Source organism: Massilia arenae (genome assembly GCF_008014745.1).
Lineage (GTDB): Bacteria > Pseudomonadota > Gammaproteobacteria > Burkholderiales > Burkholderiaceae_D > Telluria > Telluria arenae.
In genome coordinates, this window is the sequence record NZ_VPFD01000019.1 from 57,672 (window position 1) to 115,342 (window position 57,671).

The 57,671-nt window shown below is 67.0% G+C and carries 44 protein-coding genes and 2 pseudogenes (2 of these 46 cut by a window edge); 20 read left to right on the plus strand and 26 right to left on the minus strand.

The features are described from left to right. Both FVD38_RS17585 and FVD38_RS17590 read left to right on the plus strand, forming a co-directional pair. Nucleotides 1-408, plus strand: the end of a protein-coding gene (locus FVD38_RS17585; RefSeq protein WP_147936017.1) for an ABC transporter ATP-binding protein. The gene continues 1,353 nt to the left of window position 1, outside the view; only the last 408 of its 1,761 coding nucleotides appear in the window; its start codon lies beyond the left edge, outside the window; it ends in the stop codon at nucleotides 406-408. Then, the gene (locus FVD38_RS17590) at nucleotides 398-2,200 is read left to right on the plus strand and encodes an ABC transporter ATP-binding protein (protein WP_147936018.1); all 1,803 of its coding nucleotides are present in this window, start codon (nucleotides 398-400) and stop codon (nucleotides 2,198-2,200) included. The genes FVD38_RS17585 and FVD38_RS17590 overlap by 11 nt, the downstream gene beginning before the upstream one ends. Here FVD38_RS17590 and FVD38_RS17595 read toward each other — a convergent pair. Continuing rightward, nucleotides 2,197-2,967 (minus strand): DUF2243 domain-containing protein, encoded by a 771-nt coding sequence (locus FVD38_RS17595; protein WP_147936019.1) that lies wholly within the window; start codon nucleotides 2,965-2,967, stop codon nucleotides 2,197-2,199. The genes FVD38_RS17590 and FVD38_RS17595 overlap by 4 nt on opposite strands. Nucleotides 2,968-3,297: 330 nt before the next feature. On the opposite strand from FVD38_RS17595, the gene FVD38_RS17600 reads away from it, so the two are divergent. Beyond that, a complete protein-coding gene (locus FVD38_RS17600) occupies nucleotides 3,298-5,355 on the plus strand; it encodes a diguanylate cyclase domain-containing protein (RefSeq protein ID WP_147936020.1) in 2,058 nt (685 codons plus the stop codon). A 159-nt stretch (nucleotides 5,356-5,514) separates the two neighbouring features. Here the strand turns inward: FVD38_RS17600 and FVD38_RS27235 are convergent. From FVD38_RS27235 to FVD38_RS17635, 8 genes and pseudogenes are all read right to left on the minus strand, one after another. Then, nucleotides 5,515-5,580: pseudogene (locus tag FVD38_RS27235) on the minus strand (GAD-like domain-containing protein); the annotation flags it as partial. Between the two features lie 50 nt (nucleotides 5,581-5,630). Further along, on the minus strand, nucleotides 5,631-6,185 hold the full coding sequence (locus FVD38_RS17605; protein ID WP_187271633.1) for a porin family protein: 555 nt from the start codon (nucleotides 6,183-6,185) through the stop codon (nucleotides 5,631-5,633). 246 nt (nucleotides 6,186-6,431) lie between these two features. Beyond that, entirely contained in the window at nucleotides 6,432-6,884 is a 453-nt protein-coding gene (locus FVD38_RS17610) for a DUF6130 family protein (protein ID WP_222706944.1), read from the minus strand. 11 nt (nucleotides 6,885-6,895) lie between these two features. Beyond that, nucleotides 6,896-7,315 carry an organic hydroperoxide resistance protein gene (locus FVD38_RS17615; RefSeq protein WP_147936022.1) on the minus strand — a complete coding sequence of 140 codons (420 nt, stop codon included), beginning with the start codon at nucleotides 7,313-7,315 and terminating at the stop codon, nucleotides 6,896-6,898. An 11-nt stretch (nucleotides 7,316-7,326) separates the two neighbouring features. Beyond that, entirely contained in the window at nucleotides 7,327-8,379 is a 1,053-nt protein-coding gene (locus FVD38_RS17620; RefSeq protein ID WP_147936023.1) for an alpha/beta fold hydrolase, read from the minus strand. A 14-nt stretch (nucleotides 8,380-8,393) separates the two neighbouring features. Next, the gene (locus FVD38_RS17625) at nucleotides 8,394-9,131 is read right to left on the minus strand and encodes an SDR family oxidoreductase (RefSeq protein WP_147936024.1); all 738 of its coding nucleotides are present in this window, start codon (nucleotides 9,129-9,131) and stop codon (nucleotides 8,394-8,396) included. Between the two features lie 35 nt (nucleotides 9,132-9,166). Continuing rightward, complete coding sequence (locus FVD38_RS17630; RefSeq protein ID WP_147936025.1) at nucleotides 9,167-9,688, minus strand: thioredoxin family protein; 522 nt, start codon at nucleotides 9,686-9,688, stop codon at nucleotides 9,167-9,169. 11 nt (nucleotides 9,689-9,699) lie between these two features. Then, the gene (locus tag FVD38_RS17635) at nucleotides 9,700-10,407 is read right to left on the minus strand and encodes a cytochrome c biogenesis CcdA family protein (RefSeq protein WP_147936026.1); all 708 of its coding nucleotides are present in this window, start codon (nucleotides 10,405-10,407) and stop codon (nucleotides 9,700-9,702) included. Nucleotides 10,408-10,599: 192 nt separating this feature from the next. On the opposite strand from FVD38_RS17635, the gene FVD38_RS17640 reads away from it, so the two are divergent. Beyond that, nucleotides 10,600-11,340 (plus strand): response regulator, encoded by a 741-nt coding sequence (locus tag FVD38_RS17640; protein WP_147936027.1) that lies wholly within the window; start codon nucleotides 10,600-10,602, stop codon nucleotides 11,338-11,340. Then, nucleotides 11,337-12,662: an ATP-binding protein gene (locus FVD38_RS17645; protein WP_147936028.1), complete on the plus strand. Its 1,326-nt coding sequence runs from the start codon at nucleotides 11,337-11,339 to the stop codon at nucleotides 12,660-12,662. The genes FVD38_RS17640 and FVD38_RS17645 overlap by 4 nt, the downstream gene beginning before the upstream one ends. Here the strand turns inward: FVD38_RS17645 and FVD38_RS17650 are convergent. Beyond that, on the minus strand, nucleotides 12,659-15,631 hold the full coding sequence (locus FVD38_RS17650) for a sensor histidine kinase (RefSeq protein WP_147936029.1): 2,973 nt from the start codon (nucleotides 15,629-15,631) through the stop codon (nucleotides 12,659-12,661). The two genes, FVD38_RS17645 and FVD38_RS17650, sit on opposite strands and share 4 nt — an antisense overlap. Nucleotides 15,632-15,776: 145 nt before the next feature. Here FVD38_RS17650 and FVD38_RS17655 point away from each other — a divergent pair, with 145 nt between their 5' ends. From FVD38_RS17655 to FVD38_RS17670, 4 genes are all read left to right on the plus strand, one after another. Beyond that, complete coding sequence (locus FVD38_RS17655) at nucleotides 15,777-16,922, plus strand: fumarylacetoacetate hydrolase family protein (protein WP_147936030.1); 1,146 nt, start codon at nucleotides 15,777-15,779, stop codon at nucleotides 16,920-16,922. An 81-nt stretch (nucleotides 16,923-17,003) separates the two neighbouring features. After that, nucleotides 17,004-17,771, plus strand: coding sequence for a MipA/OmpV family protein (locus FVD38_RS17660; RefSeq protein ID WP_147936031.1), 768 nt, complete (start codon nucleotides 17,004-17,006; stop codon nucleotides 17,769-17,771). Nucleotides 17,772-17,822: 51 nt separating this feature from the next. Beyond that, nucleotides 17,823-18,521, plus strand: coding sequence for a response regulator transcription factor (locus FVD38_RS17665; RefSeq protein WP_147936032.1), 699 nt, complete (start codon nucleotides 17,823-17,825; stop codon nucleotides 18,519-18,521). Beyond that, nucleotides 18,514-19,800, plus strand: a complete 1,287-nt coding sequence (locus FVD38_RS17670) for a sensor histidine kinase (RefSeq protein ID WP_147936033.1) — start codon at nucleotides 18,514-18,516, stop codon at nucleotides 19,798-19,800. The genes FVD38_RS17665 and FVD38_RS17670 overlap by 8 nt, the downstream gene beginning before the upstream one ends. Nucleotides 19,801-19,810: 10 nt before the next feature. On the opposite strand, the gene FVD38_RS17675 is transcribed toward FVD38_RS17670, so the two are convergent. The 6 genes from FVD38_RS17675 to FVD38_RS17705 all read right to left on the minus strand — a co-directional run bounded on the left by FVD38_RS17675 (nucleotide 19,811) and on the right by FVD38_RS17705 (nucleotide 27,974). Further along, a complete protein-coding gene (locus tag FVD38_RS17675; protein WP_147936034.1) occupies nucleotides 19,811-20,134 on the minus strand; it encodes a hypothetical protein in 324 nt (107 codons plus the stop codon). Between the two features lie 73 nt (nucleotides 20,135-20,207). Beyond that, nucleotides 20,208-20,810, minus strand: a complete 603-nt coding sequence (locus tag FVD38_RS26540; protein WP_187271634.1) for a hypothetical protein — start codon at nucleotides 20,808-20,810, stop codon at nucleotides 20,208-20,210. An 8-nt stretch (nucleotides 20,811-20,818) separates the two neighbouring features. Continuing rightward, complete coding sequence (locus FVD38_RS17690; protein ID WP_147936036.1) at nucleotides 20,819-24,475, minus strand: tubulin-like doman-containing protein; 3,657 nt, start codon at nucleotides 24,473-24,475, stop codon at nucleotides 20,819-20,821. 18 nt (nucleotides 24,476-24,493) lie between these two features. After that, nucleotides 24,494-24,952 (minus strand): hypothetical protein, encoded by a 459-nt coding sequence (locus tag FVD38_RS17695; protein ID WP_147936037.1) that lies wholly within the window; start codon nucleotides 24,950-24,952, stop codon nucleotides 24,494-24,496. Between the two features lie 20 nt (nucleotides 24,953-24,972). Next, on the minus strand, nucleotides 24,973-26,475 hold the full coding sequence (locus tag FVD38_RS17700) for a hypothetical protein (protein ID WP_229493770.1): 1,503 nt from the start codon (nucleotides 26,473-26,475) through the stop codon (nucleotides 24,973-24,975). After that, nucleotides 26,472-27,974 carry a hypothetical protein gene (locus FVD38_RS17705; RefSeq protein WP_147936038.1) on the minus strand — a complete coding sequence of 501 codons (1,503 nt, stop codon included), beginning with the start codon at nucleotides 27,972-27,974 and terminating at the stop codon, nucleotides 26,472-26,474. The genes FVD38_RS17700 and FVD38_RS17705 overlap by 4 nt, the downstream gene beginning before the upstream one ends. 238 nt (nucleotides 27,975-28,212) lie before the next feature. On the opposite strand from FVD38_RS17705, the gene FVD38_RS17710 reads away from it, so the two are divergent. The 10 genes from FVD38_RS17710 (at nucleotide 28,213) to FVD38_RS17755 (ending at nucleotide 44,336) form a co-directional block, all read left to right on the plus strand. Next, nucleotides 28,213-29,253 carry a hypothetical protein gene (locus FVD38_RS17710; protein WP_147936039.1) on the plus strand — a complete coding sequence of 347 codons (1,041 nt, stop codon included), beginning with the start codon at nucleotides 28,213-28,215 and terminating at the stop codon, nucleotides 29,251-29,253. A gap of 61 nt (nucleotides 29,254-29,314) precedes the next feature. Beyond that, a complete protein-coding gene (locus FVD38_RS17715; RefSeq protein ID WP_147936040.1) occupies nucleotides 29,315-30,490 on the plus strand; it encodes a sensor histidine kinase in 1,176 nt (391 codons plus the stop codon). A gap of 149 nt (nucleotides 30,491-30,639) precedes the next feature. Further along, nucleotides 30,640-33,003, plus strand: a complete 2,364-nt coding sequence (locus FVD38_RS17720) for a M1 family metallopeptidase (RefSeq protein WP_147936041.1) — start codon at nucleotides 30,640-30,642, stop codon at nucleotides 33,001-33,003. An 80-nt stretch (nucleotides 33,004-33,083) separates the two neighbouring features. Then, nucleotides 33,084-35,429, plus strand: coding sequence for a M1 family metallopeptidase (locus FVD38_RS17725; protein ID WP_147936042.1), 2,346 nt, complete (start codon nucleotides 33,084-33,086; stop codon nucleotides 35,427-35,429). Next, complete coding sequence (locus FVD38_RS17730; protein ID WP_147936043.1) at nucleotides 35,426-35,932, plus strand: DUF6702 family protein; 507 nt, start codon at nucleotides 35,426-35,428, stop codon at nucleotides 35,930-35,932. Before FVD38_RS17725 ends, FVD38_RS17730 begins: the two co-directional genes overlap by 4 nt. A gap of 24 nt (nucleotides 35,933-35,956) precedes the next feature. Next, a complete protein-coding gene (locus tag FVD38_RS17735; protein WP_147936044.1) occupies nucleotides 35,957-38,014 on the plus strand; it encodes a TonB-dependent receptor in 2,058 nt (685 codons plus the stop codon). 64 nt (nucleotides 38,015-38,078) lie between these two features. Next, the gene (locus tag FVD38_RS17740) at nucleotides 38,079-38,870 is read left to right on the plus strand and encodes a DUF2306 domain-containing protein (protein WP_147936045.1); all 792 of its coding nucleotides are present in this window, start codon (nucleotides 38,079-38,081) and stop codon (nucleotides 38,868-38,870) included. 65 nt (nucleotides 38,871-38,935) lie between these two features. Beyond that, on the plus strand, nucleotides 38,936-39,673 hold the full coding sequence (locus FVD38_RS17745) for a 2OG-Fe dioxygenase family protein (protein WP_147936046.1): 738 nt from the start codon (nucleotides 38,936-38,938) through the stop codon (nucleotides 39,671-39,673). 360 nt (nucleotides 39,674-40,033) lie between these two features. Continuing rightward, entirely contained in the window at nucleotides 40,034-41,185 is a 1,152-nt protein-coding gene (locus tag FVD38_RS17750; protein WP_147936047.1) for an efflux RND transporter periplasmic adaptor subunit, read from the plus strand. A gap of 10 nt (nucleotides 41,186-41,195) precedes the next feature. Beyond that, a complete protein-coding gene (locus tag FVD38_RS17755) occupies nucleotides 41,196-44,336 on the plus strand; it encodes an efflux RND transporter permease subunit (protein WP_147936048.1) in 3,141 nt (1,046 codons plus the stop codon). A gap of 48 nt (nucleotides 44,337-44,384) precedes the next feature. Here FVD38_RS17755 and FVD38_RS27155 read toward each other — a convergent pair. From FVD38_RS27155 to FVD38_RS17785, 6 genes and pseudogenes are all read right to left on the minus strand, one after another. Beyond that, nucleotides 44,385-45,086 (minus strand): annotated as a pseudogene (locus tag FVD38_RS27155) (phosphatase PAP2 family protein); the annotation flags it as partial. Beyond that, entirely contained in the window at nucleotides 45,064-46,701 is a 1,638-nt protein-coding gene (locus FVD38_RS17765; protein WP_147936049.1) for a phosphoethanolamine transferase, read from the minus strand. The gene FVD38_RS17765 and the pseudogene FVD38_RS27155, both read right to left, overlap by 23 nt. An 86-nt stretch (nucleotides 46,702-46,787) precedes the next feature. Further along, entirely contained in the window at nucleotides 46,788-48,029 is a 1,242-nt protein-coding gene (locus tag FVD38_RS17770; RefSeq protein ID WP_147936050.1) for a sensor histidine kinase, read from the minus strand. Then, nucleotides 48,016-48,705 carry a response regulator transcription factor gene (locus FVD38_RS17775; protein ID WP_147936051.1) on the minus strand — a complete coding sequence of 230 codons (690 nt, stop codon included), beginning with the start codon at nucleotides 48,703-48,705 and terminating at the stop codon, nucleotides 48,016-48,018. The genes FVD38_RS17770 and FVD38_RS17775 overlap by 14 nt, the downstream gene beginning before the upstream one ends. Before the next feature lie 20 nt (nucleotides 48,706-48,725). After that, nucleotides 48,726-50,741 carry an LTA synthase family protein gene (locus FVD38_RS17780; protein ID WP_147936052.1) on the minus strand — a complete coding sequence of 672 codons (2,016 nt, stop codon included), beginning with the start codon at nucleotides 50,739-50,741 and terminating at the stop codon, nucleotides 48,726-48,728. A gap of 165 nt (nucleotides 50,742-50,906) precedes the next feature. Beyond that, on the minus strand, nucleotides 50,907-51,638 hold the full coding sequence (locus FVD38_RS17785; RefSeq protein WP_147936053.1) for an ElaB/YgaM/YqjD family protein: 732 nt from the start codon (nucleotides 51,636-51,638) through the stop codon (nucleotides 50,907-50,909). A 445-nt stretch (nucleotides 51,639-52,083) separates the two neighbouring features. On the opposite strand from FVD38_RS17785, the gene FVD38_RS17790 reads away from it, so the two are divergent. Then, nucleotides 52,084-52,974: a cupin-like domain-containing protein gene (locus tag FVD38_RS17790; RefSeq protein WP_147936054.1), complete on the plus strand. Its 891-nt coding sequence runs from the start codon at nucleotides 52,084-52,086 to the stop codon at nucleotides 52,972-52,974. A 10-nt stretch (nucleotides 52,975-52,984) separates the two neighbouring features. Here FVD38_RS17790 and FVD38_RS17795 read toward each other — a convergent pair whose 3' ends face one another. The 4 genes from FVD38_RS17795 to FVD38_RS17810 all read right to left on the minus strand — a co-directional run. After that, nucleotides 52,985-54,916, minus strand: a complete 1,932-nt coding sequence (locus FVD38_RS17795) for a metallophosphoesterase family protein (RefSeq protein WP_187271638.1) — start codon at nucleotides 54,914-54,916, stop codon at nucleotides 52,985-52,987. Nucleotides 54,917-55,026: 110 nt separating this feature from the next. After that, nucleotides 55,027-55,782 (minus strand): iron ABC transporter ATP-binding protein, encoded by a 756-nt coding sequence (locus FVD38_RS17800; RefSeq protein WP_147936055.1) that lies wholly within the window; start codon nucleotides 55,780-55,782, stop codon nucleotides 55,027-55,029. Beyond that, a complete protein-coding gene (locus FVD38_RS17805) occupies nucleotides 55,783-56,742 on the minus strand; it encodes an iron chelate uptake ABC transporter family permease subunit (protein ID WP_147936056.1) in 960 nt (319 codons plus the stop codon). Then, nucleotides 56,732-57,671, minus strand: the 3' portion of a protein-coding gene (locus FVD38_RS17810; RefSeq protein WP_123072100.1) for an ABC transporter permease. It continues 56 nt past the right edge of the window; 940 of the gene's 996 nt are visible here — the last part of the coding sequence; the start codon falls outside the window, past its right edge; its stop codon occupies nucleotides 56,732-56,734. The genes FVD38_RS17805 and FVD38_RS17810 overlap by 11 nt, the downstream gene beginning before the upstream one ends.

The following is a 57,671-nucleotide window of genomic DNA, read 5'->3' on the forward strand; positions in this document are numbered from 1 at the left end:
GCCGACATCCACGACGACATCCTGCGCTTCCCACACGGCTACGACACCCCGGTCGGCGAAAAAGGCATTACGCTGTCGGGCGGCCAGCGCCAGCGGGTCGCGATCGCGCGCTCGCTGCTGGCCGAGAGCCGCCTGCTGCTGCTGGACGACGCCCTGTCGGCGGTCGATACCGGCACCGAGACCCGCATCCTGGAGCACCTGGCCGAGCTGCGCCAGGCGCAGCCAGGACGCGCCGCCATCATCGCCAGCCACCGTCTGTCGGCGGTGGTCGCGGCCGACCACATCGTCGTGCTCAAGGCCGGCCGCGTGGTCGAAGCGGGCACCCACGATCAACTGCTCGCGCTGGATGGCTGGTATGCCAGCCAGTGGCGCTACCAACAACTGGAGGCCAGCCTCGATGCCATCTGACGCAAGCCCAGACAAGTCCGTGGAACGCGGCGAACTGCGCAACCAGGCGAAGCTCGCCACGCGCCTGCTGCGCCGCGCCGCCGCGCCCGAAAAACGCCACCTGGCCGTCGCCACGCTGTGGCTGATCCTGGCCGCGGCCTTCGAAGTCCTGGGCCCGCTGCTGGGCAAGGCCCTGATCGACGACCACCTGCTGCCGCGCAACCTCGACTGGACGCAAATGACCTTGCTGCTGGGCGGCCTGGTCGTCACCGGCTGGATCTCGAGCTGGGTGCGCTACCTGCAGCTGATCCGCCTGTCGGGCCTGGCGATGCGCTCGGTGCAGCGCTTGCGCGAATGGGTCTATGGCCACGTGCTGCGGCTGCCGATGGCCTTCTTCGACCGCGCCATCACCGGCCAGCTGGTCAGCCGCGTGACCAACGACACCGAGGCGGTCAAGACCCTGTACATCCAGGTGCTGTACGTCATGCTCGACAATTCGATCGTCCTGATCGGCACCATGATCGCGATGGCCTGGCTCGACTGGCGCCTGATGCTGATCGTGCTGACGCTGGTGCCGGCGGTGGTGGGCATCGTCTGGCTCTACCAGCGCCTGTCGGCGCCGGCGGTGACGCGGGCGCGCGCGCTGCGCAGCGACATCAATGCCCAGATGGCCGAGTCGATCGGCGGCATGAGCGTGCTACAAGCCAGCAATGCCGAAGTGCGTTTCGGCGAGCGCTTCCTGGGCACCAACCGCAACCACTACACGGCGCGCGTGGCCGAGCTGCGCGCCAACGCCTTCCTGCTGCGGCCCGCGCTCGACCTGCTCAACGTCGCCCTGCTGGCGCTGGTGATCTTCGCCTTCGGCCAGCGCGAAGTCGGCGCGGTCGAGGTGGGCGTGCTGTACGCTTTTGTGAGCTATATCGCGCGCGTGGTGGAACCCCTCATCCAGATCACGATGCAGTTCAGCGGCCTGCAACAGGCGGTGGTGGCGGCGGCGCGCGTGAACACGCTGCTCGACGAAGCGGGCGCGCCGGAACACGATCCCAAGCGCGCCCACGACGACAGCGTCTTCTCGTCGACTGCGCCGGCGGTGCGGGTGCGTAATGTGGAATTCGCCTACGTGGCGGGCCAGCCGGTGCTGCACGACCTGTCGCTCGACGTGCCGCAAGGCGCCTTCTTCGGCATCGTGGGTCATACCGGCAGCGGCAAGTCGACCCTGCTGTCGCTGCTGCTGCGCTACTACGTAGCCGACAAGGGAAGCATCGAGATCGGCGGCCTGCCGCTGGCCGGCATCGGCAATGAGCGCTTCCGCAACGAAGTCGGCCTGGTGCCGCAAGACCCGTTCATCCTGGCCGCCACTGCGCGTGAAAACATCGACATGGGCCGCGGCCTTTCCTTCGCCCGCCTGCAGGCGGCGGCGCGCGCGGCCCACGCCCACGACTTCATCGAAGCGCTGGAAGACGGCTACGAGACCCAGTTGGGCGAAGGCGGCTCGCGCCTGTCGTCCGGCCAGAAGCAGCTGATCGCGATCGCGCGTGCGCTGGCGGGCGAGCCGCGGATCCTGCTGCTGGACGAGGCGACTTCGCGCATCGACAGCGCCACCGAGCAAATCGTGCAGGAAGCGCTGGAAGAGTTGCGCGGCAAGGTGACCATCATCGCCATCGCGCACCGCCTGTCGACCATCCGCGAAGCCGACCGCATCATCGTGCTCAACCACGGCAAGATCACGGAAGCCGGGCCGCACGAGGAGCTGATGCGGATCGAGGGCGGCTTGTATCAGCGGCTGTATCTGTTGCAGCAGATCGCAGTCTAGATTCGACTCCAGTTGAAACAACCGGCCGGCGCACCGCTGCCGCTCACCAGCAGCGCGCCGTGCCGGTACAGATCCCAGCGGCGTGATTCCGGCACCGCCATCACCACCACGCCCATGGCGCGGTCGCTCCATACGAGCCGACCGTCGACCGCGTCGAGCGCCGCGAACACTTCGCGCGGGCCGGCGCCGGGGTGGAATACGACGGTGGTCAGGTCTTGCCCCGGCGGCGGCATCAGCGCCCAGGCGCCGGCGCCGGCCGTGCCGGCCGCCAGCAGGGCCAGCGCCGCGGTCGCCTTGGTCACATTTTGCATCCCACCGCCGCCGCCGCCCTGGCGGCGCAGCCAGCGCCAGCCCAGCACCAACGGCACAATGCCGAACACGGCCAACCACAGCACATCCCAGGCCAGCGGGTTCGGGCTGTCGATGCGGATGCGGTGGATGCCGAGCAGCCAGTGCGACAGCAGCGCGTCGACCGTGTGCCAGACCCCAAAACCCACCAGCATTGCGCCCGCCAGCGGCCGGCCCCAATCGACTCCGCGGCGCCGCTGCGCGCGCCACAGCCCGACCAGGCCGGCCAGGGCGATCACGTACATCAGCAGGTGGAAGTAACCATCCCATAGCACCTGCAGGCGCAGGTCGTCGATGCCGGGCACCAGGCTCAGGAGATGGTGCCACTGCAGGATCTGATGCAGCAGGATACCGTCGAAAAAACCGCCCAGCGCGAAGCCCAGCGTCGCGCCCCACCTGGCCCAGGGTGACTTCCACATCGCGTTCTCCTCGTCGCCAATCGTGGCCCCCAGTATAGGAGCCGGCGCGGATCGGGATCGCACCGTTGTCGCCACAATGTGGTACGTGATTTTTGCTATCGGTTACTTCCAATAGGCGATATTTTGTTGTCGCACTAAACACGCGGTTCCAGCAATTTTTCCTGGATTGACAGGCTTCCCGGGGCAATCGCCTTGCGCCACGGGGACGCCCCCGATTTGGCTGTGTCATTTTTGTGACAATTAAAGAGAAAGTGAAATTTCTACTTTGCAACAGCCATATAATGGCCCAAACAACTTCCGCCGGACCACCCCGGCGCGACGAGAAACGGCATGTTCGCTGTCCTGCATTGCGCATTCGCGCGCTCCCGCTTCCACGCGCTGGCCCTGGCATTGTGCGTGGCGGCGCCCGTGGCGTTCGCCAGCGGCGTCCTGCCGCTGGAGCAGCGCATTGCAGAGATCCGCGAACTCAATCGCTTTGTGCCCGAGCGCGCACTGCCGAAGCTGGAGGCGCTCGAAGCGGAAGCCCGTAACGCGCCACTGGCGCAACGCATCGAGTTCCTGAACCAGCTTGCCATGGCGCGCCACGGCCTCGGCCACCATGGGCAGTCCTTCACGCTCGCCAACGAGCTGATCGCACTGGGCCGTGAGTATGATCATGCCGGCGCGCTGGCCAAGGGCTTCCTGATGCAAGGGTATTCGGCCTTTGCCCAACATCGTCCGAGTGAAGCGCACCGCCTGGTCTGGGAAGCGGAAAAGCTGGCCAACACCACCGACGACATCGACCTGCGCGTACGCGCCGCGATTTCGTCGGGCGAATCGCATGCAGAGGAAGGCAATCTGCCGAGCGCCCTCGAGCGCCTGCAGTCGGCGGCCGCACTGGCGCGCAAACAGGGCGAGCCGGTGCACGTGGTCATGGCGCTCAATTCGCTGGTGCGCCTGTATGCCCAGATGCGCGAGCCCGAAAAGGGTTTCGTCCTGCTGGACGAGGCGCTGGCTGCCGCCGAAAAAGCCAGGTCGCCCGGCCGCATGGCCACCATCAGGAACGCCGAGTATGGGCTGGCGATCGATACCGGCCAGCGCGAACGTGCGCTGCGCGCGCTGCAGGAAGGACTGGCGCTGGAACGCTCGATCGGCGCCACCAAGCGGGTCGCGGTGTCGCTGATCAACCTGTCGGATTTCTATCTCAAGACCGGCGCCTACAAGCAAGCGGCGGGCTACGCCGAGCAGGCGGTGGCGGCGGCGCGTCCGCTGAACGACCGCAAACTCGATGCGACCGCGCACCTGAACCTGGGCCAGGCCTATCTGGGCACCGGCCGCCTGGCCGACGGCAAGCGCCAGATCGAACTGGGCATGGCAGGCTACGAGGAAATCGGCGACAAGCCGGAACTGCAGAACGCCCTGGTCGAGTACGGCCTCGCGCTCGAGCGCGTCGGCGACCTGCCCGGCGCGCTGCAGGCCTACCACCGCGAGCGCAAGATCTCGAACGAGCTGTTCGAACGGCGCCGCCAGCAGGCGATGCTCGACCTGCAGGAAAAGTACGAAGGCGACAAGAAGCAGCGCCAGATCGAGCTGCTGCGCAGCGAGAACCTGATCAAATCGACCGAGATCGACAACCGCCGCCTGCAGCAGCGCGTGTGGTGGCTGCTGGTCGCGGTGTTCGCGCTGACGGCAACCGTGGTGGGCCTGTTGTACCGCAAGGTGCGCCACGCGAACGCCCAGCTGCACGAAAAGAACCGTGAACTCAAGCAGCAGAGCGTGCGCGATCCGCTGACGGGGTTGTATAACCGTCGTCACTTTCTGGAATACATGCGCGCGCTGCCGGCGGCGGAACAGCAGGACAACGGCGGCGCCTTGTTCCTGCTCGACGTCGACCACTTCAAGAACATCAACGACACCTATGGCCACGCGGCCGGCGACGCGGTGCTGACCACGATCGCGGCGCGCCTGTGCGAGATCCTGCGCGAGACCGACATGATCGTGCGCTGGGGCGGCGAGGAATTCCTGGCCTACCTGCCGACGGCGCCGGCCGGCAAGGCCGGCCTGGACGAGGTGGCCGGGCGCATCCTGGCCGGCGTCGGCGCGACCGTCGTCGACCATGGCGGCACGGCCCTCTCCGTCAACGTCTCGATCGGCTATGCACCCTTCCCGCTGTCGGTCGGCAAGCAGAACCTGGCGTGGGAGCGGGTGGTAAACCTGGTGGACATGGCGCTGTACCTGGCCAAGTCGCATGGGCGCAACCGGGCGTATGGGGTACGCGGCTTCGCCGACGACAGGCTGGCCAGCATCGATGCGATCGAGCAGAACCTGGAGCATGCGTGGCGCGCGGGGCAGGTCGAGTTGTCGGTCGTGATGGGAGAGCGGGAGCCGTTGAAGGCGGCGAACGGTTGAACCGGCGCCGTTGTGGCAGTCGATGGTCGCTCGGCCGGACTGGCACACGCTCTCGTTGCGCGGCTGGGGGCTGAGCAGCCAATCGATGTCGATATCGAAAAATGGCATCGCAGGCGCAGCCAGTCGGCGAAGTATCGTCAACTGGCCATCCTCATGGTCATCTGGATTAACCGTCCAGAATCGTCCATCCTTGTAGCCGCACCGTCCTTCTTCCTGCCAGTAGATTGGCCGGCCGCGAAGGCGTCAACCTGCGCGGCCGGCGAGCGAGGGAAAGCTCAGAAGCCGTACTGCAGGCCCACCGACACGACGTCAGCCTTGGCGCCAACGTCCTTTTTCTTGCCATAACGCTCGTATTCGCCAACCAGCGCCACGTTCGGCGCCAGCGCATACTGCAAGCCCAGCGCAGCGTAGGCGCCGGTGTCGCGATTGGTCCGGTTGGCGCTCATGAAGCTGGTCTTGGTTTCGTTATACGAAGCGCCCAGCTTTGCGTAGGCCGACAGGTCGGTGCTCACCGGCATCGTGTATTTTCCGGCGATATAAGTGCGCGAGCTCTTTACCTGGGCATCCGGGAATTGAGGCGCTGCGGTAGCCCTGAAGTCTTCCTTGCCAAAGCGGGAATGGCCAACTTCCACCGCCCAGTTCTGGTCGATGTTGTAGCCGCCGAAGATCTTGCCACCGGCCTGCCAGTCATCCGTCGTCTGGTTCTTGGCGCCGGATACGGCGGCGCCGATATAGGGGCGCCCCGTGCCGCCCTCGGAAACGACGGTTTGGGCTTGTGCGGAACCGATGGCGGCCACGGCGGCTGCGAGCGTAATGAACAGTTTTTTCATGATGTCCTCTATCTGGTCTGGTTCGCAATTCCTCATTGAATTGCGTATTGGAAAGGTAGCACCAATGGCAAGCCAAGCTGAACCGTTGATACGTAAGCGGTTGTAACCGCGGGATCCCCGGCCGTCGGCCTGCCAGCCGCCGAGGGCGACTAGCAGGCACGATGCACGCCATTCGCCGCAAGATCAGGCCCAATGCGATATATGTACGGCGTTACCTCTGGATACAACTTGGTCGCGACCTTGCGATCAATGCCCGTGCTGGCCTCCCGCCACCGCCGGCACGACGAATTCCACCGCCTTGCTGGCGACGACCATGTGCGTGGGATCGGCCAGTTCGACCAGCACCTTGTGCGGGCCTGGGGGCAGGCCCACCAGGATGATCGGCTCGTTGCTGGCGTCGGCCCAATGCCATGGCGTGCCGTCCACCGTCACGTGCAGGTGGCCGATGCGCGGCGACACGTCGAGCGCGCCCTTGTTATATACCGGCACGATGCGGATGTTCTCGGTGCGGTAGCCGATGAAGACCTGGCCTTTCGCCAGCGGTCCCGGCAGCGGCTGGTCGACGATCAATCTGGGAGCCGCCTCGTTCTCGATCGCCACCACGGCGATCGGACTAGCGCCGCCGACATCGCCCTGGGCGAAGACCGGCAGGGACAGGGTGGCCGCGAGGCCGAGAATCAGGGTAGACAATAGTCGCATGATGTTCTCTCTCAGACGAGGTTGATCTGGACGTCGATATTGCCGCGCGTCGCCTTCGAATACGGGCAGGTCTGGTGCGCGCTGTCGACCAGCGCACGCGCCGTGTCCTGCTCCAGGCCGGGCAGGTGCACGTTCAGGCGCGCCTGCAGGAAGTAGGCGCCACGGCCATTGCACAGGTCCACCTCGGCATCGACCGCCAGCCCGGCCGGCAGCTTCACGCCCAGCTTGCCCGCCGCGAGCCCGATCGCGCCGATGAAGCAGGCCGACCAGCCGGCCGCGAACAGCTGCTCCGGATTGGTGCCCGCGCCTGTCGAACCGGGAGAGGACAGCTGGATGTCCAGGCGGCCATCCGTGCTGCGGGCCGCGCCATCGCGTCCGCCCGAGGTGGTGTGGGTCTTGCCGGTGTAAAGCACGTTTGCATTGGTGTTCATGGTCGATCTCCTCAAATCCATTTGGCGACGTCGAGGATGGCCTGGGCGAAGTCCCGGGGCGCTTCCTGCGGCAGGTTGTGGCCGACACCCTTGGCGAGGTGGCGGTGTTCGTACTTCTTCAAGAATTTTTTGGCGTAGTTCTTCGGGTCCGGATGCGGCGCTCCGTTGGCTTCGCCCTCCATCGTGATGGTGGGCACCGCGACGTCCGGGAATGCCGCCAGGCGCCGCTCGAGGTCTTCGTACTGCGGCTCGCTCGGCGCCAGGCCCAGGCGCCAGCGGTAGTTGCTGATCGAGATGGCGACGTGGTCCGGGTTGTCGAGCGACCTGGCCGAGCGGGCGAAGGTCGCGTCGTCGAACTTCCACTCGGGCGACGCCAGCTCCCAGATCAGGCGCGCGAAGGCGTGCGTGTTTTCGCGATAACCGAGCTCGCCGCGCGGGGTGGCGAAGTAGTACTGGTACCACCATTGCAGCTCGGCCTTCGGCGCTAGCGGCTTGATATTGCCTTCCTGGCTGCCGATCAGGTAGCCGCTGACCGAGACCAGCGCATTGAAACGCTGCGGCCACAGTGCGGCCAGGGTGGTCGCGATGCGGGCGCCCCAGTCGAAACCGGCGACGATGGCGCGCTCGATCTTCAGTGCGTCAAGGAAGGCCACGGCGTCGGCCGTGAAGCTGGCCTGCTGGCCGTTGCGCGGCGTGTCCGGCGACAGGAAGCGCGTGCTGCCATAGCCGCGCAGGTGCGGCACGATCACGCGGTAGCCGGCCGCGGTCAGGATCGGCACCACGTCGATGAAGGCGTGGATGTCGTAGGGCCAGCCGTGGAACAGCACGATCGGCGTGCCGGTGCGCGGGCCGGCATCGACATACCCGACGTCGAGCACGCCGGCGCGGATCTGGCGGATGTCGGTGAAGGTGTTGCTGGCCGGGGAAATCCCGCTTCCGGCGCTTGGCCTGGCGCCGGCAGGCGCCGCCTGCGCGGCGCCCATCAGGCTGGCCTGGACGGCGACGAGGCCCAGCGCAGCGGTATTCAGGAAGCCCCTGCGTTTCAGGTTGGTGGTGTCGTTCATGGCGTTCTCCCGGATTACAGCGACATGCCGCCGTCGATGGTCAGGCTGGCGCCCGTCATATAGCCCGAATCCGGGCCGGTCAGGTAAGCCACCAGGCCGCCGATCTCGGCCGGCTGGCCGACGCGCTTCACCGGGATCAGGGGCGTGATCATCTCGAGCATGTCGGCCGTCATGTCGGTCGCGATCGGGCCGGGCTGGATGTTGTTGATGGTGATGCCGCGCGGCGCCAGGTCGACCGCCAGGCCCTTGACCATTACCGCCACCGCGCCCTTGGTCATGGCGTACACGCTGGAACCCGGATGGCTGCTGCGTTCGGCCACATTGCTGCCGATGGTGACGATGCGGCCGCCCTCTCCCATATGCGGCAGGGCCGCCTGGATCGCCAGGTAGACACCGCGCACGTTCACGTCGAGCATGCGGTCGAGGTTGTCGATGCTGAACTCGGCCACGTCGGCGACGTGCAGGATGCCGGCGGCGACGACGACGATGTCGATGCGACCGAAGCGCGCCACGGCCTGGCGCACGGCCGACTGCAGGTCGGCGGCGTTGCCGCTGTCGGCCTGGGTCGCCAGGGCATCGCGGCCCTGGGCCTCGATGGCGGCGACCACCTCGTTGGCCTTGGCGGCGGCCGCGGCATAGGTCAGGGCGACGTTGGTGCCTTCCTGCGCCAGGCGCAGGGCAATGCCGGCGCCGATGCCGCGCGAGCCGCCGAAGACGAGTGCGATTTTGTGTTGTGCGGTGCTGGTGTTCATGGTGGTTCTCCTTCGTGGGTTGAAAAAGTGATGGCTTACGCCGCTTCGGCCAGCAGGGCCTGGATTTTGGCTTCGGTCTCCTGGTAGGCGCCTTCGCCGAAGTGCGTGTAGACGATGCGTCCGCGCTTGTCGATCAGGTAGACCGCCGGCCAATACTGGTTCGAATAGGCCTCCCAAGTGGCGTAGCGGTTGTCCTGGGCGACCGCGTACGGGATGCCGAAGCGCTTGATCGCGGACTGCACGTTCGAGGTCGAGCGCTCGAACGGATACTCGGGGGTATGCACGCCGACCACGACCAGGCCTTGGGTTCGGTACTTCTCGTGCCAGCGCTTCACATGGGGCAGCGTGCGGATGCAGTTGATGCAGGTGTAGGTCCAGAAGTCGACCAGCACGACCTTGCCGCGCAGGCCCTGCATGCTGAGGGGCTGCGAATTGAGCCACTTGTCGATGCCCGTGAATTCAGGTGCGGTCTGGACCTTGGCGATCGGCGCGCCATGGGACGAGGCGGCGTTGAAGAAGGTGGCGCCGGCGAGCAGCAGGGTGAACAGGCGTTTCATGATGATTCCTTTCAGAGCGAGATGAAGTTGGCGAGGTGGGCGTACAGCAGGACGTCGTACTGGAAATAGATGGCGGCGGCGGTGGCCAGGATCAGCGCGCCGAACAGCTGTTGCAGGCGGTCGGCGTGGCGCGCCACGGCGCGGATCCGGGTGCGGACGAATTGGCCGCCGTAGGCGATGACGAGCATCGGGATGCCGGCGCCGATGGCGTACAGCAGCAGCAGGCCGGCCGAGCGGCCGATATCCTGGGCCTGGGCCACCAGCACCAGGATCGAGGCCAGCACCGGCCCGGCGCAGGGCGTCCAGACCGCGCCCAGCGACATGCCGAGCAACAGGCCACCGAGATTGCCGGCGCGGGCCTCGCCTCCGGCGGGCATCGCACGGCTCACCAGGGCGCTCAGGTGGTTCATTAACCACGCATACGGCGCCTTCCACAGCATCGCCACGCCCAGCACGGCCAGGATGGCCAGGCCCGCGTAGCGCAGCGTTTCGTGGGCCAGCACGACGTGCTGCGAGGCGCTGGCCAGCAGCATGCCGAGCGCGGCGAAGGCAATGACGAAGCCGGCCACGATGAACAGCGGACGTGTATTACGTTGTCCCTCCGCCCGGTCTTGCAGGGTGCCGCCCAGGACGATGGGCAGGATGGGGAGCACGCAGGGCGAGGCGATGGTCAGCACGCCGCCGAGCAGGGCAAGTGGTGCGTCGATGAGAGTTGGCATGGTACGGTCCTCCTGTTGGGATGACCGTATTGGACCGCCGTGGCGTATCCGGGATGTGTCCGGAACGGGGGTTCTTGCAATGTACTGTACCCGGCCCGGGCCCAGATACACTGGCATACAAAAGTGGGCGGCGGTTGAGATATAAAGGCAGCACTGCTACTCTTGAAACAGACTCCCTGCCAGGTGCCGACCATGGAACATACCGACCATATCCTGATCGTCGACGACGACCTCGAGATCCGCGAACTGCTCGCCAGCTACCTGGAAAAACAGGGCATGCGTGCTTCCACCGCCGCCAACGGCCGCCAGATGCGCGCGCTGATGGAACAGCACCAGTTCGACCTGGTGATCCTGGACCTGATGCTGCCGGGCGAAGACGGCCTGACCCTGTGCCGCGACCTGCGCGCCGGCAAATGGCGTGCCTTGCCGATCCTGATGCTGACCGCGCGCGACGAAGAGACCGACCGCGTGGTGGGCCTCGAGATGGGCGCCGACGACTACCTGACAAAACCGTTCGCCGTGCGCGAGCTGTTCGCCCGCATCCGCTCGGTGCTGCGCCGCGCGCGCATGCTGCCGCCGAACTTCGAGGTCAAGGAGCCGGGCCAGTTCCTGGCGTTCGGCGACTGGCGGCTCGACACCGTCGGCCGCCACCTGCTCGATGCCGAGGGCACGATGGTGGCCCTGAGCGGCGCCGAATACCGCCTGTTGCGGGTGTTCCTGGATCATCCGCAGCGTGTGCTGTCGCGCGACCAGCTGCTGAACCTGACCCAGGGCCGCGACGCCGACCTGTTCGACCGCTCGATCGACCTGCTGGTCAGCCGCCTGCGCCAGCGCCTGCGGGACGATGCGCGCGAGCCGCGCTACCTCAAGACCCTGCGCAGCGAAGGCTATGTGTTTTCGTGCGCGGTCGAGGTGGCGGACGGTCCGGCATGAACACTAACTTTCTGCGCTGGCCGCGCACCCTGTTCGTGCGCCTGGTACTGATCCTGTCGCTCGGCCTGGCGCTGGCGCATGCGCTGTCCTATGTCCTGATCATGAGCGAGCGGCGCGAAGCCACGGTGGGCCTGATGCTCGGCTACCTGGAGCAGGACGTCGCCAGTTCGGTCGCCCTGCTCGACCGCCTCCCGGCGGCCGAACGCGCCGCCTGGCTGCCGCGCCTGGAGCGCCGCACCTACAGCTTTTCGCTTGGCCCCGGCGACCTGGGCCACCTGCCCGACACCGCGCATGCGCGCCGCATCGCCGAGGCCTTCATGGATGCCATCGGCAAGCAGTACCAGGTCACCGCGCGGGCGGTGCCGGGCCATCCGAACCGGGTGCAGGCGACCGTGATCCTGGCCGACGGCACGCCGCTGACGATCGACATGCGGCCCGCCGGCCTGCCGGTATCGAACTGGCTGCCCGCCGTGCTGCTCGGACAGTTGATCCTGCTGGCGGCCTTCACCTGGGCCGGCGTGCGGCTGGCGACCCGTTCCCTGGCCCGGCTGGCCGATGCCGCCGACAGTCTCGGACCCGATCTAAAATCCGAGCCGCTGCCCGAATCCGGCCCCCACGAAGTTTCGCGCGCGGCGCGCGCCTTCAATGCGATGCAGGCGCGCATCGCCGGCTACATGAGCGAGCGCACCCAGATATTGGCCGCGATCTCGCACGACCTGCAGACGCCGATCACCCGCATGCGCATGCGCGCCGATATGCTGGAAGACGCGGTCCAGCGCGACAAGATGAACCGCGACCTGCGCGAGATGGAGGCGCTGGTCAAGGACGGCGTGGCCTATGCGCGCACCCTGCACGGTACGCTGGAAGCGCCGTGCCGCATCGATGCCGATGCGATGCTGTGCAGCCTGGTCGGCGACTACCAGGATGCGGGGCGCGCCGTGACCCTGAGCGGCAAGTCCGGCACTTCCATGGCGACCCGTCCCCATGCACTCAAGCGCATCCTTGGCAACTTGGTCGACAATGGCCTCAAGTATGGGGGCGAGGTCGAAGTCAGTGTCGGGCGAAGTACCGGGCAGGCTGCAGCCGGCGAGCTCGCGATCCTGGTGCGCGATTTCGGCCCCGGCATTCCCGCGGAAGAGCTGGAGAAGGTGTTCGAACCGTTCTACCGCCTGGAAGCGTCGCGCAACCGCGATACCGGCGGCACCGGGCTCGGCCTGGCGATCGCGCGCCAACTGGCGGCGACGCTGGACGGCACGCTGGTACTGGCGAACCATCCCGAAGGCGGGCTGGAAGCCAGGCTGGTAATCCGCGACCTGGCCTAGGCGAGCGGCACGGCCAGCCGCACCTTGGTGCCTCTGCCTGCGCCGCTGTCGACCGTCAGCTGCCCGCCGATCTGGGCCGCGCGCTCGCGCATCCCCACCAGACCCCAGTGCCCATCGCGCCTGCCGGCCTGCAGCACCGCCTGCGCGATGCCGCGGCCGTCATCGGCCACCTCCAGCGCCAGCCGGCGCCTGCCATATGTCAGGCGCACGTCGATGCGCGTGGCGCCGGCGTGGCGGAAGGCATTGCGCATCGCCTCGCGCGCGATCTCGGCGACTTCCTCGGCCAGCGCGGGCGCCAGCCGCACGGCGCTGCCGTCGACCTCGAAGCCGGCCACGATGCCGGGATGGTCTTCCTGCAGCCGGCGCAGCGCGTCGTCGATGACGCAGTCCAGGGTGATGTTGTCGCTCATGCGCAGTTCCTGCAAGCGGTCGCGGCCCTCGGCGATGGCCTGGTCGGCTTCGTCCAGCACGTGTTCGAGCCTGGTGCGGGCCCGGTCGCCATCGGGCATGGCGCGCACCACCGTATCCAGGCGCAGGGCCAGCGCCTCGACCGTCTGCAGGAAGGAATCGTGCAGGGTGCGGGCGATGCGTTCGCGCTCGGCGGTGCGCATCCGCAGGCGCTCGGCCATCCGCCGCGTCAGATGGCGCACGCGGTAGCGGTACAGAGAATAGCCCAGCGCCAGCGCCGCCAGCGCGCACGCGATCTGGAACGGACGGCTTTCGAACAGGGTCGGCGCGATCTCCAGCTCGAGGGCCGCGGTATTGGCGCTGGCCACGCCATCCTCGTTGTGCGCGCGCACCTGGAAGCGGTAGGCACCCGGCGCCACATTGGTGTACCGGGCAGCGCGCCGGTTGCCGGCATCCTGCCAGTCACGGTCGACGCCGTCCAGGCGGTACTGGAACCGCAGCCCTTCCGGACGGCGCAGCCCGAGCGCGGTGAACTCGATGCCGAACTCGTTCGATCCCGCCGGCAGGGACAGCGTCCCGGCAGCGGCAACGGCCACGCCGCCGGCCTCCGCGCCAAGGATCGCGACCCGCGGCGCGTGCCCGTTGCGCGACGATGGCGTGTTGTCGATGCTGACCACGCCGCCATCTGTCACCAGCCAGATACGCCCTCCTCCATCGGCCACCGCGGTGGGCATGCGGATCTCGGTCATCGCCTTGCCGGTGTAGCCGTCCTGCACGCCGAACAGCCGGTAGCGCAGCGGCAGGCCGGGGTCGGCCATGCTGCGCCGCCAATCCTGCGCGCGCACGTGCACTGCGCCACCCGCACCATTGAGCCAGCGGTCTCCCTCGGGCGTGACGTACATGCCGGTGACGTTGCGCAGCGCGTCCGGATCCGGGGCGAGCAAGAGCTGGATTCGGCCGTCCTTGAGCACGCCCATGCCGCGCGCGCCGCTGATCGTGATGTCGCCTTCGGCGAAGATGCGTGACGCCATGCCGACCGCGGACGCATCGTACACCTGCCTGACGCCGTCATCGTAGAACACCAGCTCACCGTCGGCCAGGCCCAGCCACTGCTGGCCCGGTTTGGCGCCAGCCGTCGAGACGCCGATCTTGGGTGGCAGCGGAAAGGCGCTGCGCGGCAGCCACTTGCCATCGACCAGCCCCATCAGGCCGGTCGGGGCGGAGAATATCCACAACACCTTGCCGTCATGACCCAGGCCGGCAAGGCGCAACGCGGCCGGCTTGCCATCCGGTCCCGGTGGGAACGGTATCCGTTCGACCGCGCCGCGATAGCGCACCTCGATGCCATGCGTACCGGCCAGCATCAGCGCGCCCCGGTGGTCGTTGGCAACCATGAGCGCATGCTGCCCGCGCTCGACCTGCGGCGCGCGGCCGGGCGCGATGCGCCACAAGGCGCCATTGCTGCGGTCAGCGGCCCAGACCACGCCATCGGTGTCACGCGCCAGGGTGAAGTAGTAGCCTGCCCCCGACAGGAGCGAGCGATGTACCCGGCGCTCGCGGAAGCGATCCAGGCCATGCTGGGTCGCGATCCAGACATTGCCTTCAAGGTCTTCAAGGATGTATTCAGGATCGTCGCCCGACAAAGGCGGGGAAGCGACGACATCGCCCTCGCCCTGTGCAGCGTCGAAGGCGGTATCCGGCAGCATGCCGGCGCCATAGCGCAGGCGCAGTTCACGGCCGGCGCCGAGCGACCACAGCGTGCCATCCCGGTCGAACAGCGCCGCTGGTCGTGCTTCGGTGCGATTGAACCCTTCCGGTGGCGGCAGCACGCGGCCATCCGGCGCACCGGGCAGCAACGACATCCTGCCCCCGTTGGCCAGCCACAGGCGGCCGTCGGGCGACATCGCGAAGAACCCGCCATGCATGGCAACGCGCACGAAGCGACCACGCTGGCGGTCCGGGCGCCAGGCGCCTTCCCGGTCCGACACCCACATCTGGCCATACTGGTCGACCAGCATATTGTGTACTCCGCCCACCTCCGGCACGCCGTCGAACGGGACCGGCTGCCAGCGCTGGCCGTCGAAGCGGTGCACGCCACTCTCCGCGCCGGCCCAGATGCTGCCGTCGACATCGATCGTCGTGGACAGGATCAGGCCGAGCGGCTGCTCGGCGTCGGGCAAGTCTTCCAGGCGGCCGTCCGGATGCAGTATCGACATGCCCGTGCTGGCATAGGTGATCGTCAGCCTGCCGTCGCGCTCCGCGCCCAGCGCGAGGATGCGGTCGCGGGTCAGCATGCCGCGCCGCGGCAGTTCCACGCGCGTAAAACGCACGCCGTCGAAGCGGTACAAGCCATCATAGGTACCGAGCCATAGCCAGCCATCGGACGTCTGCGCCATCGACATGATCCGTGACGGCGCGCCATCGAGCACGGTCCAGCTGGTGTGATGGGTATTGGCCAGGCCGACCTCACGGTCCAGCGCCCAGGCCGGCAGGCCGGATGACAACAGGCACAGGACCCAGAAGCTGTTCAACAGGAGTGACGGCAAGGAGAGGCGGGACATGGCTGCTGGATGACTCCTACTTGTGGTAGCAGAATTTAATACCAGAAATATACCCTATGCGTGGATATGCAGGGCAAGTATTGAACGACAACTTCGCGACATCGCCTCGCTACGATGCCGGCTCGTTCACCACCTGGAGTTCACCATGTTCCGCCTTCGTACCGTCCTTTCCTGCGCCTGCCTGGCCCTCACTGCGGCCAGCGCATCGGCAGCGCCGCCAGCCAATGCCGGCCCTGCACTGGCGCCCCTCGCGCAGGCCCATACCTTCGCCCAGGTACGCCAGGGAGAACAGGTCCACACCCTGCTGGCATTGACGCTGGGCGCCGGCAATCTCACCGCCATCGACCTGAGCGCGGCCAGCGGCCTGTATAGCCCGGACGCCTTCGACGTCATCAAGCGCTTCGACGCCGCCGCCCTCGACGGCCTGGCGCGGCAGGCGCGAGGAACCGTCAGCCATCCACTCGAGCGCCTGCTCGGCGTGGGACCGCGCGGCCTGGCCCATATCGCCGCCGGCACCAACTACCCGGCGCACGGCGAAGAGGTCGGCATGCACGAGGCCTTCCTGTTTCCCAAGCTGTCCGCGGCCGGCGGCCCGCGCGCCACCGTCGTCGCCGCCCCCGGCGCCCTGCTGGACTACGAGGTGGAAGTCTGCGCGCGCTTCGACCGCGAACTGCGCTCGGCCGCCGATTTCGACGCCGCCCGCAAGGGCTTCTTCCTGTGCGGCGACTTCTCGGACCGCGCCACGCTGGTGCGCAATATCGATCTGCGCAATCCAGCCTCGGGCGACGGCTTCGCGGACGCAAAGAGCGGGCCGGACCGCTTCCCCGCCGGCGCCCTGCTGGTGGTGCCGCGCGACTGGAAGGCTTTCCTGCAGGGCGTCACCATCGCGACCCACCTCGACGGCCGGCAGCGCCAGCAAGCGAATGCCGGCGACATGATCAAGGACTTGCGCGCGATCGTGGACGAGACATTGGGCGAGGCCGACACGCGCACCTGGTCGTATGCGGGCGGCCGCATCCCGATGGTCGCACGAAAGGCGATCGGCACCGAGAGCGCGGTGCTGACCGGCACCGGCGACGGCGTGGTGTTCCAGGAGCCCGAGCCGGCCGTGATCAAGGCGGTGATGGGCGCAAAGGACCGCGCCGCGCAACTGGTGCAGGTCGAGCGCTACCTGGCCGGCGAGGCCGCCAAACGCATCTATCTGCAACCCGGCAACCGGGTGCATCATTCCAGCAACTACCTCGGCTGGATCGACGCGACGGTCGTCGCGGCCGGCGCGCCGACCAGGTAAGCCACCGTGCCAACGACATTTCATCGACACGCCTGCCGCATAGTGCAGGCATTCACTCAGCGACCACCAACAGGACCATCCATGAAGCCCATCTTCCTCTGCGCCACCCTTCTCGCCGTCTCCAGCCTTGCCAGTGCCCAGCAACCGCCGCGCTGGGGCCTGGGCATCGGCGCCGCCGTCTCCGATTCGGTGTACGCCGGCGAAGGCACGCGCGTCACGCCCTTCCCGCTCGTGACCTACCAGGGCGAGCGCTTCTACTGGCGCGGCATCGGCGGCGGCGCCCACCTCGTCAAGCGCGGCGGCTTCGCGCTCGACGCGACCTTGTCGGCCCGCTTCGACGGCATCGACAGGGACGATTTCGGCGGGCCTGAACTGGCCGAGCGCGGCATCGACCGCGCCTTGCTGGAAGACCGCGACGATGCCTTCGACCTGGGCCTGGCCGCCAGCTGGCGCGGCGCCATGGGCCAGCTCGACCTGGGCGTCAAGGGCGACATCACCAGCACCAGCAAGGGTGTCGAGGCCAGCCTGACCTATGGTTATCCGGTACAGTGGGGCGCCACGCGGATCACGCCGAACATCGGCGTCTCGCACCTGTCGAAGAAGCTGGCCAATTACTACTACGGCACCTTGCCCGAGGAAGTCGCGCGCGGCGTGGCCGGATACCAGCCGGGAAGCGCGGCGGTGGCCCGCATCGGCGTCGACGTGATGCGCCCGTTCGCCGGCAACTGGGTCTTTATCGGCAATGTCGGCTACCGCAAGCTGCCGACGAAGCTCTCGGACAGCCCGCTGGTGGAGAAAGACAAGGACGGCTCGGTGTCGGCCTTCATCGGCTTCAGCCGCGGCTTCTAAGATTTTGGTGCGATACTGCTCCGGCCTTTTCAACCGACCTCGTTGCGCCCCATGATCAAGCAGCCCCTCAGCATACTCATCATCGAAGACAACGCCGGCCTGGCCGCGAACATCTACGACTACCTGGAAGCGTGCGGGCACCATCCCGACGCGGCGCCGGACGGCGAATCGGGCCTGGGGCTGCTGGCCATCAACCGCTACGACGCCATCGTCCTCGACTGGATGATGCCGCGCATGGACGGCATGACGATGCTGGGGCGGCTGCGCCAGGACATGAAGTCGCGCATCCCGGTGATCGTCCTGACGGCCAAGGACCAGCTCGAGCACAAGCTGCACGGCTTCCTGACCGGCGCCGACGACTACGTGGTCAAGCCGGTGGCGCTGGCCGAGCTGGAAATCCGCCTGCGCGTGCTGGTGCAGCGCACGCGCGGCGCCGTGGCCGAATCGCAGGTGCTGGAGGTGGCCGACCTGCGCTTCGACCTCGGCACGCTCGAAGTGAGCCGCGCCGGCAAGGTGCTGGCGATGACGCCGGTACGGCGCCAGCTGCTCGAACTCCTCATGCGCCGCTCGCCCGCGCTGGTGCGGCGCGAGGAACTCGAGACCCTGATCTGGAAGGACGACGTTCCCGACAACGACGTCCTGCGCTCGCACATGCACATGCTGCGCAAGGCGATTGACGGCGATGCGCCGCGCAAGCTGCTCAAGACCATCGCGGGCAGCGGCTACCGGCTGGGGCTATCGGATGAATAAGCGCGGCCTTGGCATGTCCAGCCTGCAGCGCAAGATCAGCGCAGTCTTCGTCCTGTTCTTCCTGGTGATGGCGCTGGGCCTGACCATCCAGGGCAACCTGAGCCAGCACCTGATCGTGCATCCCCTGTGGGAAGAACTGCTGGAATCGAGCACCGCCCAGATGCTTGCGGACGGCAGGCCAGCGCCCAAACCGCCGCCGACGGGCCTGATCCGCGGCTGGCGCCTGGGCGCCGGCCCGATTCCGACCGACATGCCGCCCTACTTCGCCGGGCTGCAGCCCGGTTACTACGACGAAGAGCGGATGGACAGCTATGAGTCGGATCTCAGCCATGCGGTGCTGGTGACGCCGGTGGGCGACGGCGAACGCATCGTGATGGCGGTCGACATCACCGACCTGGAGAACTACCAGAACAATATGGCCCTGGTCAGCGTGCTGATCGCGGTGCTGAGCGGCGCGATGATCGCCGGTTCGATCGCCTGGGTCTACCGCAGCCTGCGGCGGCCGATGGGGGTGCTGGCAGAGCGGATGGAAGAGCTCGATCCCGAGCAGCCGTCGCAGCGCCTGGCGACCGACTTCGCCCTGAGCGAACTGCACGACATCGCCGTCATCGTGAACGGCCACCTGGAACGGGTCGAGCGCTTCATCGAGCGCGAACGCAGCCTGCTCGACCAGGCCAGCCATGAGTTCCGCACGCCGATCGCCGTCATTGCCGGCGCCGTCGACGTGCTCAGGCTGCACGACCTGCCGCCGGCCGCCGAGGCCCCCCTGGCGCGCATCGAATCGACCGCCGAGAACCTCACCGAGATCATGGCGGCGCTGCTGTTCCTGTCGCGCGAGGACGGCAAGGCGCCGCTGGAGACCACACGGCTCGATGCGCTGGTACTGACGCTGATCGACGACCACCGGCATCTACTGGAGGGCAAGGACGCGCGCTTCGTCGTCGACGTGTTGGAGCCCCTGACGGTGAACTGCCCGGAAGCGATCGTGCGCATTGTGGTGGGCAATCTGTTGCGCAACGCGGCCGAGAACAGCTACCAGGGCGCCATCCACGTCCGCCTGGCCGGTGGGCGCCTCTTCATCCAGGACAGCGGCGCAGGTTTCGATACGGTCGCCGCCGCGCGGCGCTACACGCTGGCGCTGCGCAATTCGGCCAAGCAGGGTGGCGGCCAGGGACTCGGGCTATTCCTGACGCGCAGGGTGTGCGAACGCTTCGGCTGGACGTTGGCGATCTCGTCCAACCCCGCGCACGGCACGCTTGCGGAGATGACCTTCATTTAGAGGACAACGCTTAGTCGTCTTCCTTGATCTCGTCGGCTTTTTCCTGGATCTTCTCGCCGGCGCGTTCCACCGACTTGCCGACTTCCTCGGTAGCGCGATCCAGGCCACGGCTGGCTTCCTCGGTCGCGTCCTTGACCTTGTCGCGCGCCTCGTCGACCGCGTCATCGACCCGGGCCAGTTCGTCCTTCATCGAATCGGTCACCTTGGCGCTGGCCTCGTCCATTGCCTTGCCGATGCGTTCCGCCGGGCCGGCGCCGTCCTCGTCGCGGCTGCAGCCGGCCAACGCCATGAGCATCACCGGCACCAGCAGCGCCTTGGTCATGGTTGCTTTCATTCTCTACTCCTTGCGGTTTTCTCAACGCCGCCCATGATACACGCGGCCATCGGGCGTGGATGTCCTTACAGGGTCAGCCACCGCGTTTCGGATCGGCCAGCGGATGGCTGCGCCGGCGCCGCTCCTCGCGCGTGCAGGCGGCGGCTGCGGCATTGAGCGCATCCTGCACCTTGCGCAGCTGCTCTTTGCTGGCGCGCGTCTTGCGCAGCGCGATCAATTCATCCTGCGCCTGCTTCGGCTTGCACTCCTTCGCAAGCAGGACCGCCGCGTCCATACGGCGCTCGATGCGCGCCTGGGTCGGCTTGGTGAACATCCAGGCCAGCCATAGCAGGCCGAGCGCGATCAGCCACCAGCGCAGGCGGATCGGTTTGCGCGCCGGCGCGGTCGGCCGGGGCGCGGCACTCGGGCGAATCGGTGGCGGCGGTGGCGGTGGCGGCGGCCTGGGTGGCGGTGACGGTGGCAGAATTGGCGCCGCAGGAGGCGGGGCTGGCGCCGGCGGCGGCGGCGGAACCGCGACCGGCTCCGGCCGTTTCACCAAGGCTGGCGACGGCGGCACGATCGGCGCGGCGACGGGTCGCTGCGCCATGCCGCACCACGGACAGAAATCGACCCGGCGCGGAAAGGCGCGTCCGCAGCCGACGTTCACGCAGCGGTGGAGGGACTGGGCTTGCTCCATATTCAGTCCTACTCCGGATCCGGCACGCCGTCGTCGGGATCGGGTATGACCTCATCCCCCGTCCGGCCAAGCACGGTTGCCAATTCCGGCAGCTCACCCACCGTACTCCACTTGCCGATCTTCGGATGCCAGCGCATGTCCCAGGCGCGGGTGGCATGATCGATCTCGCCACGCGCGGCCTGCTCTGCGATCTCGTCGACCGTGAACGGTCCACGCTGGGCGCCGCCGACGAACAGCTTGAAGCGCGGCGTGGTGGTCGGCAGCGGTGGCGGCGCGACGGGACGCTGCGCCAGCGCCTGCGCCGCCGCTTCCTCATCCGCCAGCGGCGCGGACAGGATCACGCGCTTGTCGACCGCGCGCTCGACTTCCCAACTATAGGCGTCCTGGCTCGAGCCGGGAACGGCCTCGGTCCAGCGTTCGACCTGGCCCAGCAGGGCTTCGATGCGTGCCGGCCCCAGGGCCGGGTCGGCCGCCCGGGCGCGCCGGATCCAGCCGTCGTACAGGCGGCGCGCGGTGATGTTCGGCAGCGAGGGTGAAGGCAGCTGGGCGCCGGTCTCGTCGACTTCGAGCCGCGGCTCATACACGCGCAGCTGGTAGTAGCGCATCAGCGCCGCCAGCAGCATCAGCCGCTGCGGGCCGAGACGCGCCAGGCGGGCCTGGACGGCCGCAATGATCCCCTCGCGATAATAGGGAGGCAGGCCGTTGGAGCGGATCGCGAACTCGTTGCCGACCTGGAGCCATTCGCCGGAACCCGCTTCGACCTCGAACAGGTACTGGCCGCGCGGCTGGAAATCCGCCTCGCGGTCGCCCAGCTCCGGTTTGCGCCGGATGACGCCCAGCGCGATCGCCTGCAAATACCACTCGTAATCGTCGGCCAGCCGTCCCAGCTCGTCCATCGACGGCGAGATCGGATGGCGAAAACGCGTGGCGTCGAAATGCAGGTGGGTCGGAATCTTCGGGTTCTCGATCTGGTACGAGGCGCGCCAGGTCGGCAGGCCGCGCAGCACCGTCATCGGATAGCCGGACAGCTCGATATAGCACACCGCTCTGCCGCTCACCCCGGTGTTGACGATCGAGACCAGCTCGCCATGGAAGTACCCGGTCGGCACGGCGGCGCGGATCTCGGCCTCCATGCGCCGCCAAGCGATCGGATCGCCTACGCCGATGAAGCACTTGAACTGGTCGGCGTTCGGCGTGAACTCGGCCGAGAAACGCGCATTCACCCACGGCATCGCGCTGCGGATCCACTCGGCGAAAATGCGCTGGCGCTCCTGCGGCGACAGGCTCGACAAGCGTTCGAGCAGCGGATCGGCGGGCTCCTGCTGGTCCAGATCCTGGCTGGACAGCTGCAACTGCGCGCGGCGGAACAGCTTGAGCAGCAGCTCGGCGCGCAGGCGCTCGTCGCCCAGTTGCGGGAACAGGCGCGCCGAACCGCCGAATTCGAGCAGCACTTCCTCACTCCAGATGCTGGTGTCGCCAGTGAGCCTCACCGGCGCCGGCGTCGTATCGACGCCGAGCTTGATCGTGGTCGCATGTTCCTGGCGCGCGTCGGCGCGCAGCTGCATGATGCGCTGGTCCACCGCGCCGAGCATCGCCTGCACGGCGCGCCGGCCTTCCTGGAACTCGCCGGCGATGCCGCTCCACTGCGCATGGCCCTGTTCATCGGTCGATTGCGGATCGCCCAGCCAGCTGGACAGGGAGCGCATCACCTCGATCGCCTGGCCGGCCGCCACCGCGAGCAGGTGGAAGCGCAGGTAATCGGCCAGGTCGCGCTTGAGGTGGCCCATCACTTCGCGCGCCTGCGGTTCCTTGCCGAACAGGCGGCCGGCGGCCTGGCCCAGGTTGTTCAGCGATTCCTCGACCTGGCGCGTGCGCAGCGCATCGCGGATGTCGCGGTAGCGCCGGCCATTGCGCTCGGCATGGCTCAGGTCGCGCTGCGACAGCCGCGCCTTGACCTGCTCCAGCAGCGACAGCACGAATTCCAGTCCGCCCTGGCGGCGGTCATCGAGCAGGGCGTACAGGCGCTCGCGCACCCTGCCCTTCAGGCGGTTCGACAGCTCGCCGGTATGGCGCTTGATACGGTCCTCGCTCGTCTCGGCGGTGGCGCCGGCCTCGCGGATCGCGTCGCGTTCGAGCTGCGGCAGCAGTTCGGACACTTTTTCGCGCCACAGCTTGATGTCGTAGGACGCCATGATGCGGTCCATCTCGAGCTGGACCCGGCTTTCCACGCGCTCGAGCAGCGAGCGGCCGTCGCGGTCCTGCAGCAGCGCGGTCGTCAGCGCGTACTCGGTGAACGGTGTGACGTCCACCGAACCCTTGCGCAGGTCGGGGAATTCGTCGAACGGCCGCTCGGCCATCTCCATCTGCTCGCGCATGAAGGCGTCGCGCTCGGCGTCACCGGCGCGGCGCGCCGCATTGTTCCCCGCATTGTTCCCACTTAGGCCATCGGTGCCGGCAAGACCGAAGAACGCCTTCACCATCAGCGCCGCAAGTTCATAAGCGCGGATGTCTTCATGCAGGCTTTGCTGGGTGTCGAGCACCGACTGGCCGAAGCTCGAATACACCTTCGAGTACGACAGCCGCATGTCGCCGAAACGCGCCTCGGGCACGCGCGGATTGTACGGCCCCAGCTTGTGCTGCTGCTGGTTGACCGCCACCGAACGCTTGCGGTTGGCGAAATCGGCCGAGGCGAAGTCTTCGAACAAAGTGTCGGCCACCATCTGGTAGACGTCCTTGACGTCCAGCGTCGCCTTGTTGGCCAGGTTGGCGGTGTCGACGAAATACACGTCGTCATAAGGCGCGCCGCGGCCGGCGATGCTGTCCGGCTCCGCCCACGCCACGCTGGCGTTCATGTCGCGCATCGCCGTCTCGAGTTCCATCAGGGTGGCGTAGGCATTGGCCTCGGTGCGCTCCTTGTTGGCCTTCGCGAAACCGGAAGGCATCAGCAGCACCAGGTCGACCTGGCTGTCGGACACTTCCTGGCGCGCGATCGCCTTCGACAGCCAGCCCAGGTCGAGCACGCTGCCGGCGCCGGTGCCGCCGGCGGCTGAGGCGATGACCACGATACGGAACTTGGAGGTGTCGACCTGCAGCCCGAGGCGCTGGTAATTCTCCTTGCGCTCGATGCCGGCATTGCTGCTCAGGTAGTTCAGCGCGCCCTTGATGCGGCCGCGCAGCTTCGGATACTTGTCGAACAGGTAGAGCCGCGCCAGCGCGCGGATCTGGCCCGCCCCTTTCGACGGATCGATGCCGAGCGAGCGCAGTTTCTTGGGCCGCAGCGGCATCCAGCTCTCGATCAGCGGAAAGCGCGCCAGGCTGTCGTCGGACTCGTGGTATTGCGGCAGGTCGAGCGGCTCGACCAGGCGTTCCTCGTCGGAGAGGCGCACCAGTTCGTACCAAGGATCGGTGCGCTGCGACTTGCCCTCGTCGATGACGGCATTGTTATCGAGGTCGAAGTGCAGGAAGCGCGCGACCGGGAAGTCGGCGATCGATTCGACCCGGGTCGGATGGCGCCGGTTCCAGACCGCCGACAGGATGCGACGCCGGATGCGCATCATGACTTCCATGCCGGTGCCGCCGGCGCCGATGAACAGCGTCGGCCGCAGGTCGACCTTCAGCTCGGCCGGACGGGCGTTGACGCCGGAAGGATGTGGGAATTCTGCCATGGTGTGGGGACTCCCTTTTTAGCGACGGCCGATGAACAACGAGGCGACCAGCGCCACCAAGCCCACCGCCACCAGCGGACCGGTGACGGCGAAGGTCAGGAAGCGGCTGGCATTGATGATGGCCAGCACCGCCGCCGCGGACAGGAAGCCGAGGCCGACGAACAGCAGCCAGCCCGCATTGCCTGCCGAGGATGGCGCCACACGCTTCCTCACCAGGTGATGCACATAGGCGCCGCGCGCGAAGAAGTAGACGCTGATCAGGATCAGGAACACGATGCCGCCGATCGCCAGGTCGCGGTCCGAGGTGTCGGCCACCGGCAAGGTGTGCGGGTCGACCGGCATCACTTCGACCGGGCGGGTGGCGGTGTCGGGCAAGGTCTGCGGCAGCGAGTCCTGCGGCGAGGCCGATTCCTCCGGCAGCTTGAAGCCGGGATCGGCGGGAGATGGGGCATCGGTTGGTGGCTGGGTTGCCTGCATGGCGTTTTCCTTTCTTGTCTTCAGCGGCCGAGCCGCACTTGCGCGCCTTCGCGCACATCGAGCAGCCGATGGCCGAACAGCGTTGTTTTCAGTTGCGCGACCTGTTCGCCATGGCGGTCATGGATCGCCTGCGTGGTGCCGGCGCGGCCGCGCATGGTGCGCATCTCTTCGTCCACCGTCACTTGCACCTTGCGCGGCCGCGCCAAGGCCCAGGCGGCCACCGCGAGCAGCGCCAATAGCGCGAGCAAGGCCCCGACCAGCGCCAGCAGCGGCCCCATACCGTAATGGACGCGCACCTCCACCGGCAGCACCGCCGTCGACGCCTGCACCCGCGCCGGCGGAATGAAGATGTCCGGCAGCGGATCGCCCGGGAACAGCGCCGCCATGCGCTGGCGGAAGGCCTGCGACAGCGCCAGCTCCTGGTCGGCCAGGTGCAGCTCGATCCGGCCCGGCAGCACGTAGGCGGAACCCGCGGACTTTAGCGCGGCCAGCGACCATTTATCGGGAATCTGCGCCACCGGCAGCGCCATGCTGGAGCCCAGCGGCGCCGGCTGGCCGGGCGCCAGCGCGCGCACGCGCTGGGTATCGAGCGCGATCGGGCGGCTCTCGCCGGCAAGTAGCGAGCGCGCGCTCAGGGTGGCGGAGCTGATCGTGTACGGGTACATCGTGTTTTCCAGGTACCATTCGATGCGCGCCTGGGGCGTGCGCGCATCGGGGGCGACGTCGGCGCGCAGCACGCCGCGCGCATCCGAGGTGAACGAGACGCCGGGCGCATTGACGACGCGGCGCGGCGCCAGCCGCACGGTGTCGCGGTCGAGCGGCTTGAGGCGGGCCGGCGGCTCGGTGATCACCTGGGCGATGCGTCCGGATGCCAGCAGGGCATCGAGCGCGGCCGCGCCTTGCGGCCCGACGGCGAAGGCGTACACCATCAAGCCGTTCGCGCTGTAATGCTTGCCCGCTACCGGCATGCGCAGCGGGAAAGCCAACGCCTTCGTGATCGCGTCGCCGCCGTGGATCAGCGCATAGAACTCGCGGTTGCGGATGGCCGTGGCCTGGTCGTTATTGGGGCTGTTGCGATTGTTCGTCACCAGCCAGACGATGCCCGGCTGGCCCTTGAGCACCTGTCCCGTCGCGGCGCGCACCGCTTCGCCAAGATCAGTGTCGGCCAGCGCCGCGCCTCCCGGCTTGCGCGCCGTATCGAGGCTGGCGATGGCGTGCGCCACGCGTGCGCGAACCGGTTCCTCGCCCGCCTTGAACGACAGCAGCGCGCGTGGCGACGGCGCCCCCTCCCGGGCCTGATTGAAGCTTGCCAGCACCAGCGCGTCTCCCGGCTGGACCACGCTGCCCGCCAGCGCCGCCACCAGCGGCTTGAAAGGCGACTTGGGATCGCTGTAGAACGGTTCCATCCAGCCCGAGTTCTGCACCAAAAACACATGTGGGACTGCTTGCGCACACAGCGACACGCCGGCCAGCAGGGCCGCCGCCAGTGGACGTGCGATCGTCTTCATCATCGTCGTGATCACAACGGCTCGTCCAGGCGCCAGCCGCGCATCTGGTTCCAGTCCGGATGGTGCAGCCACAGGCAGCCGCCCGCCACCACCGGCACGCACTCGAGCGGACGGGAAAGGCGCGCGATCTCGTCCAGGATCACGTTGCGGCGCCCGATCCATTCGACGGTGGTGCGCGGAATGATGCGCGCATTTTCTCCCGCCCCCAACGCTTCTTCGGCGCGGAAGTTCGCCTTGTGGAAGCGCAGCACCAGGCCGCTCGGCTGGCTGCGGTTATTGTTAAAGCTGCGCAGCAGCGGCAGTACCAGCGTGTCGTCGTGGTGCGGATCTTCGACGTGCTCGTTCGACCACGGCTCGTCCAGCACTGGATGCCCGCGCCGGAACAGGAAGTTGGCGAAGCCCAGGCGCGCGCCGTCGATCGCCATGCGCGCCGGCAGGTGGTCGGAGCCAGCGCCAAGTTCGAGATAGGAGTACCCCTGGCCATCGTGCCCGATCTGCCACAGGCGGCCGTCGCGGCTCTGGGTCGGCCCGCCGAACTCCAGGCGCGGTTGCCAGCGCAACGGCCATGGCGAGAATTGCGGCGCCTCGCCCGGGCGCCAGGTGAGCTGTCCCTGGGCGTGCAGCCAGAACAGGCGGCCGTCGTAGCCGAGCGGATGACTCCAGCCGGCGGCCGGCGCATCGGGGCAGGCATATTCCTGCACTTCATCGAGGTCGAGGCGCATGCTCCACAGGCGCACGGCATCGATGCCGCCCGCGAGGCAGGCCAGGTGGCGCCGCATGAGGCCGGGCGCGGCCACGATGGGCGCGGCCAGCACGCTCTCGGTGCGGTAGGTTTCGCTGACCGGGTCGATCCAGAGCCGCTGCAGGCCGTCCAGGCCGGGGACCACACCGGCCTCGCCGCGGCGCGGGTCCTGCGCCGGGATCCAGGCGTGGCTGGACGCGGTAAACACCAGGCTGGCGGCGCCTGCTTCGGGCGTCAGTACATGCCAGCTTCCGCCCAGCGGATCCCAGTACTGCAGCACGCCGCGGGTGTGGGCCAGCGCCAGCAGGCGCTCGCCGGGAAAGCCGAAGCCGGCGGCGGCGAACACCGAACAGGCATTGGGCGGCGCCGGCATGGTCAGGTCGCAGCGACCCGGCGTCGGCGCCGCCGGCCGTTCTTCGAGGCTGTCGCCGAGCGGCGTCGAGGTGACCGGCAGACCGTGCGGCACGTGGCGCGGCAGCATGTCGTCCCCACCCGGTCCCCACCACCCGCGCGCTCGCGCGGCGGCGCCACCCAGGCGCAATAGCGGACGTCCGCAACGCGGGCAATAGGCGAAACCTTCGGGATAGATCGGAGAACAGCGGCAATCGAGGGGCAGCGAAGCGCCGAGCACGTGGGCGACGTCGGGCAAGCGCTGGCGCGCGCGCCCGTGCCAGTCAACCGGGCCCAGGCCCTCGCTGGCGAGCAGGGCGAATTCGCCGCTTGTCTCGTCTTCCTGCCAGATGCTGGCAGGCGTTTCCCATCTGTATGCCATTGCTGCCTTTCGCTCTGCCAAATAATTTTTCGAAACACTACCCGCAGGCCGCGTCATTGCTGTTGCTCAAATGATAGCTCCGTGAACCGGCGCGCGGCGCGCCGTTCACGAGGTAGCGTCGCGCGATCCCGGACGCATCAATAATCGAACTCATCGCGTGCCCCGGCGGGGAACTTTCGGCAGACATACGTATAATGGCCGCCTGCCTTTCCACCTCTTCAGCCCTTCCGATTCCGCCATGACCGCTGCCGATCCACACGCCGACCTCCCTTCGCACGCCATCGATGCCGCCACCAGGCATCTAGCCGACGTGCTGACGATCGCGCTCGAACACGGTCCCGCGCAGCGCGCGCTGGTGGTGTACGACACCCGCACCGGCCTTTCGCGCGCGCTGCTCGAAGGCTACCGGCGCAACCTGCCGGAGGCGACCTTCGTCGACTTCGACGGCGTGACGCCGGAAGCGGTGCTGGCGGCCTTCGGCACGATGGTGGCGGGCGAGCTGGTGGTGCTGCTGCAATCGTCGAACTTCCGCCTCGACGGCTTTCGCATGCGGGTCGAGCTGTTCAAGCGCGACCTGAAAGTGATCGAGCACGTACACCTGTCGCGCATGCCGGGCATCCAGGGCGAGCACTACATCGACGCCCTGGCCTACGACCCGGCCTACTTCCGCGGCACCGGGCGCGCGCTCAAGGAGCGCATCGACCGCGCGCCGCACGGCCGCGTGGTCGGCGGCGGCGAGACGCTCACCTTCGCCTCGCCGTTCGAGCCGGCCAAATTGAATATCGGCGACTACGGCGACATGAAGAACGTCGGCGGCCAGTTCCCGATCGGCGAAGTGTTCACCGAAGCGCTGGACCTCGAAGCGGTGCACGGCCGGGTGCAGATCCACGTGTTCGGCGACACCAGCTACCGCTCCAACCGCCCGGACGTGCCGGTGACCCTGGTGATCGAGGCCGGCCGCGTGGTCGCCACCGAGAACGCGACACCGGCCTTCCAGCAGGTGCTGGACAATATCCGGCTTGAGGAAGGCGAAGTCTGGGTGCGCGAGCTTGGCTTCGGCCTGAACCGCGCCTTCACGCGCGAGCTGCGGGTGGACGACATCGGCACCTATGAGCGCATGTGCGGCATCCACCTGTCGCTCGGCGCCAAGCATGGCGTGTATCCGAAGCCGGGCTTCAAACGCAAGGATGCGCGCTACCACATCGACGTGTTCGCGGTGACCGACGCGGTCTGGCTGGGCGATGAAAGGGTGTACGCGGACGGTCGCTGGCTGGCCTGATGTCGGCCTGGCGCGGCAGTATCGCGTGGTATGATGGTCAATTGTAAAACGGGAGCCCATCATGCCGGACTCGCTATCGAGTCATGTGAGGGAAATCCAGGCCATCGCCGCCGTTCCGCGGATGCTGGAAACCGTTGCCGCGCTTACCGGCCTGCGCTTCGTCTGCATCGCCCACGTCACCTCCGACAGCTGGACCGCCTGCGCGGTCCATGACGGCCTCGGATTCGGCCTTGTCCCTGGCGCGGCGCTGGACGTCACCACCACGCTGTGCGAGGAAGTGCGCGATTCCCGGCAGGCGGTCGTCATCGACTGCGTGCGCGACAGCGAGTGCTACCGCGATCACCACACCCCGCGCATCTACGGGTTCCAGAGCTATTTTTCGATTCCCATCTTTCGCCCCGACGGCTTTTATTTCGGCACCTTGTGCGGTCTCGATCCGGAACCGGCCCGGCTGAGCGAGGGACCCATCATCCCCGCCCTGACCCTGTTTGCCGAACTGGTGTCGCGCCAGCTCGAAACGGAACGCTCACTGAGCGCGGCCCGCACCGCGCTGTTGTCCGAACGCGACACCGCGGAGCTGCGCGAACAGTTCATCGCGGTGCTGGGCCACGACCTGCGCACGCCGCTCTCGGCGATCCTTACCGGCGCCGAATTGCTGGCGCGGCGCCACGATGACCCGATGACCCGCCAGTTGGTGGAGCGAATGCGCAGCAGCGCGCTGCGCATGTCCGGGCTGGTGGATAACGTGGTCGATTTCACGCGCGGGCGCATGGGTTCGGGACTGGTGCTTGACCTGGCCCGCCACGCCGACATCGACCGGGTGCTGGAACAGGTGATCGAAGAACTGCGCAGCGTGTATCCCGGTCGCGCCATCGCCAGCAGCATCGAGCGCGGCCTGGCCTTGCGCTGCGATCCCCAGCGCCTGGCGCAACTGCTGTCGAACCTGCTCAAGAACGCGCTGGTGCACGGCGCCGAAGGGTGTCCGATCGAAGTTCGCGTTGACATCGACGACAGCCGTTTTGTGCTGGAAGTGCGCAACGAGGGGCCGGACCTGAGTCCCGATGTTATCGCGCAACTGTTCAAACCCTACTGGCGCGCACGCTCACGCAGCAGGGACGATGGCCTGGGACTGGGCCTGTACATCGTCGACCAGATCGCGCAAGGCCATGGCGGGACGATCGGCGTGCGCTCCGGCGCGAACGGCACCACCTTCACGTTCAGCATGCCGGTCGCATAGATTCCAGCGCGGCTGTGAAGGCGTGCGATGCAGATCGCCCGAGCGGCACCCGATTCGACTGTTTCAGGATTTTTACAAATCCCCTGAGCAGTTGATTGATATCAGGATTAGAATTCTTTTCTTACATCAACAACAAATCCAGGGGAATCATGTTCCGTTTGCCTATCGGCGTGGCAGCGCTATGCCTCGCCACGTCAGCGTTCGCGGCCGCACCCTTCGACGACAAGTTCCGCCAGCTCGACGAACTGCTGCCGACGCCGGGATCGGTGCGCACCGCGTCCGGCGCGCCGGGCCACGCCTACTGGCAGCAGCGCGCCGACTATACGATCCGCGCCACGCTCGACGAGAGCAAGCGCGCGCTCTCCGGCGCCGGCACGGTGACCTACCATAACAATTCGCCGGACACCCTGAAGTACCTGTGGCTGCAGCTGGACCAGAACATCTACAAGCCGGGTTCGGACGCGCGCCAGAGCGCCGCCCTCCCCTCGCGCAATGCCTGGACCGGCGCGACCGCGCAGACCGGATTGAAATTCGACGGCCTGCGCACCCTGCTCGAGCAGCAAACCTTCCCCGGCGGTTTCGACATCCTGGCGGTGAAGGACGCGAACGGCCGCGCGCTGCCGCACACCATCAACAAGACCATGATGCGGATCGACCTGCCGCAGCCGCTCAAGCCAGGCGCGCGCGTGACCTTCAGCATCGACTGGCGCTACAACATCAACGAGCAGAAGGTGCTGGGCGGGCGCGCCGGCTACGAGAAGTTCGACGACAATAACGACCTGTTCGAGATCGCCCAGTGGTTCCCGCGCATGGCCGCCTATTACGACGTCTATGGCTGGCAACACAAGCAGTTCCTGGGCGCGGGCGAATTCACCCTGGAATTCGGCGACTACGACGTGCGCATCACGGTGCCAAGCGACCACGTGGTCGCGTCGACCGGCGAGCTGCAGAACCCGGGCGACGTGCTCACTGCCGCCCAGCGCGAACGCCTCAAGCAGGCGCGCACGGCGAAAAAGCCGGTCATCATCGTCACCCAGGCCGAAGCCGAAGCGGCCGAGAAGGCGCGCAGCACGGCAACGAAAACCTGGCACTTCAAGGCCAAGAACGTGCGCGATTTCGCCTTCGCCTCGAGCCGCAAGTTCATCTGGGACGCGCAGGGCGTCAAGAGCGGCGACGTCGACGTGCTGGCGATGTCCTACTACCCGAAAGAGGGTAATCCGCTGTGGGAGAAATACTCGACCCAGGCGATCATCCACACCATCGAGCAGTACAACAAGTACTCCTTCGACTACCCGTACCCGACCGCGATCTCGGTCAACGGCCCGGTGGGCGGCATGGAATACCCGATGATCTCGTTCAACGGCCCGCGCCCAAGCAAGGACAAGAAGACCGGCGAGATCACCTATTCGCAGCGCACCAAATATGGCCTGATCGGCGTGATCATCCACGAAGTGGGCCATAACTACTTCCCGATGATCGTCAACTCGGACGAGCGCCAGTGGACCTGGATGGACGAGGGCCTGAACACCTTCGTGCAATACCTGGCGCAGCAGGCCTGGGAAGAGAACTGGCCGGACAGCCGCGGCGAGCCGCGCCGCATCACCGACTACATGAAGAGCCGTAACCAGGTGCCGATCATGACCAACTCGGAGTCGCTGCTACAGTTCGGGAACAACGCCTATGCCAAGCCGGCCGCCGCACTGAACGTGCTGCGCGAGACGGTGCTGGGCCGCGAACTGTTCGACTTCGCCTTCAAGGAATACGCCCAGCGCTGGAAATTCAAGCGTCCCACCCCGGCCGACTTCTTCCGCACCATGGAAGACGCGTCCGGCACGGACCTCGACTGGTTCTGGCGCGGCTGGTTCTACACCACCGACGCGGTCGACGTGAGCGTGGACGGCATCACCGAATACACGGTGTCGAGCCAGGATCCGGAAGTCGAGAAGGCGATGCAGCGCGCGCGCCGCGCGGAGGAACCGGTGTCGGTCACGAAGCAGCGCAACGAGGGGATGGCGCGCCGCGTCGATGCGCATCCCGAGCTGAAGGACTTCTATAACGAGAACGACGACTTCACCGTCACCAACAAGGACCGCAACCGCTACCAGGAAAAGATGGCCGGCCTGGAGGACTGGGAAAAGGCGCTGCTCAAGGAAGGCAAGCACCTGTACCTGGTGGACTTCACTAATGTGGGCGGGCTGGTGACGCCGCTGGTGGTCGAGATTGAGCTCAAGAGCGGCAAGAAGTACATCGAGCGGATTCCGGCCGAGGTGTGGCGTTATTCGCCGGCGAAGATCACCAAGCTGTTCGTCACCGACGAGCCGATGGTGGGGCTGACCCAGGATCCCTATTGGGAGACGGCCGACGTCGACGTCAGTAATAACAGCTGGCCGAGGAAGGCGACGCCGTCGCGACTGGAGTTGTTCAAGACCGAACGTGATCCGAACAATCTGATGCGCGATTTTAATACCAAGTTGAAGGCCAAGGAAAGCGGCGACGCTGCTCCGGCGGAATGATCGGCTGCCTGTCTTTTAGTTGAACGCGTGGGCGGCATAGCCGCCCACCCTACGGTGTTTTACCTTCTGTTGTCACCCATATGATTCTCAAGCACCTGCAGGCGGCCTTCGCCGCCTTTGTACTTTCCGCTTCCGCAAACGCCGCCGGCCCCGTCTTCGACGACAAGTTCCGCCAGCTGGAGGAACTGCTGCCGACGCCGGGCGAGACCCGCAACGCGGCGGGCGCGCCCGGCCACAAGTACTGGCAGCAGCGCGCCGACTACCGGCTGCGCGTGACGCTCGACGAGAACAAGCGCTCGCTGTCGGGCGCCGGCACCGTGACCTACCATAACAATTCGCCGGACACGCTGACCTACCTGTGGGTGCAGCTGGACCAGAACATGTTCCGCAACGATTCGGACAACCGCAATATCGCCACCCTGCCGTCGCGAGATGCGTGGCAGCCGCGTGGGAATGATGGCGTCAAGTTCGACGCCCTGCGCTTCACGCTCGAGTCGCGCAAGTTCGACGGCGGCATCCACATCGCCAGCGTCACCGGCAGCGACGGCAAGCCCCTGCGCCACACGATCAACAAGACCATGATGCGGATCGACCTGCCGCAGCCGCTCAGGCCGGGCGCGCGCACGTCGTTCAATGTGGCCTGGAGCTTCAACATCCCCGAGATGAACGTGCTGGGCCGCCGCATGGGCTTCGAGCGCTTCGACGACGGCAACGACATCTACGAGATCGCCCAGTGGTTCCCGCGCATGGCCGCCTACTACGACGCGGCCGGCTGGCAGAACGCGCAATACCTGGGCGACGGCGAGTTCACCCTCGAATTCGGCGACTACGACGTTCAGATCACGGCGCCCGCCGACCACGTGGTGGCGTCCACCGGCGAACTGCAGAATCCCGGCGATGTATTGAGCCCGGCACAGCGCGATCGCCTCAAGCAGGCGCGCACGGCCGGCAAGCCGGTCATGATCATCACCCAGGCCGAGGCGCAGGCCAACGAGAAAGGCCGCGCCACCGGTACCCGCACCTGGCGCTTCAAGGCGCAGAACGTGCGCGACTTCGCCTTCGCCACCAGCCGCAAGTTCATCTGGGATGCGCAGGGCATCAAGAGTGGCAAGCAGGACGTGATGGCGATGTCCTACTATCCGGCCGAGGCCAATCCGCTGTGGGAAAAGTATTCCACCCCGGCCGTGATCCACACCATCGAGCAGTACAACAAGTATTCCTTCGACTACCCGTATCCGGTGGCGATCTCGGTCAACGGCCCGGTGGGCGGCATGGAATATCCGATGCTGTCGTTCAATGGGCGCAGGCCGGTGAAGGACGCCAAGACCGGCGAAATGACGTATTCGAAGGCCGCCAAGTATGGGCTGATCAGCGTGATCATCCACGAGGTGGGACACAACTACTTCCCGATGATCGTCAACTCGGACGAGCGCCAGTGGACCTGGATGGACGAGGGCATGAACAGCTTCGTGCAGTTCCTGGCCGAAGAGGCCTGGGAAGAAGGCTATCCGTCGCGCCGCGGCGAGGCGCGCGACATCGTCTCGTACATGCGCAGCACGAACCAGGCGCCGATCATGACGAATGCCGAGTCAACGCTCCAGCGCGGCAACAACGCCTACGCCAAGCCGGCCACCGCCTTCAACATCCTGCGCGAGACCATCCTCGGCCGCGAGCTGTTCGACTTCGCCTTCAAGGAATACGCCGAACGCTGGAAATTCAAGCGCCCCACCCCGGCCGATTTCTTCCGCACCATGGAAGACGCGTCCGGCACGGACCTCGACTGGTTCTGGCGCGGCTGGTTCTACACCACCGACGCTGTCGACATCAGCGTCGACGGCATCACCGAGTACACCGTCAGCAGCCAGGACCCGGAGGTCGAGAAGGCCCTGCGCCGCGAGCGCGCCAATGGCGAACCGGTGTCGGTCATGGACCAGCGCAACAAGGGCATGGCGCGCCGCATCGACGCCCATCCCGAGCTGAAGGACTTCTACAACGAGAACGACGAGTTCACGGTCACCAACAAGGACCGCAACAAGTACCAGGAAACCATGGCCGGCCTGGAGGATTGGGAAAAGGCGCTACTCAAGGAAGGCAAGCACCTGACCCTGGTCGACTTCTCCAACAAGGGTGGGTTGGTGATGCCGTTGATCGTCGAGATCGAACTCAAGAGCGGCAAGAAGATCGTCGAGCGCATTCCGGCCGAGGTGTGGCGTTACTCGCCGAAGCAGATCACCAAGCTGTTCGTCACCGACGAGCCGATCATGGGGCTGACCCAGGATCCGTTCTGGGAAACCGCCGACATCGACACCAGCAACAATAGCTGGCCGCGCAAGACCGCGCCGTCGCGCCTGGAGCTGTTCAAGACCGAGCGTGACCCGGGCAACCTGATGCGCGACATGAAGACGCCATTGAAGGGCGCGCAATGACACTGCGCGGCTTCAAGACGCTGTGCCTTGCCCTGCTGCTGTGCGTGAGCACAGCAGTGAGTAATAACGCGAGCGCGCACCGCTTCCACTTCGGCATGACCGACATCTCGTACAACGAGCGCACCGGCAGCACCGAGATCGTCCACACCTACACGGCGCACGACATCGACGCCCTGCTGCTGAACCTCTACCAGCGCCAGTTCGACCTCTCCGACCCGGAAGACCAGGACGTGCTGCGCCAGTACGTCGAGCGCCAGTTCTGGCTCGCCGCCCCGGACGGCAAGCGCCTGCCGCCCAAATGGATCGGCATGACGGTCGATGCCAACAGCGTCGTCATCTACCAGGAAATCGAGAACACGCCGCTCGCCCGCGCGGCCACGATCCGCCAGGGCGTGCTGATCGACTTCCTGCCCGAGCAGGTCAATACCGTCAACCTGGGCGCGGGCGGCACGGTCCGTTCCCTCACCTTCACCCGCCAGGTGCTCGAGCAGCCGGCGCAGTAACAAATACCTTCTTTAAGAAATTCCATGCATCTCCGTCCTATCGCCTGCGCGCTGGCCGCGCTGTCCGCCACGTCCGCCGTCCACGCCGACGACTTCCAGCTCCAGCGCGTGCTGGTCGAGGGCGCGCGCGCCTCCCAGCTCGGCATCGCCGATTCGGCCGGCGCCGGCAGCGCGGGCGCGAAAGACCTGGCGGGCCGCATCGCCTACCGCCCGGGCGAACTGCTCGAAGTCACGCCCGGCCTGATCGCCAGCCAGCACAGCGGCGAAGGCAAGGCCAACCAGTTCTACCTGCGCGGCTTCAACCTCGACCACGGCACCGATCTCGCCACCTGGGTCGATGGCATGCCGGTCAACCAGCGCAGCCACGCCCACGGCCAGGGCTGGACCGACCTGAACTTCCTGATCCCCGAACTGGTCGGCCGCCTCGACTACCGCAAAGGCCCCTATTCGGCGCGCGAAGGCGACTTCTCGTCGGCCGGCGTGGCCTCGCTCACCTATGCCAACCGGCTGGTGAAAAACATCGCCTCGGCCACCGTCGGCCAGGACGGCTACCGGCGCGCGCTGGTCGCCGGCTCGTCCGAGGTGACGGGCGGCAGCCTGCTGTACGCGCTGGAAGCGATGCACAACGACGGCCCGTGGACGCGACCGGACGACTACCGCAAGCTCAACGCCGTGCTGCGGTTCAGCCAGGGCTACGCCAACAATGGCTGGAGCGTGACCGCAATGGGCTATCGCGGCGACTGGGATTCCACCGACCAGATCCCGCTGCGCGGGGTGCGGGATGGCCGCCTGGGGCGCTACGACCTGGTCGACGACAGCGATGGCGGCGCGGCGCGGCGCTTCAGCCTGTCGGGCATCTGGCGCCGGACCGATGCCGACTCGGCCAGCAAGGTGAGCGCCTATGCGATCCGCAACCAGCTCGCGCTGTTCTCGAACTTCACTTATTTTCTGAACGACCCGGTGAATGGCGACCAGTTTGCCCAGCCCGACCGCCGCGTGACCACCGGCCTGGACGCCACCCACACCTGGCATATGCACCGCACCGAAACGCTGTCGTCCGACCTGACGGTGGGCTTTCAAGTCCAGAACGACAATATCTTCAACGGCCTGTACGACACGCGCCAGCGCCAGCGCATCGCGACCACGCGCGAAGACCATATCGTCGAGACCAGCGGCGCCGTCTTCATCGAAAGCGCGACCCGCTGGAGCGATGCGCTGCGCACGGTGGCGGGTATCCGGGCCAGCAACTACCGCTTCCGCGTGGACGGCGACCGGCCGGAGAATGCCGGTAAGGCGCATGACACGCTGGTCACGCCGACACTGAACATCGTCTATGGCCCATGGGCGGCGACCGAGCTGTATGCCAACTACGGCCACGGCTTCCACAGCAACGATGCGCGCGGCACGGTGGCGACCGTCGATCCGAAGAACCTGGACGCGGTCGATCCGACGCCCGGCCTGGTGCGTTCGCGTGGTGTTGAATTCGGCGTGCGCACCGAGGCGATCCCGAAGATGCAGACGTCGCTGGCCGTGTACCGCCTCGACTTCGATTCCGAGCTGACCTATATCGGCGACGCCGGCAATACCGAGGCGGGCGATCCAAGCCGACGCTACGGCATCGAGTTCTCGAACTATTACCGCCCACTTAAATGGCTGTCGATCGACCTGGACGCGGCTTGGGCGCGCGCCCGCTCGCGTGGCGCAAACCTCGACGGCATCCGGGACGCCGGCCGTCGCATCCCCGGCGCCATCGAAGGCGTCGCCCAGCTGGGCGTGACCGTGGACCCGCGCGGCCCGTGGTCGGGTTCCCTGCGCCTGCGCTGGTTCGGCCCGCGTCCGCTGGTCGAAGACGACAGCGTGCGTTCGAGTTCCAGCCTGACGCTCAATGGCCGCATCGGCTACCGGCTGGCGAACGACCTGCGCCTGGAGCTGGAAGCCTTCAATCTCACCAACCGGCGCGCCTCGGCCATCGACTACTTCTACGAGTCGCAGCTGCAGGGCGAAGCCGCCCCGGTGGCCGATGTGCACTTCCACCCGATCGAGCCACGCTCGCTGCGCCTGACCCTGGTCAAGCAGTGGTAGCATTGACTTTTGGTGGCTCCCGGCCTGTAATGAGATCTTTCCATCTCCTGCCCGGGTGACCACCATGCCGTTGCGTTCCCTGCTCGCCATCGTCTGGATCAGCACCGGCATCTTCAGCATCTATATCGCCACCTTCTACGGCGGCGCGATCCTGGCCGGCACCCTCGAGAAGGACTGGAACGAGGTGCTGCCGCGTCTCTACGAACCCGGCGCGATCGCCGCCGCGACGATGATCGGCATGCACTTCATCGCCGGATCCAGCGTGCTGCTGCTCGGCCCCCTGCAATTCATCCCCGCCCTGCGCATGCGGCATCCGCGCCTGCACCGCTGGACCGGCCGCGTCTACCTGGTCTCGGCCCTACTGGCCGGGATCGGCGGCCTGGCCTACCTGGCCCTGAAGGGCGCGGTGGGCGGCATCGTGATGGAGATCGGCTTCGGCCTGTACGGCGTGCTGACGGTGCTGGCGGCGCTGCAGGCCTGGCGTCATGCGGCGGCGCGCCGCCTCGACCTGCACCGCGCCTGGGCGATCCGCCTGTTCGCCCTCGGCATCGGCTCCTGGCTGTACCGCATGTACTACGGCATCTGGCTCAAGGGGCTGGGCGGCGCCGGCCATACCGGCACCTTCGACGGGCCGTTCGACATGACGATGAGTTTCTTCTTCTACGTGCCGAACCTGCTGGTCGCCGAATACTTCATCCGGCGCCAGGCTACGCCCAGATTCTCGATGCCGCGCCGCGTGCTCGGCCAGGCCGGGATCGTGGCGCTGGTGCTGGTGCTGCTGGCGGCGACCTGGCTGTTCGCCCATGCCTACTGGCTGCCGCATATCGGGCGCCGGCTGGCGCCGCTGTTCGCCTGATCCAGCGCATCTTTCCTTCGGCGGGGGCCCTCACCGGTAAAGACGAAAAGTGCTACGCTAACGGGATGACTACACCGCAACTCCCCTATCTCGAGCCGTCGCAGCTGACGGACGCCCTGCGCAGCACCGGTTATGCCGTGCTGCGTCCCGCCGACGTGGCCGCCCTGGCCGGCTGCGGCATCGGCGAGCTGGACTCGCTCGTGCCGAGCTGGGACCGGCTCGAGCTGGACGAATACCTCAAGGACGGCGGCCGCTATCGGCGCCGCCGCCACTCCTGCTTCATCGACGACGCCGGCCAGCTGACGCAGACGCCGCACCGCGCGCACTGGCAGCCGGTCGAGTACAACGCGCTGCACGGCGGCATGCACCGCCTGTTCGCGCCGATGGAAGCGGCCACCGTGGCCAACCCGGCCTGGGACCGGCTGCTAAGTGCGCTGGGCCAAGTCTGTTCACAGGTCGCGGGCCAGCAGCGCTGGTTCGTCGAAGCGCACCAGTTCCGCATCGACACCGCCGACGGCATCGGCCGCCCGACGCCCGAAGGCGCGCACCGCGACGGCGTCAACTTCGTGGCCGTCATCCTCATCAATCGCAAGGACATCAAGGGCGGCGAAACGCGCGTGTTCGACGCCGACGGCCCGGCCGGCCAGCGCTTCACCATGCTCGAGCCCTGGACCCTGCTGCTGCTGGACGACGCCGCCGTGATCCACGAATCGACGCCGATCCAGCCGCTGCGCGACCATGGCTACCGCGATACGCTGGTGCTGACCTGGCGCGCCAATGCCTTCCAGGGCGAAGACGCCTGAACTCTTCCACAAGCAAAAAAAAACGCCCGCGAACCTGAAGGTTGGCGGGCGGGAATCCAATTTTCGGAGAAAACTGGAGGAGACAGTTCCAATATAGTCTTTTTTATTGTGCAGTGCAATACGGTAGAAGTACTGTAGTTGTTTCAATAGAGGAAGCCCTCTAAATCAGGCCGGCTGCCTGGGCGTTTGCGGCAGTGCGCCATTTCCCATTCTTCGACATTCCCTCTGTTTCGGCCCTCTTTTAGCCCGACAAATCCCTCTATCGTGCCAGCCACGCCGGCCATGCTGAGGCGCGTGCGCACCGGTTGGCCGTACCGCTTTTGCTACACTTCTTTGCTATAGCCAAAAGACATAGAGACCATGATCAAACTTCGCGCTCCGCGTACGCTCGTCATTGCCCTGGGCGCCGCCGCCCTGTGCGCCACCGTCGCACTGGCCACCGCCAACCGCGCCACCGCCAAGGATGAAAAAGCGCCGCCGCGCCCCGCCCTGAGCGTCAGCACCGCCCGCCCCGCCTCCACCAGCCTGCCAATCGACCTCACCGCCAACGGCAGCATCGCCGCCTGGCAGGACGCCGTGATCGGCAGCGAATCGAACGGCCTGCGCCTGGCCGAGGTGCGGGTGAATGTCGGCGACGTGGTCAAGAAGGGGCAGGTGCTGGCGGTCTTTGCCGACGAAACGGTGCGCGCCGAGATCGAGGGCGCGCGCGCCGCGCTGCTCGAAGCCCAGGCCAACCAGCAGGAAGCGAAGGCCAACGCCGACCGCGCCCGCGCGCTGGAGAGCTCGGGCGCGCTGAGCGCGCAGCAGGTTACCCAGTACGTCACCGGCGAAATGACCGCCGCGGCGCGCGTCAAATCGGCCCAGGCCACCCTCACCCAGCAGCAGCTGCGCCTGAAATACACGCAGGTGGTCGCCCCCGACAGCGGCGTGATCTCGGCGCGCACGGCCACCGTCGGCGCCGTGGTCGGCGTCGGCACCGAACTATTCCGCATGATCCGCCAGGGCCGCCTCGAATGGCGCGCCGAAGTCGTGGCGCAAGACCTGGGCCGCATCAAGCCCGGCGCCAGGGCGACCGTGCGCGCCGCCAGCGGAGCGGAGATCGCCGGCAAGGTGCGCACCGTGGCGCCGTCGGTCGATCCGCAGACCCGCATCGCCCTGGTCTACGTCGACCTGCCGCCGGCGCTGTCCAACGACACCCCGCTCAAGGCCGGCATGTTCGCCAGCGGCCGCTTCGAGCTGGGCACGTCGAACGCGCTCACCGTGCCGCAGCAGGCGGTCGCCGTGCGCGACGGCTTCAGCTATGTGTTCCGGCTGAATCCGGACAGCCGCGTGAGCCAGGTGAAGGTGACCCTCGGACGCCGCCTGGGCGAGCGGGTCGAGGTGGTAAGCGGCGTGAATGCCGACATGGCGATCGTGGTCCAGGGCGCGGGCTTCCTCAACGACGGCGATCTGGTGCGCAATATCGTCGCCACTCCGGCGCCGGCGGCCGCTCGCACGAGCGCCGCGCGCTGAGGACGACACGATGAATTTCTCCGCCCTCTCGATTCGCAACCCGATCCCGGCGATCATGCTGTTCGCCCTGCTCACCGTGGCGGGGCTGCTGGCCTTCAATGCCAGCAAGGTGCAGGACTTCCCGGACATCGAGCTGCCGATCGTGACCGTCACCGCGACCCTCGACGGCGCCGCCCCGGCCCAGCTCGAGACCGAGGTCGCGCGCAAGATGGAAGACTCGATCGCCACCCTGCAAGGCATCAAGAACATCTATACCCGCGTGCTGGACGGCGTGGCCACCATCACGGTGGAGTTCATCCTCGAGCGCGATCCGGCCGATGCCGTCAACGACGTGCGCGACGCGGTCTCGCGCGTGCGCGCCGACATGCCGGCCGAGATGCGCGACCCGACTGTGACCAAGACCGCCACCGCCGGCCGCGTGGTCTCGACCTTCACCGTGGCGGCAAGCGAGGGCTCCGGCCTGGACGACCAGGACCTGAGCTGGTTCGTCGACAACGACGTCTCCAAGCGCCTGCTGAGCGTGCCCGGCCTGGGCGCCGTCAAGCGCGTGGGCGGCGTGACGCGCGAAGTGCGGGTCGAACTGGACGATCAACGGATGGCCGCGCTGCGCGTCTCGGCGCTGGACGTCTCGCGCCAGCTGCGCAATGTGCAGCGCGAGGCGCCGGGTGGACGCGGCGACGTGGCCGGCGTCGAGCAATCGGTGCGCACCCTGGCCACCGTGCAGACCGCGCAACAGCTGGCGGCGATGGACATCCCGCTACCGGACGGCCGCCACGTACGCCTGGATCAGGTGGCGACAGTGCGCGACACGGTCGAGGAGCAGCGTGCGCTGGCCGAGCAGGATGGCCGCAAGGTGGTCGCCTTCGAGGTGTTCCGCACCCGAGGCGCCGGCGAGATCGATGTCGCCACCGGGGCGCGCGCCGCCATGGAACAGCTGGGCAAGGAAAATCCCAAGCTCGTGATCAGGGAAGTGATCGACAACTCCTACTCGGTCGAAGAAAACTTCGACGCCTCGATGCACATGCTGTACGAAGGCGCGCTGCTGGCGGTGCTGGTGGTGTGGTGGTTCCTGCGCGACTGGCGCGCGACCCTGATCGCGGCGGCCGCCCTGCCGCTGTCGGTGATCCCGGCCTTCCTGGGCCAGTACCTGTTCGGCTACACGCTGAACATGGTCACGCTGCTGTCGCTGGCCCTGGTGGTCGGCGTGCTGGTCGACGATGCGATCGTCGAGATCGAGAACATCTCGCGCCACCTCCACATGGGCAAGACGCCGATGCAGGCCGCGCTGGAAGCGGCCGACGAGATCGGGATGGCGGTGATCGCGACCACCTTCGCCCTGGTCGCCGTGTTCCTGCCGACCGCCTTCATGGGCGGCATCCCCGGCAAATTCTTCAAGCAATTCGGCTGGACCGCGGTGCTGGCCATCCTGGCGTCGCTGCTGGTGGCGCGCCTGTTGACGCCGATGATGTGCGCCTACCTGATGAAGGCGCCCAAGCATATCCACGTCGACGCCCAGGGTAACCCTCAGGCGCCGCCGGACGGCCCGCTGATGCGCCGCTATCTCGCCGTCATGCAGTGGTGCCTGCGCCGGCGCGGCCTGACCATGCTCGGCGCGGCCCTGTTCTTCGTCGGCTCGCTGGCCCTGGTGCCGCTGCTGCCGACCGGCTTCATGCCGCCGGCCGACCGCTCGCAGAGCCAGGTCAGCGTCGAGCTGCCGCCGGGCGCCACCCTGGCCCAGACCCATGCGGTGGCCGAGCAGGTGCGCCAGCAGGTGATGAAGGTGGACGGCGTCAAGAGCGTGTTCAGCTCGATCGGCGGCGGCTCCAGCGGCGACGCCTTCTCCCCCGGCGCGGCGGCCGAGGCGCGGCGCGCCGTGCTGACCATCGCCACCGTCCACCGCAGCGACCGCGATGTGAAGCTGGGCGTGATCGAGAACCGCATCCGGCAAGCGCTGGTGGACATCCCCGGCGCCCGCTTCACGGTCGGCATACCGGACGCCGGCACCAAGATGCAGCTGGTGTTGCGCAGCGACGACGCGCAAGCGCTCACCGCCGCCGCGCGTCAGGCCGAGCGCGAGCTGCGCACGTTGGGAGGGATCGGCAACGTCAGTTCCAGCGCCTCGCTGGTGCGGCCCGAGATCATCGTTCGTCCGGACTTCGCGCGCGCGGCCGACCTCGGCGTGACGGCGGCATCGATCGGCGAAACCGTGCGCGTGGCCACCGCCGGCGACTACGAGCAATCGCTGGCCAAGATGAACCTGGACGAGCGCCAGGTGCCGATCCGGGTCAAGCTGCCGGATGCGGTGCGTGCCGACCTGGATGCGATCGGGCGCCTGATGGTGCCGGGCGCGAACGGCCCGGTGCTGCTGTCGACGGTGGCCGACATCACGATGGAAAGCGGCCCGGCCCAGATCGACCGCCTGAACCGCAGCCGCAACGTGACGCTCGACGTCGAGCTGTCCGGCCGCGCGCTCGGCGAAGTCAATGCCGAGGCGCGCGCGCTCCCGGTATTCCAGTCGCTGCCATCGTCGGTAACCATCGCGGAGCTGGGCGACGCCCAAGAGATGCAGGCGCTGTTCAACAGCTTCGGGGTCGCGATGCTGATCGGCGTGCTGTGCATCTATGGCGTGCTGGTGCTGCTGTTCTCGGACTTCATGCAGCCGGTGACGATCCTGGCGGCGCTGCCGCTGTCGATCGGCGGCGCGTTTGTCGCCCTGCTCTTGACCAGCAATGCGCTGTCGATGCCGACCATGATCGGCCTGATCATGCTGATGGGGATCGTGACCAAGAACTCGATCCTGCTGGTCGACTACGCGATCCTGGCGCGCGAAGCCGGCATGAACAGGTTCGACGCCCTGGTCGACGCCTGCCACAAGCGCAGCCGCCCGATCGTGATGACCACCATCGCCATGGGCGCCGGCATGCTTCCGTTGGCGCTGGGCTTCTCGGGCGACCCCAGTTTCCGCTCGCCGATGGCGGTGGCCGTGATCGGCGGTCTGATCACCTCGACCTTATTGAGCCTGCTCGTGGTGCCGGCCGTCTACACCTACATCGACGACCTGGAGCACTGGCTCAAGCGCCACGGGCGCAGGCTGCGGCGCCAGCCGGCGTCGGCGCCGGTTCCGAAGGCCGAGGAGCACAGTCCGGGATAGCCGTACAGCAGCGGCAGGACGAGCGCACGGCAGCGCGGCGACCAGGAACAGGACGATTGCGCAGGCGATCCAGATCGACCACAGGGTATGGGTCATGAAATGGGCGCCGCGCTGCTGCTGCAGATAGCCGACCGCCGCGCCGAACGCGAGCGCGAGGGCAGTCACCGCGCACGCCATGCGCGGCCGCGCCGGCAACCAGTACACCGCCAGCGACAACAGCCACAAGGCGCTCGACGCATGCCCGGCCGGCAGGCACTGTCCGGCGACGGCGCTGGCTGGCAAGGCCTCGAACAGGCGCACATAGGGTTGATCGCCACCATAGCGCAGCAAGTCCCACGGACAATGCGAGGTGCTGAACCGCTTCAGCATGCTGATCGTCAGTGGCACCAGCAGCGCCGACAACGCGACGATGCGCAGCCGCAGGCGCGCAAGAGCGCCCATGCCGGCGCGCGGCGAGATCAGGTCGGCCACGGCGCGGCCGATGAAGCCCAGCGCGAGCAGCATCAGCAGCCATTTGAGGATCACGTGGCTGAAGGTCTCGGCCAGCCAGGCATGGCGCCAGGGGAAGACGCCGCCGGCGGCGTCGAACACCGCATCGGCCAGCGCCAGGTCGACGTCGGTGCAGCGGCCGATCCAGAAGATGACCAGCGCGGCGACGGCCAGCGCCACCGCCAGGCGCCGGATCGCCCGCGCCGGCAGCAGCGCGGTAGACGTGGCGCCTCCCATCTCACGCGCCCCGCACGCAGGCATGGAAGATGTCGAGCCGCGGATTGAGCACCGCCGTATTCACGTCGAGCATGCCGAGCACGGAGTGGAACACATTGTCGTGCGACAGCGGCTCGTTGCGGCGCTGGCCCAGGCAGCGGCGGTCGATGCGAAAGCGCACGCTGAAGCCGTCCGACATCCACAGCATCATCGGCACCTCGGTCTGCTCGCGCGGCGCGAACATATATGGCGTGCCGTGCAGGTAGACGTTGTTTTCGCCCAGCGATTCGCCGTGATCCGAGAAGTACAGCATCGCGGTATCGACGTCCTCGCCCTGGGCCAGCGCGCGCAGGCGGTCGATGGTCGTGCTCAGGAAGTAGTCGGTGTACAGGATGGTGTTGTCGTAGGCGGCGCGGATCGATTCGCGCGTACAGGTCTCGAACTGGTTGCTGGTGCATACCGGACCGAAGCGGCCGAAAGCCTGTGGATAGCGGCTGGCATAAGCAGGACCATGACTGCCCTTCTGGTGCAGCACCACCACCATGTCCTTGCCACCGCGGCGCAGCAGTTCCGGCAAGCCGTCGAGCAGGACTTCGTCGTGGCATTCATCGCCCTCGCAAGGGCTGCCCGGCTTCGGCCGCGAGACATCTTCGTAGCGCACGCGGTCGCACACGCCCTTGCAGCCCGAATTATTATCGCGCCATACGACGTCGAAGCCGGCATGCGCAAGCACGTCGAGCAAGCCTTCCTGGCGCTCGGCCTTCGACTGGCTGTAGTCCTCGCGGCCGAAGGCCGAGAACACGCAGGGCACCGACACCGCGGTCGCGGTGCCGCAGGAATGCACGCGCGAAAAGTTGATCAAGCCGCTTTGCCGCGCCAGCAGCGGATTGGTGTCACGGGGATAGCCGTTGAGCGAGAAATTCGCCGCGCGCGCCGTTTCGCCGACCACGATCACGGTCAGCGTGCGGCGCTGCGCGCCCTTCCACGTGGCGCCCTTGACGGCGTCGCGCCCGAGCGGCGCGACCACGATGGGGGCGGCCCAGCGCGCACGCAGGTAGCCGTGCGTCGCCTGGATGAAGTTGGTCGGGGTGAGCAGGAAGCGTAGTTCGCGATGTTCATGCAGCGCCGGCGCCAGGCTCTTGTACAGCAACACCAGCAGCAGGAGCGCGAGCAGCAGCGAGCCGCCGGCGATGCCGGCGCGTTCGAGCAACCCGCGCGCGCCGCGCGGGAACGCGATCCTGGCGCGCCAGATCGCCCACGCCGGCAGCACGCCAAGGAGGCCGATCCTGGCCGCCATCTGCCAGCTGATCAGCTCCGTGGCCTCACGCGTATCGGTCTCGAACACGTTCTGGATCATGGCCTTGTCGATGACGATGCCATAAGTCGCGACGAAATAGCCGGCGGCCGACGCGGCCAGCACCAGCGCGATCAGCACCGGCTTGGCGACCAGGCGAAAGCTCGCGAGTGTCAGGCAGGCGTTGAAGAACAGGACCACGATCAGGAAGGAGCCCGCCAGCAGCGGCAGGCTGGCCAGCGAGACGCCGCCTGCGGCGCTGCAGAGGACCGACCAGAACTTGACGTTGCCCACGCTGGCCAGCAACAAGGCCACGGCCAGCACCAGCACCGGCGCCTGGATACGCCTGCCGAACAATCTCTCCACGCTTCCCCCTCGAGCAGCGCAGTCCGACGCGGACTGCATTGCCTGAAGAATAGGGAGGGACGCTTCAGGCCGGCGTCAAGCCGGCGTCAGGATTGCGTGAAGTCGCCTGGAAACACGATCGTCAAGCGGCTGCCGCCGCCCTCGCGCTGTTCATGGATCAGCGTGGCGCCGAGGTATTCGCAGATGCGTTTGACCAGCGACAGGCCCAGGCCGGTCCCGGCCGAGCCGCTCGATGGAATCGCGGCCGCATCCCGGTCCAGTGTCTGGCGCACCGCGTCCGGCAAGCCCGGGCCGGTGTCTTCCACGCTGACGCGGCCGGGTTCCAGCACCACCGTCACCTGCCCCCTTTCGGTGTACTGGCAAGCGTTGCGGATCAGGTTGGCGATCGCCGACACGCACAGCTCGGCCGGCGCGCGCACGTCGATGGACGCCGAGCCGGTACAGCGCAGGACCACCGGTTTATCGGCCACCATGTGCTGGTAGCGGTCGGTCTCGGTGCGCGCGATGTCGCCCACCGAGACCGGCGGGAACAGGCCGAGTTCGGGCGTGCGCGCCAGCAGCAGCAAGACAGTGACGCACTCGGTGGCTTCCTGCGCGGCGCGGTAGATGCGCCGGGCCGGCGCCCGCACCACGGGGTTTTCGTTGTTCTCGACCAGGATCTCGGCCGCGCCCATGATGACCGTCAGCGGTGTGCGCAGTTCGTGGCTGACGTCGCCCGTGAAGAAGCGTTCGCGGTCGAGGAAGGCACGCAGCTCGCTGGTGTGCGCGTCCAGGGCGCGCGCCAGGATGCCCAGCTCGTCCTCGCGCGCCGTGTGCGGCAGCGCCAGCGCGCCCTGGCCGACCGCGTCCGCCAGTTCGCGGATCGGCGTGACGATCCGCATGCCCACGAAGCGGCCCAGGAACAGCGCCAGAATGACGAAGCCGGCGAAGAAGGCGGCGAACATCGAATACACCAGCACCTCGATCTGCTCGTAATCGCTTTCATGGTCGACCACGACGTAGGGGCCCGCTTCGTCGCTGCCCGCCAGCACGTGCAGGCCGATGCCGTCGATCTCGGCCTCGGACACGCCGGCCGGCAAGCCGCGCAGCGACAGCGGAATGTCGTCGCCGCGGTGGAAGCGCAGGCCGGCCGGCAGGTCGGCGGGCAGCCCGGCGGCGGCGCGCGGACGCGCCCACTTCTCGACTTCGGCCAGGCGTTCGTCGACCAGGTGCACCTCGATGCCCTCGACCACCAGCGCCGCCAGCACCGCGAAGAACAGCGACAGCACGACGCCGAACAGGATGAAGGCCCTGGTGATCGGCCGGCTCAGCGAACTAGCCGCGCGCATCTGGCAGGGCGAGCTTGTAACCCACGCCGGCGATGGTGTGGACCATTGGGAAGGCGAACGGCTTGTCGATCGCCTGGCGCAGCGCATGGATATGCGTGCGCAAGGCATCGCTTTCGGGACGGTCCTCGCCCCACACGGCCTGCTCGAGCGCTTCGCGCGGCACGATGCGCGGGGCCGCCGCCATCAGGCAGCGCAGCAGCACGTAGCCGGTCTTGGTCAGGGCGACCCTGACGCCGTCGCGCGCGGCCTCCTGCTGGTCGGGATCAAACACCAGCGGGCCGAAGCGCAGTTCGCGGCTGATCGCGTGCTGGCCGCCGGCGCGCCGCGCCAGGGCCTTCAGGCGCACGTCGAGTTCGACCAGCGAGAACGGCTTGACCAGATAGTCGTCGGCGCCGCTGTCGAAGCCGGCCACCTTGTCGTGCAGGGCGTCGCGCGCGGTGAGCATCAGCACCGGCGTGGTGGACATCAGCTCGGAACGCAGCTTCTGGCACAGCTCCAGGCCGTTCAGGCCCGGCAGCATGACGTCGAGGACGATCACGTCGTAGGTGTTCTCGGAGGCCAGCGCCAGGCCGCCATAGCCGTTGCGGGCCGAATCGAGCGTGTAGCCCTTCGGCTCCAGGAAACCGTACAGGTTGGCGAGGATGTCGGGATTATCTTCGACGATGAGGATGCGCATGCGCTTATTGTAAGACCGCGTCAGCGCGGCCGGTAGCGTTGTTCGCGATACAGCAGCGACGGCAGGATCACGTGCGCCATCGCCTGGTCGGCCTGGGCCCGGGCTGGCGCGCCCTCGCCCGGATCGAATTGGCCGCTGGCCGCGTCATAGCGCGCCGCCAGCGGCGACTGGCCGGGACGCAGCACGGTGGCGTTGGCGCCTTCCAGGTAGGCGAAATAATCGTTAAACTGGATCAGGGCGCGGCCCGGGGTCGTGGCGTCCTTGACGAAGTCACGCCCGATCATCGGGTGGTTGCTGGACACGCCCAGCAGCGACAGCAAGGTGGGGCCCAGGTCGACCTGGCTGGCGATGGTGGCGATGCGTTTCGGTTCGACGTCGGCACCGAGGATCAGGCCGGGGATGTGGAATTTCTTGATCGGCACCAGGCTGTCGCCGTAGACCCGGTTGTCATGGTCGGCCACGATCAGGAACACTGTGTCCTTCCAGTAGGCCTGCTGCTTCGCTTCGCGGATGAACTTGCCCAGCGCGTAGTCGGCATACTTGACCGCATTGTTCACGGTCTGCTTGTCCGGGTCGTGCAAGGCGATCTTCCCGTCCGGGAATTCGAACGGTTCATGATTCGACGAGGTGAAGATCAGGCTGAAGAACGGTTTGCCGCCGTCATGCAGCTTCTTCAGGCGCTCGAGCGACTTGTCGAACAGGTCTTCGTCCGACGCGCCCCAGCTGCCGACGAATTGCGGCTTCATGTCGCCGATGTCGACGATGTTCTGGAAGCCGTTGCCGGTGAAGAAGCTGCGCATATTGTCGAAGTGGGCCTCGCCGCCATACACGAACTCGGTGTGATAGCCCTGGCGGCCCAGCCCGTCGGCCAGCGTATAGAAATTGTTCTGCGACAGAGACAGCTTCACCGTGCTGCGCGCCGGCGTCGGCGCATAGCCGGCCACCACCGCCTCGATGCCGCGCACCGAACGGGTGCCGGTGGCGTACAGCTGCTCGAACCACCAGCCCTCATCCTTGAGCTTTTCCAGCTCCGGCGTCACCGGCAGCCCGCCCAGCGACTTGACGAAGGTCGCGCCCAGGCTTTCCTGCAGCACGATCACGAGATTGAGCGGTCGGTCGCGCGCGATCGCCGCCTGCTGGTAGTGCATGGTTGGCAGCTCCGGATTCGGGAAGCGGTAGTCGCGCAGCCATGGCGCCGCCTTCACTTCGGCGAACACCTGCTCGCGCGGAAAATCTCCATAGATTTCCGAGGACTTCGCCTCGTTGCCCATCGAACGGATCGCATCGAGCACCGACCAGGCCGAGTTGATGACGAGCGAGTTGACCATCGCATCGCTGCTCAAAGCGAACATAGCCGGATTGGCCGGGCGATGGCCGGTAGTGGAACGGATCTGCACGAACACCAGCAGGCACAGGATGGGCCAGACCAACAGTAGCTTGCGGCTCGGCCACATCGTCATACCGGCTGCGGTCCGTCGCAACAGGCGCACCAGCGCGATGCCGAGAATGACGGTCAGGGTGCAGCCCAGCAGCAGCGCGGTGCGAAAGCCGTACCACAGGGTCGAGAACACTTCTTGCGGATAAGCCAGGTATTCGATGAACAGGCGGTTCGGGCGCGCATCGTATTGCATGATGAATTGTGGCGAGGCCACTTCCATGAACACGATGAAGATCAGCGCAAAGCCGGTCCAGGCCACGCTGGCCCTGCGCCACAGGCGGGCGCTGCGGGCATACGCCAGCAGCGGCGCCAGCAGCAGCGGAACCGCGATGAAGTAGCCGAGCAAGATCAGGTCGGCGCGCACGCCCTGCAGCAGGATCTCGGGCACGATGCCGGTCGCCGCCACACGTGGCCATTGCCATGCGATCAGTGCGATCCGAAAAGCCGACAGGAGAAGCAGCCCGATGCACAGCAGCTGGACCAGGGGAGCGATGGGACCGGCCCATGCGGCGATGTGCGCGAGTCCAGCGGCTCCATGCCGCTCCATTGCCGGAGCACCATTGATGCCCTTAGGCAGATGAAGTTTCTCGATGGTCATGCTATGCATGCTAGGTCGCATGCTGTCATCGAGATGTTAGTCAGGCGTTAAGAAAGCGTTAAATCAGGCGCCGAGAGATATCAGGGACGAAAAAAAGCCCGGCCAGTGAAAACCGGCCGGGCCATCTGGGAAGCGCGCCTGACGGCGGGCTTCCTTGCAACAAGATCAGTCGCGGTAGTTGCGGTACTCGTGACGGTCGCTCGAGCCACCCAGCAGCTTGGCCAGGATGAAGCCCACGCCCACCGCGGCCAGCAGCGCGCTGCCCGGGTTGTTCTTGACGTATTCCTTGCCCTGGGCCGACAGGTCCGAGCATTTTTCGCTCAGCTGGGCCGAACCGCCGCCGAATTTCTCTTGAGCCGAGCTCAGCAGGCCGGTGACCTTGTCGACGCCGGCGTGGGCGCGCGAAGCCAGGTTGTCGACCACAGGCTGGGCGGCTTGCGCTGCCTTGTCGATGCCTGCGTGTACCTTGTCTGGCGAAATCGACGAGATCGCTGCCTTGATGCCGCCGACCGTCGATTGATCGCCGTTCGCATCGGACGACGAGGTCGACGATGGGGTGGACGACGCAGTCGACGAACCCGACGATGGGGTCGACGACTGGCTCGACGACGATGCACCCAGGCCGCTGTTGCCCAGCGAGCCGGTGCTGCCTGCCGCCGAACCGATGCTCGACGACGACGAGCCGGTGCTGCCCAGGTTGCCGCTCGACGAAGCGCTTTGCAGGCTCGACGACGACGGCGACGAACCCGTGCTGCTCAGGTTCGACGACGCGCTTTGCTGGCTGCCCGACGAGGCGGTAGTGCCCTTGTTCAGGCTGGAATCCTGGCTCTTGCCAATGTTCGAACCGGACTTGTTGGCGTCGATGCCTTTACCTTCGTTAGACTTTTGATTATCCATGATGTATCCCTCATAAAATGTATGACCAACGCGGAGTAGACCGATATTCGACTATCACCACATTCTTCCTTGAATCAGTCCGATACTAAACGCGGGAACGAAAGCTGCCTGCGGTACATCAATGGCGGCGCGGCTTCATGCCCAAGATCAGTTTATTGATTCACTGACCTCAAACCACCGCAAAGCTTCCATCGATGCCCCAGGCTCATCGTCCCGATCTCGGGGCGAGCGCCCTTCCAGGGCTTCGTCACGAGCGCAGTATCGAACCAACTGCGTCGCGATACCAAAAATACAATGGACCAGTATTAAGAGACCGTGCGCTGACTAACAGAGCCGTTCCATCCGCCGCAAATGCTGTTATTTATCAATTGGCGGCAGGATGAAAGGCGTGTTCGCGAGTACCATACGTGGTTTCGCCCGACTTGGGCGTCCAGTACGACATCACATGGCAGTAGAAAAAGTTACAGGCAGCCGCCTGCCGCCGCGCCAGGCCCTGCCGGCAGCGGACGAGGCGGCGGCGAAAAAACAGGCCGAGGCCGAGAAAGCGGCGCAGATACGCGGCGTGGACTCGATCGCCGCCATGCGCGACGCCATCCGCCAGGCCGCGCGCCAACTCCCTCCATTTACCGCCGTGCCGCGCCTGGCCCGGCTGGATGCGGCCGGCTTCCGTGCGCGGGCGGCGGCCGGCATGCCCTTCCTGGTCAGCGGCATCGTCGAGCGCTGGCCGCTGGCCGATCTCACCGCGCAGGACTTGCGCGAACAGTTCGGCCACCTGCCGGTACGCGCCCGCATCGGCGACTACGTCAATACCGCCTTCGCGCCGGATCGGGCGATGCAGGACATGCTGCTGCGCGACTACCTCGACCTGACGCCTCCCGACCCCGCATCCGGTCTGCCGCCCTATGTGGGCAACCTGTCCCTGCGCGAGCTGAACCGGCTGTGCCGCTGGCCTTCCTGGTTCGAGAAGATGGGCCCGCCCCGCTTCTGGATCGGCCCGGCGCGCACGGTGACGCCGCTGCACTGCGACTACGACGACAATATCTTCGCCCAGCTGTGGGGGACCAAACGGATTTTCCTGGCGCCGCCGCACCATGACGCCTTTCTGTATACACGCGAAGCCAATCCGCTGCTGTTCGGCTCCCCGGTCGACCCGGAAGCGCCCGACTACGAGGCATTCCCGCTGGCGCGCCAGGCGGCGCTGGTCGAGATCGTCGTGGAGCCCGGCGACATGCTGTACGTGCCGGCCGGCTGGTATCACCAGGTGCGGGCCCTGAGCTTTTCGCTGTCGTCCAATCGCTGGGCGCGCGGCCAGCCGCTCGCGCTTTCGAAGGGCTAGGCCGCGCGGCCTACGCGGCCCGCTGCGATTCCTCGGTCGCCGGCGTGGCGGCTTCGGCGTCGTCCAGCACCACGAACTCGGTCGACGGCCGGCCATCGGCATTGTGCTGCACGATGCGGCTCGGGCGGCCCTGGGCGTCGAGCCATACCTGGCCGATGCCGGCGCCGTTCCACAGGCGCTCGCCGCTGGTGCGCTGGTCGGGCAGGCGCGGACGCAAGGCCAGGTCGCGGCGCTTGGTGAACCAGTTCAGCGGCGAGCGCGGCGAATACAGCCAGCGGTTCAGGCGGTCGAGCCAGTCGAGCAGCCGGCGCGGGAATTCGTTCTTGATGCCGCTGCTGGTGATCTGCCACACGTGCTGCGGACGATCCGATTCGCGTACCTCGACGTCGTAGACGAAGGAATAGTGCACGTCGCCCGACAGGATCACGTAGTTGCCCGGGGTGCGCGAATGACGGAAGATATTGAGCATGCTGCTGGCCGCGCCGCGGTGCGCCATCCAGTTCTCGGCATCGACCGTCAGCGCCAGGCCGGCGAAGGTGGCGATCCGTTGCACCACCTCGATCAGCTTGACGCCGAACATCGGCGCCGCCGAGACGATCACGGCCGCAGTCTCGTCGAGCAGTTCATGTTGCAGCTCGGTCAGCGATTCCCAGTCCATCAGGCCCGACGGATGGCCAGGCGTGCGCCGGTTGCGCCAGCGCCGCGTGCGCGTATCGAGCACGATGATGGCGGGCTGGGTGCGCAGCATATAGTCCCACTGGCGGAACGCCAGCAGGCGCTGGATCAGTGCGTCCTGCGCGCCTGGCTCGAGCCGTCCCCTGGCATCCGGCGTGGCGCTCAAGTCGACCATCGCATCGAGCGCATCGACGAACACGTCGGGCCGGTTGCCCCAGCCCTGGCACAGCATATAGGCCATCAGCGCATTGCCGATGATGCGGCGCGAGAACGGGTGCTCGTAGGCGGTGGTCTCCCACTTGGCCGACAGGTTCCAGTCGTCGGTGATGTCGTGGTCGTCGAAGATCATCAGCGTCTGCACGTGCGCCAGCAGGCGCGCGGCTTGCGGCAGCTCGGCGCAGAAACCCTGCAGCGCCGTGCCTTCGCGCTGCCAGCGTTCGACGTGCTTCGGCTTCAGGGGCGGCATCGCGGGCTCGCCCACGATGCGCCACGGCGCCGGCGACCATACCAATAGATACATCGCCATCACTTCGGCCAGGGTCACCAGGTGGTTGTGGGCGTTGGCGGTGGTGAAGATCGGCTTTTCCGAGCCGCCGAAGAAGCGGTCGCGCAAGTCGTCGTTCGACTTGAATGCGGGCAGCAGGTCTTCGCGCCGGTAATAGCCGGCCGGGTGGGCATACAGCTCTTCGCTGTCGTCCACCACCGCGCCTTCCAGGCATTCCCCGTACAGGCCCAGGCGTTCGATGAGCGCATGGATGGCCGCCAGCATCGGGCCGGCCACGTCGTCGGCATACACCTGGTCGCCGCACAGCATGAGCATGGCGGGCCGCGCGCCGGCCTCCCCGATGCGATCGGCCAGCAGCGCGTCGGCGCAGGCCAGGCCGTCGCGCGAGCGGTGGTGCGGCTTACGGCAGGAGCCGTAGAGGATGTCGTCCATGCGGCTGCGCAGCACGAAGCTGGGCCGGCTCGCGCCTGCGTGCAGCAGGTGCGGCGCCCAGTGGGCGATGCCTTCGCCGCCGTCCAGGACCAGGTCGTACTCGATCAAGGTGTCCTGCGGCAGCGGCTCATCCAGGGCGACGTCGATCAGGTGTACATATGCATGGCGGCCGACGCGGATCACGCGGCAAGCCGCGCCGTCGAGCCGCAGGCGGCGCGCCGGCGCGCCCTGCGGCGCCAGCTCCAGGGAGAGGTCGAGCACATCGCTGCCGACGAGCCACAGCAACAGGCGGCCCGGCTCGATACGGCGCAGGATGGGGCCGGCCAGCACGGGCGGGAGGTCGGCGGAAGGAACAGTCTGGATCAACGCGGCACGGTCTTCAAGGGATACGATCGGCCGAGTGTAGCAGATGGCGTTCACTCATCCGCGCGCGATCACGTTCAATAGTAGACGCAAATGCGCTGGCCATCGACCTCGTGCACCCGGATGTCGAGCTGGTACAGTTCGCGCAGCACCTCGGGCTGGATCAGCTCGAGCGGCGTGCCGTGGTAGGCCACTTTCCCGCCGCGCATGGCAACGATGCGGTCGGCGTAGCACGAGGCAAAATTGATGTCGTGCAGGACCAGGATCACGGTCTTGCCCAGCTCGCGCGAGGTGCGCCGGAGCAGTCCCATCATGTCGACCGCGTGGCGCATGTCGAGGTTGTTGAGCGGCTCGTCGAGCAGCACGTAGTCGGTGTCCTGGCACAGCACCATGGCCACGAAGGCGCGCTGGCGCTGGCCGCCCGAGAGCTGGTCGAGATAGCGCCCGGCCAGGTCTTGCAGGTCAAGGTAGCCGAGCGCGCGTTCGACGTGGGCCGCATCGTCGATCGTCGGCCGGCCCTGCGTGTGCGGATAACGGCCGAAGGCGACCAGGTCGCGCACTGTCAGGCGCATCGGCAGGTGGTTGTCCTGGCGCAGGATGGCCAGGCGCCTGGCCAACTCCTTGCTGTCGCCGTTGACCACATCGATGCCGTCCACCAGCACCCGGCCCGCGCTCATCGGCAGCAGGCGGCTGATCATCGACAGCACGGTCGACTTGCCGGCGCCGTTGGGGCCGATGATGGCGGTGACGCCGCCGGCCGGCAGCGTGAGCGTCACGTCGTCGACGACCACGGTGTCGGCATAACGCTTGCTGATATGGGAAATCTCGATCATCTAGGACTTTCTACGGGTGATCAGGAACAGGAACAGCAGGCCGCCGACGAACTCGATGACGACGCTGACGGTGGCGTTCAGTTCGAGCACGCGCTCGAGCAGCACCTGGCCGCCGACCAGGAACACCACGCCCCACAGCACGGCCATCGGCAGCAGGTAGCGGTGCTTGCCGGAGCCGGCCGTCACATAGGCCAGGTTGCTCACCAACAGGCCGAAGAAGGTGACCGGGCCGACCAGGGCGGTCGACACCGACACCATCACCGCGATCAGGGCCAGCGTGAACATCACCGTGCGCCGGTAATCGATGCCGAGGTTGACCGCGATCTCGCGGCCCAGCGTCAAGGCGTCGTACTGGTGGCGCAGGCGCCAGGCCGCCAGCGAGGCCAGGCCGATGGCGATCCCCGCCACCCACAAGAGGCCGGTCTGTATGGAGTTGAACGATGCGAACATGCGGTCTTGCAGCACCATGAACTCATTGGGATCGATCAGGCGCATCACGAAGCTCGACAGGCTGCGGAACAGGAGCCCGAATACGATACCGGCCAGCAGCATCAGGTGCAGGCTGTGCGCCGCGCCGTTGAACAGCGCCCGGAACAGCAGGCAGGCGAAGCCCGTCATCAGCACCACCTCGACCGCGAAGCGCAGGTTAGGGTTTCCGGTCTCGGTGAGCGGATCGATGCCGAGGCTGAACACGATCACGGCCTGGATCAGCAAATACAGGGCGTCGAACCCCATGATCGACGGCGTCAGGATGCGGTTGTGGGTAATCGTCTGGAACAGCACGGACGATACCGCGATCGCATACGCCACCAGCAGCATGGCGGCCAGCTTGGCGCCGCGGAACGGCAGCACGAAGTCCCAGTTGCCGCCGGCGCCGATCAGCATGAAGGCGGCGACGACCGACAGCGCCAAGGTTGCGAGCAGTGCCAGGCGCGCTTTGGGGGATATCTCAAGCGTCACGTGAACGACCTCGCAGCAACAGGAACAGGAACAGCGCGCCGCCGATGATGCCGACCACGGTGCCGATCGGGATCTCGTAGGGATACACGACCAGGCGGCCGATGATGTCGCAGGCCAGCACGAACAGGCCGCCGAGCAGCGCGACCCAGGGCACCGAACGGCGCATATTGTCGCCAAACAGGATGCTGACCACGTTCGGCACGATCAGGCCCAGGAAGGGAATGCTGCCGGCCGTGACCACCACCACCGCCGAAATCGCCGACACAATCAGCAGGCCATAGAAGGTCAGGCGCTTGTAGTTCAGCCCCAGGTTGGTGGTGAACTGCTGGCCCATCCCGGCCACGGTGAAACGGTCGGCCGCGACCCAGGCGGCGAAGGCCAGCAGCGCGCCGAGCCACAGCAGCTCGTAGCGGCCGCGCAGCACGCCGGAAAAATCGCCCACGGTCCAGGCGTGCAGGGTCTGTAGCATGTCATGGCGAAAGGCGAAGAAGGTCGTCACCGCCTGGATCACGCCGCCCAGGATCAGGCCCACCAGCGGCACCAGGTAGGGAGAACGCAGCGGAATGCGGCGCAACAGGCCGAGGAACAGGAAGGTGCCGGCCATCGCGAAGGCGGCCGCCACCAGCATCTTGCCGAACACCGGAGTATCGGGCGCCAGCAGCGCCAGCGCCAGGACGCCCAGCGTGGCTGCCTCGATGGTGCCGGCGGTGGACGGTTCGACGAAGCGGTTACGCACCAGCATCTGCATGATGAGGCCCGCCACGGCGAGGGACATCCCGGCCAGCAGCAGGGCCAGGGTACGCGGCAGGCGGCTGACGACCAGCAGCTGCCAGTCGGTCGACTGCGTGCCCGCCAACAGGCCGGCGAAGCTGAAATCGCCGGCGCCGATGGCCACGCTCAATGCGACCAGCGCCGCCGTTAATAGTAAC

Bases quoted from the DNA above. Each gene is read 5' to 3' on its own strand.
- FVD38_RS17590 (WP_147936018.1), top strand. From the start codon at position 398: ATGCCATCTGACGCAAGCCCAGACAAGTCCGTGGAACGCGGCGAACTG.
- FVD38_RS17595 (WP_147936019.1), bottom strand. From the start codon at position 2,967: ATGTGGAAGTCACCCTGGGCCAGGTGGGGCGCGACGCTGGGCTTCGCG.
- FVD38_RS17600 (WP_147936020.1), top strand. From the start codon at position 3,298: ATGTTCGCTGTCCTGCATTGCGCATTCGCGCGCTCCCGCTTCCACGCG.
- FVD38_RS17605 (WP_187271633.1), bottom strand. From the start codon at position 6,185: ATGAAAAAACTGTTCATTACGCTCGCAGCCGCCGTGGCCGCCATCGGT.
- FVD38_RS17610 (WP_222706944.1), bottom strand. From the start codon at position 6,884: ATGCGACTATTGTCTACCCTGATTCTCGGCCTCGCGGCCACCCTGTCC.
- FVD38_RS17615 (WP_147936022.1), bottom strand. From the start codon at position 7,315: ATGAACACCAATGCAAACGTGCTTTACACCGGCAAGACCCACACCACC.
- FVD38_RS17620 (WP_147936023.1), bottom strand. From the start codon at position 8,379: ATGAACGACACCACCAACCTGAAACGCAGGGGCTTCCTGAATACCGCT.
- FVD38_RS17625 (WP_147936024.1), bottom strand. From the start codon at position 9,131: ATGAACACCAGCACCGCACAACACAAAATCGCACTCGTCTTCGGCGGC.
- FVD38_RS17630 (WP_147936025.1), bottom strand. From the start codon at position 9,688: ATGAAACGCCTGTTCACCCTGCTGCTCGCCGGCGCCACCTTCTTCAAC.
- FVD38_RS17635 (WP_147936026.1), bottom strand. From the start codon at position 10,407: ATGCCAACTCTCATCGACGCACCACTTGCCCTGCTCGGCGGCGTGCTG.
- FVD38_RS17640 (WP_147936027.1), top strand. From the start codon at position 10,600: ATGGAACATACCGACCATATCCTGATCGTCGACGACGACCTCGAGATC.
- FVD38_RS17645 (WP_147936028.1), top strand. From the start codon at position 11,337: ATGAACACTAACTTTCTGCGCTGGCCGCGCACCCTGTTCGTGCGCCTG.
- FVD38_RS17650 (WP_147936029.1), bottom strand. From the start codon at position 15,631: ATGTCCCGCCTCTCCTTGCCGTCACTCCTGTTGAACAGCTTCTGGGTC.
- FVD38_RS17655 (WP_147936030.1), top strand. From the start codon at position 15,777: ATGTTCCGCCTTCGTACCGTCCTTTCCTGCGCCTGCCTGGCCCTCACT.
- FVD38_RS17660 (WP_147936031.1), top strand. From the start codon at position 17,004: ATGAAGCCCATCTTCCTCTGCGCCACCCTTCTCGCCGTCTCCAGCCTT.
- FVD38_RS17665 (WP_147936032.1), top strand. From the start codon at position 17,823: ATGATCAAGCAGCCCCTCAGCATACTCATCATCGAAGACAACGCCGGC.
- FVD38_RS17670 (WP_147936033.1), top strand. From the start codon at position 18,514: ATGAATAAGCGCGGCCTTGGCATGTCCAGCCTGCAGCGCAAGATCAGC.
- FVD38_RS17675 (WP_147936034.1), bottom strand. From the start codon at position 20,134: ATGAAAGCAACCATGACCAAGGCGCTGCTGGTGCCGGTGATGCTCATG.
- FVD38_RS26540 (WP_187271634.1), bottom strand. From the start codon at position 20,810: ATGGAGCAAGCCCAGTCCCTCCACCGCTGCGTGAACGTCGGCTGCGGA.
- FVD38_RS17690 (WP_147936036.1), bottom strand. From the start codon at position 24,475: ATGGCAGAATTCCCACATCCTTCCGGCGTCAACGCCCGTCCGGCCGAG.
- FVD38_RS17695 (WP_147936037.1), bottom strand. From the start codon at position 24,952: ATGCAGGCAACCCAGCCACCAACCGATGCCCCATCTCCCGCCGATCCC.
- FVD38_RS17705 (WP_147936038.1), bottom strand. From the start codon at position 27,974: ATGGCATACAGATGGGAAACGCCTGCCAGCATCTGGCAGGAAGACGAG.
- FVD38_RS17710 (WP_147936039.1), top strand. From the start codon at position 28,213: ATGACCGCTGCCGATCCACACGCCGACCTCCCTTCGCACGCCATCGAT.
- FVD38_RS17715 (WP_147936040.1), top strand. From the start codon at position 29,315: ATGCCGGACTCGCTATCGAGTCATGTGAGGGAAATCCAGGCCATCGCC.
- FVD38_RS17720 (WP_147936041.1), top strand. From the start codon at position 30,640: ATGTTCCGTTTGCCTATCGGCGTGGCAGCGCTATGCCTCGCCACGTCA.
- FVD38_RS17725 (WP_147936042.1), top strand. From the start codon at position 33,084: ATGATTCTCAAGCACCTGCAGGCGGCCTTCGCCGCCTTTGTACTTTCC.
- FVD38_RS17730 (WP_147936043.1), top strand. From the start codon at position 35,426: ATGACACTGCGCGGCTTCAAGACGCTGTGCCTTGCCCTGCTGCTGTGC.
- FVD38_RS17735 (WP_147936044.1), top strand. From the start codon at position 35,957: ATGCATCTCCGTCCTATCGCCTGCGCGCTGGCCGCGCTGTCCGCCACG.
- FVD38_RS17740 (WP_147936045.1), top strand. From the start codon at position 38,079: ATGCCGTTGCGTTCCCTGCTCGCCATCGTCTGGATCAGCACCGGCATC.
- FVD38_RS17745 (WP_147936046.1), top strand. From the start codon at position 38,936: ATGACTACACCGCAACTCCCCTATCTCGAGCCGTCGCAGCTGACGGAC.
- FVD38_RS17750 (WP_147936047.1), top strand. From the start codon at position 40,034: ATGATCAAACTTCGCGCTCCGCGTACGCTCGTCATTGCCCTGGGCGCC.
- FVD38_RS17755 (WP_147936048.1), top strand. From the start codon at position 41,196: ATGAATTTCTCCGCCCTCTCGATTCGCAACCCGATCCCGGCGATCATG.
- FVD38_RS17770 (WP_147936050.1), bottom strand. From the start codon at position 48,029: ATGCGCGCGGCTAGTTCGCTGAGCCGGCCGATCACCAGGGCCTTCATC.
- FVD38_RS17775 (WP_147936051.1), bottom strand. From the start codon at position 48,705: ATGCGCATCCTCATCGTCGAAGATAATCCCGACATCCTCGCCAACCTG.
- FVD38_RS17780 (WP_147936052.1), bottom strand. From the start codon at position 50,741: ATGACCATCGAGAAACTTCATCTGCCTAAGGGCATCAATGGTGCTCCG.
- FVD38_RS17785 (WP_147936053.1), bottom strand. From the start codon at position 51,638: ATGGATAATCAAAAGTCTAACGAAGGTAAAGGCATCGACGCCAACAAG.
- FVD38_RS17790 (WP_147936054.1), top strand. From the start codon at position 52,084: ATGGCAGTAGAAAAAGTTACAGGCAGCCGCCTGCCGCCGCGCCAGGCC.
- FVD38_RS17800 (WP_147936055.1), bottom strand. From the start codon at position 55,782: ATGATCGAGATTTCCCATATCAGCAAGCGTTATGCCGACACCGTGGTC.